A 55956-nucleotide genomic window follows, 5' to 3' on the forward strand; every position below is an offset into this window, starting at 1 on the left:
GTGGGGGAGGAGCTACCAGGGCTTTTCGGCAACGCGGCGAGGTGCGGTGCCAGGCCGCGCGACCCGGGCGGGCATAGTGCAAGGACCCCTTAGTCTCGTAGCACCACTCCGGCGCCCCAGGGATCTCGATCGTGGCAGGACGTTTCGCACCGCGACCCACGCGCACCACCGTGCGCGGCGGGGATGTCCCCGCGCCCGCCGGTATCCCCCGGCAGGCCGCCGGACCGGGGCGGTGGCGGACCTGGGTGCCGGACGGTCCGCTCGATCTCGGGCTGGTGCTCGGGCCGCTCAGGCGCGGCCCCGGGGACCCCACCTTCCACGCGGCGCCCGACGGGTCGGTGTGGCGGGCCAGCCGGACCCCCGCCGGGCCTGGGACGTTGCGGGTGTCCGCGCGTGGCGGCGAGGTGCGCGGCCAGGCGTGGGGACCGGGGGCCGAGTGGCTGCTGGAGCGGTTGCCGCAACTGCTCGGCGCCGACGACGATCCCTCCGTGTTCGCGCCCCGGCACCGGGTGGTGGCGATGGCCCGGCATCGGCGGCCCGGGCTCAGGCTGACGCGGACCGGGCTGGTGCTGGAGTCGTTGATCCCGTCGGTCCTGGAGCAGAAGGTCACGACCGTCGAGGCCTACCGGGCGTGGCGGTTGCTGGTGCGGAAGTTCGGGGAGCCGGCGCCGGGGCCCGCGCCCGGACGGATGTACGTGATGCCGGAACCGCGGGCGTGGGCGCTGATCCCGTCCTGGGAGTGGCACCGGGCCGGGGTCGACAACAAGCGGGCGTCGACGATCCTGCGGGCCGTACGGGTCGCCGCGCGGCTGGAGGAGGCGGCCGGGATGGAGCCGGCACTCGCCCAGGCCCGGCTGGAGGTGGTGCCGGGGATCGGACCGTGGACGTCCGCCGAGACCGTGCAGCGCAGTCACGGGGCGGCGGATGCGGTGACGGTCGGGGACCTGCATCTGCCGGGGATCATCGGATGGGCGCTGGCCGCGGACCGCGACGCGGACGACGCCGTGATGCTGGAGCTGCTGGAGCCTTACGCGGGCCAGCGGCACCGGGCGGCCCGGCTGATCCTGCTGAGCGGGCGGGTGCCACCGCGGCGGGCTCCGCGGATGCCCGTCGGTGACATCGGCCGGCTGTGAACGCCGGCCCCGCCGCACGGCCGGGCGTCAGCCCCGCCACACGGCCGCGGTGCCGGTCCGGCCGTGCCGCCTCAGCGCCTGCGCCAGGCAGGCCACAGCGCCGGTGGTGAGCACGGTGCGTATGACGTTGGCCGTCGACCAGACCCCTTTGAACCTCGCGACGAGCGAGTGGTCCGCGGCCTTGGCCGGGTCGCCCAGACCGGCGAGTTCGTTGTTCAGGGGAAGGTTCACCGTGACGGTGATCACCAGTACGGCCAGATAGAGCACTCCGGCAGCGGCTGCCCACAGGGCCGCGGCCCCGCGCTCCCGCCGGTACGCGGCGACCGCGGCCCACACGGTGACCACCAGGGCGCCCATGAAGACGAGCGCGAACGGGCCGCTGTTGTCGATCTCGTCGTTGAAGTTCCGCATCGCGGTGAGATAGGCGGCGTCGTCCAGACGGGACAGCCCGGGCATGACCGACAGGTCGTAGGCGAAGAAGAGGCCGGCCAGGAGTCCCATGGCGGTGCATGCCACCACGAGCAGCAAGCCTGGGTCCGCGCCGATACGGCGTAACGGGTTGTTCGACATCGTCCGGTCGCTTTCTCAGTCGGATGGGCCCAGGACGACCGTCCTGGGCGGTGGCGCCGGGAAGCGCTCGGGTGCCGTCCCGCCCGTCGCCCGGTGTTCCTGGGGGCTCACGCCGCGCACTCGTTTGAAGGCCGAGCTGAGCGCGAACGCGCTGCCGTAGCCGACCTGGCGGGCCACCTTGGTCAGGGTCGTGTCCGGCTCGTGGAGCAGGTCCGCGGCGAGGGTGAGACGCCACTGGGCCAGATACGCCATCGGAGGTTCCCCCACGGCCGCGGTGAAGCGGCGGGCCAGGGCCGCCCGGGAGACACCGACCTTGCGGGCCAGTGACTCCACCGTCCAGGGGCGCGCCGGGTTGTCGTGGAGGAGGGACAGGGCAGGGCCGACGACCGGATCGGACTGCGCGCGGTACCAGGCGGGAACGCCGTTCTCCCGTCGGCCGAGCCAGTCCCGCAGAACGCTGACGAGGAGCAGGTCCAGCAGCCGGTCGAGGACGAGGTCCTGCCCCGGTTCGTCGCGGGTGATCTCCTGCGCGAGCAGACGGACCAACGGGTCGTCGGCACCCGGGGCGGCGCGTACCAGGAGGGCGGGGAGGGCGTCCAGCAGACGGCGGCCGACCGCGCCCGGGGCCTGGTAGGTGCCGCTGAGCATGACGGACGTGTCCGCTCCGCCGGCCTCCCCCCAGGTGCGCACGCCGAGCGCCATCGAGTCGGTCAGGTCGGTGCCGTCGACCGTCGTGCACCGCTGGTCGGGGCCCACGACGACGCGCACCGGAGTGTCCCGGCCGTCGGCGAGGGTGTACGGGTCGGGGCCGTGCAGCACGGCCAGGTCCCCCGGCCTCAGCAGCACCGGTGTGCCGTCGTCGGGCAGCACCCAGGCGTCGCCGCGGATCATGGTGACGAGGGACACCGGGGCGCGGTCCTCGACGCGCAGCGACCACGGGGGCCGGAAGACCGACTTGAGCAGGAAGGAGCCGCGTGCCTTCAGGCCTTCCAGAAGGCCTGCCAGAGCGTCCATGTGATGACCTGTCGCAGTCCGAGGGCGGGTACGCGGGAGGTGTCAGACCGTCCAGACGCCGGTGGCGGCGGCCTTGCCGGCGTACTCGGCGAAGTCCACGGGCTCCCGTCCGAGAGCTTCCCGCACGCCATGCGTGACACTGGCGTTGCGCCCGTCGAGGAGGAGACCGAAGAGGTCGGCGAACTCGACCGGCAGGCCGTGCTGCCGCAGCGTCAGGCGGTAGTCGTCGAGGGAGACCGGGGTGTACCCGATCTCGCGGCCGGTGGCTTCGGACAGTTCGGCGGCCACGTCGTGGAAGCTCAGCAGCCGGGGGCCCGACAGTTCGTAGGTCCGGCCGACGTGACGGTCGTCGGTGAGGGCGGCGGCCACCACGTCCGCGATGTCGTCGGCGTCGACGAAGGGTTCCACGGCGTCCGCGGTCGGCAGCGCCAGTTCCCCGGCCAGCACCGGCTCGAGGAAGAAGCTCTCACTGAAGTTCTGGTCGAACCAGTTGGCCCGTACGACGGTCCAGTCCGCGCCCGCGGCCTTGAGCCGGTTCTCGCTGTTCACCGCGCCCTCCTCGCCGCGCCCGGAGAGCAGTACGAGTCGGCGCGCGCCCTGCCGGACGGCCAGTTCGGAGAGGGCGCCGACCGCCGCGGCGGCTCCGGGGAAGGCCAGGTCCGGGTGGTAGGTGACGTAGACGGCGGTGACTCCGTCGAGCGCCGGCTCCCAGCTGCCGGGGTCCTGCCAGTCGAACGGCGGCTCGCCCGAGCGGGAGCCGACGCGCACCGGCAGGCCGCGGGCGGTCAGTCGCTCCGCGACCCGCCGCCCGGTCTTGCCGGTGCCGCCGACGATCAGGGTCGTTCCGGTGCCGTGTGTGTCGGTCATGTGCTCAGTCAACAGTGGCGCGGTGGCGACGGCCATGGCCACAACGCTCGGTCGCATAAGCAGGCGTCTACGCGCGCGCCTTCCTCGACGCCGATGTCACGACCCGCCTCGGCTACTGGTCCGAGGAGAACCGCACCGCCCCCGCCGGGATCCGCGCGTCGCACCACACCCGGACCCCCTCGCGGAGCTCGTTGTCGGGGCCGACGACCGCGCCGTCGCCGATCACCGTGCCGGTGAGGACGGAGCGTTCGCCGACGCGGGCGCGGACCCCGATGAGGGAGTCGGTGATGACGGCGCCGGGTTCGATGACGGCGCCGGGCAGGATGGTGCTGCCGGACACCCGGGCCCCCTCGGCGACGAACGCGCCCTCCCCCACCACGGTGCCGCCGGTCAGCTTGGCGTCGGACGCCACCGTGGCGGTCGGCAGGATCAGACGGTCGCCGCAGCGGCCGGGGACGGCCGGGGACGGTGCCCGCCCGAGGACCAGGTCGGCCGAGCCGCGGACGAAGGCGGCGGGCGTACCGAGGTCGAGCCAGTAAGTGGAGTCCACCATGCCCTGCAGATGGGCGCCCGCCGCCAGCAGGTCCGGGAACGTCTCCCGTTCCACCGACACCGGCCGTCCGGCCGGGATCGTGTCGATGACCGAGCGGCGGAAGACGTACGCCCCGGCGTTGATCTGGTCGGTGACGATCTCCTCCGGGGTCTGCGGCTTCTCCAGGAAGGCGAGCACACGGCCGGTGTCGTCGGTGGGGACCAGACCGTAGGCGCGGGGGTCGGTCACCTTGGTGAGGTGCAGGGACACGTCCGCCGACGTCTCCTCGTGCGTGCGCACCAGCGCCCCGATGTCCAGTCCGGTCAGGATGTCGCCGTTGAAGATCAGCACCGGCTCGTCGGGGCCGGAGTGCAGGCGCGCGGCGACGTTGCGGATGGCTCCGCCGGTGCCGAGGGGCTCCTCCTCGGTGACGTACTCGATGTGGAGGCCCAGCTCGGCGCCGTCGCCGAAGTACGGCTCGAAGACCTCGGCCAGATAGCTCGTCGCGAGCACGATGTGCTCCACGCCCGCCGCCCTGGCCCGGGCCAGCTGGTGGGTGAGGAACGGGACCCCGGCCGCCGGGACCATGGGCTTGGGCGTGTGCACCGTGAGCGGGCGCAGCCGGGTGCCTCTGCCGCCGACCAGGAGGATCGCTTCTGTCACCTGTCGTCTCTGCTTCCTGCCGGGACCGGCAACTGTGTTTCGGCCGGCCAGTGTATGCAGACCGTGGTAAGCAGACCGTGTGACGGCGCCCTCGACGGCCGCGCGATGTCCCGCGACACCGGCGGCGGATCCGCCCCGGCCGGGCCCCGGCGATCGAGCGTCCTCTCCCCCCCTCAGCGCCCCTGGTAGCGTGCCGCGGTGGAACGGGCCGAGCCGAGCTTGGCGTAGAGCCGTTTGCCTGGGCAGTCGGTGGCGTATCCGTCCCGATGTCCGGAGATCACATTGAGTCGTACGTTCTTCCCCTTTGGGTAGAGATTGCCACCGCCCGACTTCAGATATGTCTTCGCGCGGGGATTGACTCCGTAGAGCCCGAGCTTCCAGGCGGTGAGTCCGGCGACGGCCTTGACCGCGGCGGAGGACGGCTTGCTCGAGCCGTAGGCGCCGATCACGGCGATGCCCATGCTGCTCTCGTTGAAGCCGAGGGTGTGCGCGCCGCGGACCGCCTTGGACACTCCCCCGGCGCGGCCCTCGTAGATGGTTCCGCACTTGTCGATGAGGAAGTTGTAGCCGATGTCACGCCAGCCCATGCTGCGGACGTGGTAGCGGTAGATGCTGCGGATGACGGACGGCGCCTGGGAGCAGCGGTAGTTGTTTCCGGTGGCGGTGTGGTGGACGAACGCCGCCTTGACCTTCTGGGTGTAGACGAACCCCTTCTCGCGCAGTGATTCGTCCGCGCCCCAGCCGCGCCGGGTCACGATGCGCGGGCGCGGTCCGATGTACGGCTTGCTGCGCTGAGCCTCGGTCAGCTGGTCGCCGCGCAGGGCGAGTAGCTGCATCTCGGTGTCCGCCCGGCCGAGAGCGGGGATCTCGGTGGCGGCGAAGGGTGCGAGGTCGGTGTTGACGGCGGAGGCGGCGGCCTCGGCCTCCGACAGGCCGGCGGTGCTCGGGGGGTCGGCCTCGGGCCCGCCGGGCGGCGGCTCGTCACCGGGGGTGACGAGTTCCAGGCGCAGACCGGAGGGGAGCCGGGGGCGGGCGCCGCCGGCCCGGCCCTCGTCCGCCCGGACGCGTACGTCGACCCCGCCCGAGTCGCCGACCCACAGCGGTGCGGTGCCACCGCGCACCCGTCCGGAGGTGCGCTCCGGCGTGCCGGGGTCGGCGCCGTGGTCGGCGTTGTGCGCCTCGACGTCCTGCCAGCCGGACCACCGGCCGGTGCCGGCGGCGCGGGTGCGGACCTGGACCCGGCCGTGGAGTTCGGTGCCGGGGTCGTCCCAGACGACGCCGAGGAGCGAGAAGGGCCGCACCCGGTCGCGGCGCAGGCCCTGTTCGGGTGCCGCCCCGCCGGCGCGGTCGCGGGTCAGGGGCCTGAGGGGCAGGGACCGGGTGTCGCCGGGGACGGTCCGTTCGGTGGTTCGGGTGGCGGTGGTCGCGGCCCGCTGCGAGCTCGGTACCGGTCTCGCCTCAGCGGCGGCTGCGGGCGTGGCGAGCGGCAGGGTGAGGGCGGCCGCGCACGTGACACCGACCGAGGAGACGCCGATCGAGGAAGTGAGGAATCCGTGCATGCCCCTGATCTTGGACATAGTCATATAAATCTGTCCATCCAGGAACTGACGGGTCGTCGGCTGGCGTTCCGCCGAACCGGTGGCCCCGCCGCGCCGCCCCCGGCCCCGCCGCCGCGTACCCTTGCGCGGGTGAACGCCACCGACCGCACCCCCGCCGACCTGCTGGGATCCGCGCTCGCCGCCGATCCCGGACGCCCCCTGGTGACCTTCTACGACGACGCCACGGGCGAACGCGTCGAACTGTCCGTGGCCACCTTCGCCAATTGGGTGGCCAAGACCGCCAACCTCCTCCAGGGCGACCTCGCCGCCGGCCCCGGCGACCGGGTCGCGCTGCTGCTGCCCGCCCACTGGCAGACGGCGGTGTGGCTGCTGGCCTGTTCGTCGGTGGGCGTGATCGCGGACGTGTCCGGCGACCCGGCCGCGGCCGATGTCGTGGTGAGCGGGCCGGACTCGCTGGACGCGGCGCGCGCGTGCCGTGGCGAGCGGGTGGCGCTCGCGCTGCGGCCGCTCGGCGGGCGGTTCCCGCGGCCACCGGAGGGCTTCGTCGACTACGCCGTGGAAGTGCCGAGCCAGGGCGACCGGTTCGCTCCGTTCGCGCCGGTGGACCCGGAGGAGCCGGCGCTGATCGTCGCCGGAGCGGAGCTGACGGGCGCGGAGGTGGTGGAGCGGGCGGTCCGGGACGCCCCGTCGCTCGACCTGACGGGGCCCGGGTCCCGGCTGCTGTCCGGGCTGCCGTACGACACATGGGAGGGGCTGAGCGCGGGGCTGTACGCGCCGTTGGCCGCCGGAGGCTCCGTGGTGTTGTGCCGGCATCTGGAACGGCTGGACGGGGAGGCTCTGGCCAGGCGGATCGAGAGCGAACGGGTGACCGCCGCGCGCCACTAGGAATCGGCCGGGCCGGCCCTGGGCGAGCGTGCGGCTATCACCCGTTCGGAGTAGCAAGAACCCCCTCTGACCTCCCCCTCACGTCATGGTCGTAAGAACCAGGAACATGACGCTCGTACGCCATGAGGGGGCCGGCCGTGACCGACAGCGCAGGCAGCCCCTCCGGACGGACCCCGCCTTCCGGTGCCTCCGCCTCCGCCGAGGGGCTCATACGCAGACGCCGGCGGCGGTGGGCGAAGGGGGCGGCCCTGGGCGCCGGGGTCCTTCTCCTGGCGGCGGCGGGGGGCGGCTGGGCGGTGTACGCGAAGCTGAGCGCCAACATCACGGCCGACGACGCGGCGGCCGCCGAGCTCGCCCGGTACGAGCGGGAGCGGCCCACGGCACTGGTGCACGCAGCGCAGAACATCCTGCTGATCGGGTCGGACACCCGTTCCGGGGACGGCAACGACGCCTACGGGCGGGACCTGGGCAGTGAGCGGTCCGACACCACGATCCTGCTCCACCTGGCCGCCGACCGGCGCAGCGCCACCGCCGTGTCCCTGCCGCGCGACCTCATGGTGGACATACCGAGCTGCCGCCGGACGGACGGCAGTCGCAGCGAGCCCATGTTCGCGATGTTCAACCAGGCGTTCCAGGTGGGCGGGTCGGCCTGCACCATCCGGACGGTGGAGAAGCTGACGGACGTCCGGATCGACCACCATGTCGTCGTCGACTTCAGCGGCTTCAAGGAGATGGTCGACGCCGTCGACGGCGTCGAGGTGTGCCTGAGCAGGCCCATCGACGACAAGGCCGCCAAGCTGCGGCTGCCGGCGGGCAAGGTGACACTCGACGGCGAGCAGGCGCTCGGCTACGTGCGGGCCCGCAAGTCCCTGGGCGACGGCAGCGACACCGACCGGATGGGTCGTCAGCAGCGGTTCCTCGGGGCGCTGGTCAGCAAGGTGCGCAGCGACGACGTCCTGCTGAACCCGGTCAAGCTCTACCCGGTGCTGGACGCGGCCACCTCCTCGCTGACCACGGACCCGGGACTGGCGTCCCTGGGCGGCCTCTACCAACTGGTGCGCGGATTGCGGAACATTCCCACCGACCAGATGCGATTCATGACCGTTCCGAGGGAGTCGTACGTTTACAACTCCAATCGTGACCAGTTGGTGGAACCGGACGCCGAGAAACTCTTCGCACGGCTGCGCACGGACCAGCCGGTCGCGGTGGCCCGTGAAGTCTCACCGGATTCACACGTCGGCGAACGCGGCGACGACCGCCCTGACGACCCTTCCGACGACCGGCGGAACGCCCCCTCTCCCACCCCGACCTTCCGTGGGAACACCGCAGCCCAGGACAGCTGTGAGTAAAGCGGCCGCCAAAGCCGTACTTGTGTTCAGGAGAATGCGACGGATTGCCCAGTTGTAGGAAGGTGGAATTTGTCACGAGCGTCGTTGCACGCTGAACTGGGCGGATAGTGTGAGCGATCCGGTGCACCCGGCCGCGAGGTCTGTCCTGGGGTCGTGCACTGATTGACCGAGACCCGAGCGCCTGGTGGGGGGAAAGGCGCCGCGTGGCCCCAACGGAGGATTCGGACAACCGTGGACGCGCAAGGACGTGGGCGGGCGGACAACATCGATCCCGCAGACCAGTGGGTGCTCAATCCGAACACCGGCGAATACGAACTGCGACTGGCTCCTTCCGCACCGCAGTCGACGGTACCCGGGCCGCGCAGATCCGCCTCGCCCCGCGCCGGCGCGAGGGAAGGCGGGGCGCGCGGCAGGACCGCCGCGCCCAGGCGCGCGGGGCCGGACCTCAGCAGCCGGGACATGTCCGGGCCCGAGGTCCCGGCGCAGCGCCGGCGCCGGGGCGGCCCGCCCGAGCCCCTGCCGGGGCGGCGCAACCGCCGGCCGGTGAAGAAGAAGTCGAAGGCCAAGAAGGTCCTGCTGTGGACCGGCGGCAGCATGGCTTTCGTGCTGGTCGCCGTCAGCGCGGCCGGATACCTCTACATCAAGCACCTCAACGACAACATCACCTCCGTCTCCGACGACGGCGCGAGCACCGGTGGCTTCCGCAAGGACCAGGCGATCAACATCCTGCTGATCGGCACCGACAAGCGCACCGGCAAGGGCAACGAGGGCTACGGCGACGCGGGCAGCGTCGGGCACGCCGACACCAACATCCTGCTGCACGTGTCCAAGGACCGGTCGAACGCCACCGCGCTGAGCATCCCGCGTGACCTGATCGTGAACGTGCCGGACTGCCCGACGAAGCAGGCCGACGGCAGCACCAAGGTCATCCCGGGCACCCAGAACGTCCGCTTCAACACCAGCCTCGGGCAGGACGGCCGGACGCCGAGCTGCACCGCGCGCACGGTCACCGAGCTGACGGGGATCACCCCCGACGACTTCATGGTCGCCGACTTCAACGCGGTCAAGACGCTGACCACCGCGGTCGGCGGGGTCGAGGTCTGCCTGGCGAAGGACATCAACGACAAGGACTCGCACCTGAACCTGCCCAAGGGTTCGCACAACATCTCGGGCGAGCAGGCGCTTGCGTTCGTGCGTACGCGGCACTCGGTCGGGTTCGGCGGCGACCTGAGCCGGATCGGGCTGCAGCAGCAGTTCCTCAGCGCGCTGATGCGCAAGCTGAGCTCCAACTCGACGCTCACCAGCCCGACGAAGATGCTGAAGCTGGCCGAGGCCGGCACCAAGGCGCTGACCGTCGACTCGCAGCTGGACAGCATCGGCAAGCTGAAGGACCTGGGGCTGGAGCTGGGCAAGCTCAACCCGAAGAACCTGACCTTCACCACCGTGCCGGTGGTCGACAACCCGGCGGAGAAGGTGCACACGACGGTCGTCCTCAACGGGGCGAAGGCTCCCGAGGTGTTCGACGCGATCAAGAGCGACGTCTCCTTCTCCGACGTGAAGAAGAAGCAGAAGGCGGCCAAGGACGCTCAGGCCGCGCTCCTCAAGGGCACCAAGTCCGCCCCCTCCGAGGTCCGGGTGCGCATCTACAACGGCGGAGCCCCGGCCGGCAGCGCCCAGGCGGAACTCAGCTACCTGCAGAACGACGCGGGCGTGCTCAAGTCGGAGAACGCGGGCAACGCCCCCGCCCAACTGAGCAGGACCACGCTCGAGTACGCGCCCGACCAGGCGGCCCAGGCACGCCGGCTGGCCGCCATCCTGGGTCTGTCCGGATCCGCGATGAAGCCCGGCAAGAGCGTGATCAACTCCCAGGGCCTGCCCGCCATGACGCTGACACTGGGCAAGGACTTCAAGGGTGCGGGAGTGTCCTTCACCGCCTCCGGCAAGGCTCCGGACGTCGACAAGACCACGGCCAACCAGGTCAAGTGCGCCGGCTGAGCCGCTGAGGGGACCGTACGGGCCTGTCCCGCGTCCGAGAGGGCGCGGGACAGGCCCGTTCCGTACGACACGGCTGTCCGCGGCCGGATCGGACACCGGTCGGTGCGCGGACGCGTACGGACCGTGTCGCACCCGGAACCGAGGCATTCGGTTGCCGTCGGGAAGGCACGGCGGTCTCCTGACTGGCTGCAGAATGATGAGGCGCGCTCAGGTCCGGGAGGCCGGACGGAACCGGGCGCGTTGTCCGCAGCGGATGACGCGGTGTGCGCCCGGCAGGTAACCCAAAGGGCCCCTCGTGCGTCTGACAAGGGGCAAGGACGTAGGTACCCGGGTGAGGGCGCAGGGTGGGGAGGGGCAGGGAGTTGGTACGGAGCAGCATGCGCGGAAAGGTTCCCGCGGTGGAGGACACGATGTCGCTCGAGCCGCAGGGGGCGAACGCGTCGGCCGGGCAGGGCGGGCACGGTGAGGGGAGACGCGGGGGCGGTGCGCAGGAGGCGCCACCACGGCGCAGACGGCGTGCGCTGCGCTGGTCGGCGACGGTACTGGCGGTGGTGATACTCGGCACCGCGGGAGCGGGCTACCTCTACTACCAGCATCTGAACGGCAACATCAAGAAGGACCCCCTGAACCTCGGGGACGCCAAGGACCGGGCGGCGGCGTCCCAGGCGAACGCGGCCGGCCAGAAGCCGCTGAACATCCTGCTGATCGGGTCGGACGGGCGGAACAACAAAGAGGACCAGAAGCTCGGCGGCGCCAAGGACACCTTCAACACCGCGCCGCGCGCGGACGTCCAGATGCTGCTGCACCTCTCGGCGGACCGCACCAACATGTCGGTGGTCAGCATGCCCCGTGACACGCTGGTGGACATCCCCAAGTGCACGGACCCCGACAACGGCAAGGTCTACGAGTCCCTCACGTCGCACATCACCAACGACTCGCTGGGCCGCGGCGGCCCCGGCTGCACGGTCGCGACCTGGGAGAAGCTCACCGACATCCACATCGACCACTTCATGATGATCGACTTCTCGGGTGTGGTGTCGATGGCGGACGCGATCGGCGGCGTACCGGTGTGCGTGGACGCCAACGTCCACTCCAAGGACAGCAGCGGCCACGGCTCGGGCCTGAAGCTGAAGAAGGGCACCACGTACGTCAAGGGCGTGCAGGCCCTGCAGTGGCTGCGCACCCGGTACGGCTTCGAGGACAACACCGACATAGCCCGGGCCAAGGCCCAGCACCAGTACATGAACGCGATGGTCCGCCAGATGCGCGAGAACGCCACGCTGAGCAACCCGAGCAAGCTGCAGAGCCTGGCCGAGACGGCCACCGAGGCCCTGACGGTCGACAACGGGCTCGGCACGGTGGCGAAGCTGTACGACCTGAGCAAGGAGCTCAAGAAGGTCCCCACCAAACGCATCACCATGACGACCATGCCGTGGCAGTACGCCTCGACCGACAGTGGCCGGGTGGTGCCCAAGCCGGAGGACGCGGCGAAGCTGTTCCGGCTCATCCGCCAGGACATCGCCCTGGACGGCAAGGGCGAGAAGAAGAAGGCCACCGCGGCGAAGGCGAGCACGGACCCGGCCGCGGCCGACGACAAGATCGCGGTACAGGTGGAGAACGGTACGCGGTCCGAGACCCTGGCGCCGGTCGGCGGACGGGCGAACACGGTCGCCCAGCTCCTCGTCGGCAAGGGGTTCACGCAGGCGGTGGCGGATCGTTCCGCCGCGCTGAGCGAGGCCACGACGGTGATCCGCTACCCGAGCGCCGATCTGGAGGGCGACGCCCAGCGGGTGGCCAAGGTGCTCGGCGTCCCGATGTCCGCGGTGAAGAAGTCCACGGACGTCTCCGGGATCACCCTGCTGGTCGGCGCCGACTGGCGCTCGGGCACGAAGTACACCGCGCCGAAGGAGGACGACTCCACTCCCGATTCGGCGCAGGTCATCAACGGCGCGGACAAGAAGCAGTGCATGCACGTCAACCCGGACTACACCTGGTAGTCCGGGCCGACGGGCGCCTCACGCGGCCTCAGTCGGTGCCGAGCACCGCGGGACGGCGTGAGGCGATGACCCTCTTCGCCAGGGAGCGGGGGCTGGTCAGGAAGCCCCAGCCCCACGACATGTGCATGGTGGCGAGGGCCAGCGGGATCTGCAGTCGGGCCTTCGCGGGCAGTCCCTTGCCCGCGGGCACGGAACCGGCGACGATCGCCGCGAGGTAGCCGCCGGGGATCACGAAACCCCAGGGAGTCAGGGCCGCTCCCACCACTATCCCCGCCGCTATCGCGCACACCGCGGTCGGCGGGGCGAGGTAGCGCAGGTTGATGGAGCCCTCGTGGTAGCGGGCGACCACGTGCCGCCAACGGCCGTAGTCCTTGTACTGCTTGGCCAGCGCGCGCACGCTCGGCCGGGGCCGGTACGACACCCTCAGCTCCGGCGAGAACCAGATCAGTCCGCCCGCCTCACGGATGCGGAAGTTCAGCTCCCAGTCCTGGGCGCGGATGAACTCCTCGTTGTAGCCGCCCTGCCGCTCCAGCGCCTCGCGGCGGAAGACGCCCAGGTAGACGGTCTCGGCCGGGGCCGCCTCGCCACCGGTGTGGAAGGCGGCGTTGCCGACACCTATCTTCGAGGTCATCGCGGCGGCGACCGCGTGCTCCCAGTCGTTCTCGCCCTCGGCGTGCATGATGCCGCCGACGTTCTGCGCGCCGGTCTCCTCCAGCAGCCGCACGGCGGTGGCGATGTAGTTCGGCGACAGCATGCCGTGCCCGTCGACGCGCACCACGATCGGATGGCGGGAGGCCTTGATCGCGGCGTTCAGCGCGGCGGGCGTACGGCCGGTCGGGTTCGGGACGGTGTGCACGCGGGGGTCTTCGGCGACCAGTTCGGCGGCGATCTCGTCCGTGCGGTCCGTGGACGGGCCGAGGGCGATCACCACCTCCATCTCGCCTGCGTACTCCTGCGCGAGGATGGCTCGGACGGCCCCGCGCAGATGCCGCTCCTCGTTGAGGACGGGCATGATCACAGAAACGGCGGGAGGCCGCACGTCGGGGTTGGCGTTCATAGGGGCCTCACGTTACCGCGAACGGGGGACGCCTTTGCGCGCCGCCGGGTCGCCGCCCCGGGCTGGAGATCGTATGGGCCTACGGTGCTCACGGAGGTGTCCCCATGCCCGTCACGCAGCCAGGCTCCCCCGCCCGACCCCGGCAGCGCCCGCGCCCGCCCCGGCCGCAGCGGGCGCCGCGGCCGCCCGCCCGGCGGAGACGGCCGCGCTGGGCCATGCGGGCGGTGACCACGCTGTCGGTGGTGGTGCTCGCCTCGGCCGGGATCGGGCACGCGGTGGTCAGCAGCCTGGACGCGGGGATCGCCCGGGTCGACGCCTTCAAGGACATGAAGAACCGCCCGCGGGCGGGCCACGGCATGAACGTCCTGCTGGTCGGCACCGACGGCCGGGACAAGGTCGACGAGGAGGCGCGGCGGAGGTACCGGCTGGGCGGGGCGCCCTGCCACTGCACCGACACCATCATGATCGTGCACATCTCGGACGACCGGGAGCGGGCCAGCGTGGTCAGCCTGCCGCGCGACTCCTACGCCGAGGCGCCCGCGCACGTCGACGGGCTCACCGGCCGGCGCCACGCCCCGCACCCCCTGAAGCTCAACGCGGCCTACGCGGAGGGCGGGCCGCAGCTGACCGTGCGCACGGTCGAGAACATGACCCATGTGAAGATCGACCATTATCTGGAGGTCGACTTCACCAGCTTCATGCGGACCGTGGACGTGCTCGGCGGGGTCCGGGTCTGCACCCCGCTGCCCTTGAAGGACGCGTACACCGGGCTGGACCTTCCGGCCGGCACCCACACCCTGATGGGCGGCCAGGCCCTGCAGTACGTCCGCGCCCGGCATGTCGACGCGGCCAGTGACCTGGGCCGGATGAGGCGCCAGCAGCGGTTCCTCGCGGCGCTGGTCGAGCGGGCGACCTCCTCCGGGGTGCTGCTCAACCCGATGCGGTTCCGCGACGTGACCCGGGCGGTGCTGGGCTCGGTCCGGGCGGACGAGGGCTTCGGCACGGACGAGCTGCTGGACCTGGGCCGGGCGATGCGGAACTTCTCCCCCTCCTCCTCCGAGTTCACGACCGTCCCCATCGGGCAGATGGCCTACCCGGTGAAGGGCATCGGCTCGACGCTGAAGTGGGACGGGCCGAAGGCCGAGCAGCTGTTCCAGGCCCTGCGCGACGACCGTCCCCTGGCCACCCCCCGCCCGCCCCGGCGGGACCCGGTCGCCCCGGTCGAGGTCGCGCCGCAGCGGATCCGCGTGCAGGTGCAGAACGGCACCCGGACCGTGGGCCTGGCCAGACGGGTCGACGCGGCGCTGGCGGCGGCCGGCTTCGCGACCACCCACCGGCCGGTGGACGCGCCCGTCCACGACGTGCGCCGCACGGTGGTCCTCTACGACCCCCGCTGGGACCGCTCCGCGAAGTCCCTGGCCACGGCCCTGCCCGGCAGCGAGCTGCGGGCGGTGAACGGGCAGGGGCCGCTGCTGAAGGTGGTCGCGGGGTCGGACTTCAGGAACGTACGCAAGGTACGGGCCGAGGTTCCCGAGGGCCAGGCGGAGACGACGGTGCTGCGGGGCGACGAGGTGCGGTGCTGAGTTCCGTGGCGTGACGGTCGTCACGGGCGGTTTCGGGGCGAGGCGGCAGGGGATGTCCGGCGTACCGACTCCGCCGCGGTGGCCTGGTCTGTCGTGGCCCCCGCCCCATGGCGCGGTGACATTCGCGGAATTTGTGTTGGGTTCGCAACAGCGGCGCCCTGATTTCCCTACAGGCCTTGTAAGGGGCACGGTCGTGCCCGGCACACTGGGGCCCATGAATGATTGGCCCGAGGCATGGTCCGACGAGAACCGCGGCACCCGGTACGGACGCGGGAGTGCCGGCGCGGAGCCCGAGGGCGCCCGCGTGATGCGCCAGGTGCGGCGCGGCCCCGGGTCCCCGCCCGGACAGGGCGGGTACGGCACGCCCGGCCCGGCGGCGCCGCCGTACAGCTCCGGGGTCCCGCAGCAGCCGTCGTACGTCGACGGCCAGGGCCATGAGGACGGCTACGGGTACGACAGCGGCTACAACACGGGCCAGGTCTACGGCGCCCCCGGCGGCGGCCCGGGCGGACCGGCGGGCGCCGGCACCCGGGGCCCGCGGCCCGCGCCGAACTGGCGCAGACGCATCAAGTGGACCGCGATCACCGTGGCCACCGTGCTGGTCGTCACCTCGGTGGCGACCTACTTCTGGGCCGACTCCAAGCTCCACCGCGACGTCGACCTGTCGAAGGTCATCGACCGGCCGGCGACGGGCGACGGCACCAACTACCTGATCGTCGGCTCCGACAGCCGCAAGGGCATGTCGGCCGAGGAGAAGAAGAAGCTGCACACCGGCTCCGCCCAGGGGCAGCGCACCGACTCGATGATGATCCTGCACGTCGGAAGCAGCGGCGACACGCTGATCTCGCTGCCGCGCGACTCGGACGTGGCCATACCCTCCTACAAGGGTTCGACGTCCGGGAAGGTCTACCCCGCCACCGGCCGGCACACGAAGCTGAACGCGGCCTACGCGGAGGACGGGCCGACGCTGCTGGTCCGCACGATCGAGTTCAACACCGGCCTGCACATCGACCACTACGTGGAGATCGGCTTCGCCGGCTTCGCGAAGATCGTGGACGCGGTCGGCGGTGTCGAGATCGACATCGACAAGGGCTTCAAGGACAAGTACTCGGGCGCCGACTTCAAGGCGGGCAAGCAGACTCTGAACGGCGAGCAGGCCCTGGCCTTCGTCCGCACCCGGCACGCCTTCGCCGCCTCCGACCTGCAGCGCACCAAGAACCAGCAGAAGTTCCTGTCCGCCCTCGCACACCAGGTGGCCACCCCGTCGACGGTCCTGAACCCGTTCAAGTTCTATCCGACGATGGGCGCCGGCCTGGACTCGCTCACCGTCGACAAGGACATGAGCCTGTGGGACCTGGCGTCCATGTTCTGGGCGATGAAGGGTGTCAGCGGCGGCGACGGCACGTCGATGAACATGCCGGTCTCCGGCTCGACGGGCGGCAACCTCGTCTGGGACAAGGCGAAGGTCAAGACGCTGGTGAACGAGCTGAACAACGACGAGAAGGTCACCGTCTCCGGCAACTAGGCCGGTCTGCGGGCACGGCCGAGGGCACCCACCAGGGGAACGGGTGCCCTCGGACAGCGGGCTCAGGCCCGGGTCACATCGTGGCGCCCGCCATCGAGCGGCACATCTCCGCGCAGCGGCGACACGCCTCCGCGCAGCGCATCATCTGCTGGTCGTCCGGCATGGACATACACGCCTCGGCGCACATGTCGCACGCCTTGGCGCACATCGCGCACATCTCCTGGGCCATGGGCGAGCGCCGCATCATCATGTCGGCGCACATGCGGGTCATCTCCGAGCAGTCCATGAGCGCGCGCATGATCTGCATCTGGGCCTGGCCGCCCAGCTGCATGCAGGAGCTCATGGCCTGCTCGCACATGGTGTGCGCCGCCATGCACGCCTCGACGCAGTCCTGCATCTGCTTGCTCATCGTGCCCATGGCTGGCTTGGTTCCGGGTGCGGTCATGGCTCCTCCTCGGAGGCAGGGGTGCCCAGGGGGCGGGCTCCGTGTGCTTCCGTCCTACGCCCGACCCACGGGTACTGCCATTCCTGTTACGGCTTCCTGCCGACGCCGCCGAAGTGGGTGACCGCGACGGGTTCCGGGCCCTCCTCGGGGCGCCAGCGGGAGCAGGAGACGATGCCCGGCTCGAGGACCTCCACCCGGTCGAAGACGCGGACCAGGTCGGCGTGGCTGCGCAGGGTCATGGACGCCGAGCCCTGGCTGTTCCAGTACTCCACGGCCTGGGTCATCGCCTCGCCGTCCACCTCGGTGGTGGGGTGGGAGATCACCAGGTGGCTGCCGGAGGGCACGGCGTCCAGGAGCCGGTGGACGATGGAGACCGCCTCGTCCGTGTCCATGACGAAGTTGAGGATGCCCAGCATGGTGATGGCCACCGGCCGGTCGAAGTCCAGCGTCCGCGCCGCGCCCGCCAGGATCTTCTCCGGGTCGTGCACGTCCGCCTCGATGTAGTCGGTGGCCCCCTCCGGCGTACTGGTCAGCAGCGCGTGGGCGTGGGTCAGGACGAGGGGGTCGTTGTCGACGTACACGATCCGGGACGCGGGGTCGACGCGCTGGGCGACCTCGTGGGTGTTGTCGGCGGTCGGCAGGCCCGTGCCGATGTCCAGGAACTGCCGGATCCCCGCCTCCCCGGCGAGGTACCGCACGGCCCGCGCGAGGAACGCCCGGTCGGCGACGGCCGAGCGGGGCAGCGCCGGCACGAAGCCGAGGATCTGCTCGCCGACCTCCTCGTCCACCGGGTAGTGGTCCTTGCCGCCCAGCCAGTAGTTCCAGATGCGGGCCGAGTGGGACACGTCGGTCCGCAGCCGGGTCATGCGCGCGACGCCTTCGTCACCGGCTGCTTGGGTTTCGGACATGGCCGTTTGGTCTCCTTCGGGCGATCACCGACACGATGCGCACCAAAATAGACAGAAGGCGCCCCTCGGGACGCCTTCTTTCGAAACCTCACAGTCGGCAACTGTCCGACCACTAGGGCAGGTTACGGGCCATCACTATGCGCTGGACCTGGTTCGTGCCCTCGTAGATCTGGGTGATCTTGGCGTCGCGCATCATCCGCTCCACCGGATAGTCACGGGTGTAGCCGTAACCGCCGAGCAGCTGGACCGCGTCCGTGGTGACCTCCATCGCCACGTCCGAGGCGAAGCACTTGGCGGCCGCGCCCTGGAAGGTGAGGTCGCCGTCGCCGCGTTCGGAGGCGGCCGCGGCCTGGTAGGTGAGGGCGCGGGCGGCGGCGATCTTCATGGCCATGTCGGCGAGCATGAACTGGATGCCCTGGAAGTCGGCGATCGGCTTGCCGAACTGCTTGCGCTCCTGGACGTAGCCCTTGGCGTAGTCGAGGGCGCCCTGGGCGACACCGAGGGCCTGGGCGGCGATGGTGATGCGGGTGTGGTCCAGGGTCTTCATGGCGGTCGCGAAGCCGGTGCCCTCCTCGCCGATCATGCGGTCGGCGGGGATGCGGACGTTGTCGAAGTAGACCTCGCGGGTCGGCGAGCCCTTGATGCCGAGCTTCTTCTCCGGGGCGCCGAAGGAGACACCCTCGTCGGACTTCTCGACGACGAAGGCCGAGATGCCCTTCGAGCGCTTCGCCGGGTCCGTCACTGCCATCACCGTGTAGTACTCCGACACGCCCGCGTTGGTGATCCAGCGCTTCACGCCGTTGAGGACCCAGTGGTCGCCGTCGCGGACCGCCTTGGTCTTCATGCCGGCCGCGTCCGAGCCGGCCTCGGGCTCGGAGAGACAGTACGAGAACATCGCGTCGCCCTTGGCCAGGGGCGAGAGGTACTTCTTCTTCAGGTCCTCCGAGCCGGACAGGATCACCGGGAGGGAGCCCAGCTTGTTCACGGCCGGGATCAGGGAGGAGGACACGCAGACCCGCGCCACCTCCTCGATCACGATCACCGTGGCGAGCGCGTCGGCGCCCGCGCCGCCGTACTCCTCGGGGACGTGCACGGCGTGCAGGTCGTTCGCCACGAGGGCGTCGAGCGCCTCCTGCGGGAAGCGGGCCTCCTCGTCCACCGCCGCGGCGTGCGGCGCGATCTTCGCCTCGGCCAGCGAGCGGACGGCGTCACGGAGCATGTCGTGCTCCTCGGACGGGCGGTACAGGTCGAAGTCAGCCGATCCGGCCAAGGTTTCTCACGCTCCAACGCTAATTACCGTTAAGTAACACAAAGTTTAGGGGTCCACCAGCGGCACGCATACGTGAGCTTGGTGACAGCCGGGAGGTTGCCCACCCAAGCGCCCGCCGAAGCGCCGCGGCGCGCCTTGGCTATGCTCGGGCCCGCACCTGACGCGTACCCCTGGAGCATCCATGAGCCTCAAGATCACCGTGATCGGCACCGGCTATCTCGGCGCCACACACGCCGCGGCCATGGCCGAGCTCGGTTTCGAGGTGCTCGGGCTGGACGTCGTCCCGGAGAAGATCGCGAAGCTGGAGCGCGGCGAGGCCCCCATGTTCGAGCCGGGGCTCGAGGAGTTGTTGAGGAAGCATGTGGCGGGCTTCGAGGGTTCCTCGGGCCGGCTGCGCTTCACCCAGGACTGGGCCGAGGTCGGCGCGTTCGGCGATGTGCACTTCCTGTGCGTCAACACCCCGCAGCGGCACGGGGACTACGCGGCCGACATGTCGTACGTGAACGCGGCCCTGGCCTCCCTCGCCCCGCACCTCGCCGGCCCCGCGCTCGTCGTCGGCAAGTCCACCGTGCCCGTCGGCTCCGCCGACCGCCTCGCCGCCTATCTGACCGAGCACGCCCCGGCCGGCGGCGACGCCGAGCTGGCCTGGAACCCGGAGTTCCTCCGGGAGGGCTTCGCCGTCGAGGACACGCTGCACCCGGACCGGCTGGTGGTGGGCGTGCGCAGCGAGCGGGCGGAGAAGCTGCTGCGGGAGGTGTACGCGACCCCGATCGCCGAGGGCACGCCGTTCGTTGTCACCGACTTCCCGACCGCCGAGCTGGTGAAGACCGCCGCGAACTCCTTCCTGGCGACCAAGATCTCCTTCATCAACGCCATGGCCGAGGTGTGCGAGGCGGCGGGCGGTGACGTGGCCAGGCTGGCGGAGGCCATCGGGTACGACGACCGGATCGGGAAGAAGTTCCTGCGCGCCGGGATCGGCTTCGGCGGCGGCTGTCTGCCGAAGGACATCCGGGCGTTCATGGCGCGCGCCGGCGAGCTGGGCGTCGACCAGGCGCTGACCTTCCTGCGCGAGATCGACTCCATCAACATGCGCCGCCGCGGCCAGATGGTCGAGCTGACCCGCGAGGCCCTCGGCGGCGGCTCCTTCCTGGGCCGGCGGGTCGCGGTGCTCGGCGCCACCTTCAAGCCCGACTCGGACGACGTCCGGGACTCCCCCGCGCTGAACGTGGCGGGCCAGATCCACCTCCAGGGCGGCCAGGTCACCGTCTACGACCCGAAGGGCATGGAGAACGCCCGCCGGGTCTTCCCGACGCTCGGATACGCCGACTCCGCGCTGGAGGCGGTCCGGGGCGCCGACGTGGTCCTGCACCTGACCGAGTGGCGGGAGTTCCGCGAGCTGGACCCGGCCGCGCTGGGCGAGGTCGCGACGGGTCGGTTGGTCCTCGACGGCCGCAACACCCTCGACCCGGAGCTGTGGCGGCGGGCCGGGTGGACGTACCGCGCGATGGGGCGACCGACCGCCTGACCCAGGACAGGTGACACCGGTTCGGCCGAGGCTCAGTCGGCCGAACCGGTGTCTTCACGCATTCTGCACCAACGGGGCGGTCGCCCGCCGACGAACTCCCCGTGATCGCCGTTGCCTTACGCTTCCTTGGCCCGGTACCGGCGCATCTTTGCGCGTGCCCCGCACACCTGCATCGAGCACCAGCGGCCGCGTCCGGCCGGGCTGCGGTCGTAGTACGCCCAGTGGCAGGTGTCGGCCTCGCAGGCCTTGAGGCGGGTCCAGGTGCCCGCCACCAGCGCCTCGGCGACGGCAGCCGCGACGCGCGAGAGAAGGGGCCCCTCGTCGGCCGGGCCCAGGGCCGCCGAGCCGTCCCGCTCGTCGACCGCCACCAGCAGCGGGGCCCGGGTCAGCAGCTCGCCCAGGGGTGTCACCGCGCGGTGCGGGGGGTGGCCGGCGTGGGCCAGCAGGGTGGCGCGCAGCGCTTCGCGCAAGTCGCGGGCCCCGGGGACGTCGTCCTCCGTGAGCCCGAATCGCGACCGGCCGTCCGCCGTGTCGAGCGCGTCGGCACCCGATGCGATGTCCAGTGTGTTCACCAGGGACTCGACCAGCGCCAGGCCCCCTGGTGCGGCCGATCTCTCACTCATGCTTGCGACGTTACCTCCTATGGGGCAGCATGCAGTAACCGTTACCGGTTATCCGCTTCTATGGGTAACCCCGGCTTCGAGGAGGAAGTCATGGCTCTCGCCAAGTTCGGTCCCGTCGTGCTGGACTGTCCCGACCCGCGCGCGCTCGCCGGTTTCTACGCCGAGGTGCTCGGCGGAACCGTCGAAGGAGACGCCACGGAGAACGCCGACTGGGTGGACCTGAAGGTGCCCGGCGGAGCGTCGCTGGCCTTCCAGGCGGCGCCCGGGTTCGTACCGCCGAGGTGGCCCGCGGCCGATCACTCGCAGCAGTTCCACCTGGACCTGGTCGTGGAGGACCTGGACGCGGCCGAGAAGGGCGTGCTCGCGCTCGGCGCGAAGCCGCTGGACGCCGCCGACCGCTCCCGCAGCTTCCGGGTTTACGCGGATCCGGCCGGGCACCCGTTCTGCCTCTGCGCCTGCTGACACAGGGAGGGCTCATGCCTGGTGTCGCACGTTTGCGTTCCGTCGTGATCGACTGTCCCGACCCGAGCGCGCTCGCCGCCTTCTACCAGGCGGTGGTGGGCGGCACACTGCACACCGACGAGGGGGACGACGAGAACGACTGGCTCGTCCTGGACGTCCCGGGCGGGCTCCGACTCGCCTTCCAGCGGGTGGACGACCTCACGCCGCCACAGTGGCCGCGGGGCGATCGCGACGCGCAGCAGTTCCACATCGACCTCGACGCCGGGTCCACCTGGGAGGAGATCGACGCGGCCCACGAGAAGGTGCTGGCGCTGGGCGCGCGGCCCCTGGACCTGGAGGACCGGGAGAAGAAGGACTTCCAGGTGTACGCCGACCCGGCCGGGCACCCGTTCTGCCTGTGCCGGATCGAGCACACCTGACGGGAGCTGGGCCCGCCGGCCTGCGCCGTACCGTCGGCACTCCTGCCGTGGCCGGTAGACGACAAGGAGGACGGTGGCTTCGGCTTCTGGACGTTCGCCCTGGCCCTCTGCGCCGCCCGGGGCATGGGTACGCGGCCGCCCTCACCGCCGCCAACCCGCGCAGGCGGGGGCTGCCCAATGCGCCCACCGGGCGCACGACGCGGCGAATGGGGTGCACGCCATCATCACCGCCAAGGAGCGCGTCACCGGCCAGAGCGCGGCCGCGGAGGCCGCGCCGATCGAAAGCGGCGACGGCCGGCAGTGGGTCGCAGCCGATGGGTAAGCCCTCGACGAGGGCGAGAACGACGCCTCCTCGATCACCCCGAACGGGTTCACCGGCGGTGGCATCGACGCCCGGTCCCCGCGGGCGTGGGGAGCAGTACCGACTCGGCACGGGCCGGCCTGGGAAGTCGGGAGCTGGGAACGCCATGCCCCCCGGAGATCACGTGCGGTGACCCACGCTCAGCGACGGATGAGGGAAGCCGGTCACGCACGGCCTTCGCCGCCCGGCAGGTATGCTCCCGCACGCGCCGCAGCCGCGACGGCCTCGGCAGCCTGGTCTGCGGCGGCTTCGTCGAGGCGGTCGCCGGTGGTCAACAGACGGTAGTAGAGCGGGGCGGAGACAGCACGGATCACCTCGCGGGCATCGGTGCCCTCAGGCACCTCGCCCCGGTCGATGGCTTGCTGCACGCAGGGTGCCCACTCCTTGACACGGATGTCGTAGAAGCGGTGCAAGGCCTCGGCCGTCCTCGTCTCACAGGTGGCGGCCGCGATCACTGCCTTGAACAGAGCCCCCTGCCGCGGGTCGGCCAAGGTGCGCTGCACAAGCCGGGCATTGGCCTTGAGGTCGCCGAGCAGCGAGCCGGTCTCGGTCCGTGGCAGTGACTGCTCGGCCATGTCCATCAGCAGGTCGGCCACCAGACTGGTCACCGTTCCCCAGCGGCGGTAGACGGTGGTCTTGCCCACCTCGGCACGGCGCGCGATGTCGGCGAGGTCCAGGGCGGCAAAGCCATGCTCCGCCAAAGCGTCCCCAGCCGCTTGCAGCACCGACGCCCGCACCCGCGCCGTGCGCCCTCCAGGACGGACGGTCCCCGGATCCGCACCCTCAAACCCCATAACGGGACTCCAGTTTCGTTAACCACTCGCACCTGCTACGTTGAGGCCCACACTAACGGAACTCCAAGCCCATTAGTCAGGTCGGGCGACGAGAGAGGAACAGCCATGGAATACAGGCGGCTGGGCACATCCGGCCTCAGGGTCCCCGCGCTGAGCTTCGGCGCCGGCACCTTCGGCGGCCAAGGGCCGCTGTTCGGCGCCTGGGGCAACACCGATGCGCACGAAGCACGCCGTCTCGTGGACATCTGCATCGACGCCGGGATCACGATGTTCGACACCGCCGACGTCTATTCCAGTGGAGCCTCCGAGGAGGTGCTGGGCGAAGCGATCAAAGGCCGCAGGGACCAGGTGATCGTGTCCACCAAGACCAGCCTGCCGATGGGGGACGGCCCAGGTGATGCGGGCTCCTCCCGTTCACGCCTGATCACCGCGTGCGAGGACGCCCTGCGCCGACTCGGCACCGACTACATCGACCTGTTCCAGCTGCACGCCTTTGACGCCGGCACGCCGATCGAGGAAGTCCTGTCCACGCTCGACGATCTCGTACGTGCAGGGAAGGTCCGCTATCCCGGCATCTCCAACTTCTCCGGCTGGCAGGCGATGAAGTCCCTCGCGATCGCGGAGAGATACGGCCACCCGCGCTACGTCGCACATCAGGTCTACTACTCCCTCATCGGCCGCGACTACGAATGGGAGCTGATGCCCCTCGGACTCGATCAGGGCCTCGGTGCTCTCGTCTGGAGCCCCCTCGGCTGGGGACGGCTCACCGGCAAAGTCCGCCGCGGCCAGCCGCTACCGACCAACAGCCGACTGCACCGCACCGCGGACTACGGCCCGCCGGTCGAGGACGAACACCTCTACCGCGTGGTCGACGCCCTCGACGAGATCGCGCAGGAGACCGGCAAAAGCATCCCGCAGATCGCCATCAACTGGCTGCTGCAGCGACCGACCGTCTCCTCCGTCATCATCGGCGCCCGCGACGAGGACCAGCTTCGCCAGAACCTCGGTGCCGTCGGCTGGACGCTCACACCCGACCAGATGGTGAAACTCGATGCGGCGAGCGGCAAGACAGCGCCCTACCCGTACTTCCCTTACCAGCACCAGGAAGGCTTCGCCCGCCTCAACCCACCGGTTGTCTCGCCTCCGCCCGCTGCATGAGACCGGCGTCGACCAGCAGGGCGGTTCCGCCCTGCTGATCCGAACGGAAGCCCCTAGCCGTCCAGTTCCCCGATGGTCGCGTTGGACGGCCCCCGCATCGCCCGGACGCCGCGCGCCACGTCCTCCGCCGCGCCCAGTACCCGTACCGAGTTCTTCCAGGTCAGCTTGGCCAGGTCGGACTTCGACCAGCCGCGGTCCAGGAGCTCGGCGAGGAGGTTGGGGTAGCCGGAGACGTCGTTCAGCCCGTCCGGGGTGAACGCCGTGCCGTCGTAGTCGCCGCCGATACCGAGGTGGTCGACGCCGGCGACCTCGCGCATGTGGTCGAGGTGGTCGGCCACCGTGGCGACGGTGGCGACGGGCCGCGGGTTGCGCTCCTCGAAGGCGCGGTGCACCTTCATCGCCTCGGCGGTGGTGTCGAGGTGGTGGAAGCCGTGTGCGCGCATGTTCTCGTCGGCCGCGGCCGTCCAGTCCACGGCCGCCCGCAGCACGAACTTCGGTACGAACGTCACCATCGCCACACCGCCGTTCGCGGGCAGCCGTTCCAGGACGTCGTCCGGGATGTTGCGCGGGTGGTCGCACACCGCCCGGGAGGAGGAGTGGGAGAAGATCACCGGCGCGGACGACGTGTCCAGCGCGTCCCGCATGGTCGTCGCCGCCACGTGCGAGAGGTCGACCAGCATGCCGAGCCGGTTCATCTCCCGCACGACCTCGCGGCCGAAGGCCGACAGGCCGCCGACGTTCGGCTCGTCCGTCGCGGAGTCCGCCCACGCCACGTTGTCGTTGTGGGTGAGGGTCATGTACCGGACGCCGAGCGCGTACAGGCCGCGCAGGGTGCCGAGGGAGGCGCCGATGGAGTGGCCGCCCTCCGCGCCCATGAGGGAGGCGATACGGCCCTCCCCGCGTGCCGTCTCCATGTCGGCGGCGGTCAGCGCGGGGGCCAGGTCCGCCGGGTAGCGGTCCAGCAGCTGCCGTACGCAGTCGATCTGCTCGAGCGTCGCCGGGACGGGGTCGGGCAGGTCGGCGCGGACGTACACCGACCAGTACTGCGCGCCCACGCCGCCCGCACGCAGCCGCGGTATGTCCGTGTGCAGGTGGGCGTTCTGGGGCCGGGCGATGTCGCGGGCGCCGAGGTCGTAGCGGACCTGCTCGCGCAGCGCCCAGGGCAGGTCGTTGTGCCCGTCGACGACCGGGAACTCGCGCAGCAGTTCCCGGGCCGCCTCGACCGGGCTCACCGCGCTCACTTCCCGAAGCCGAAGCCGCCGCCGGACCCCTCGACCTTGGAGCGCAGTCTCTTGCCCTTCTCGGTGGCCTGGTCGTTCAGGTCCTGCTGGAAGTCGCGCATCCGCGCCAGCAGTTCCTCGTCGTGCGCGGCGAGGATGCGGGCAGCGAGCAGGCCGGCGTTGCGGGCCCCGGCGACGGAGACGGTGGCGACCGGGACCCCGGCCGGCATCTGCACGATGGACAGCAGGGAGTCCATGCCGTCCAGGTACTTCAGCGGCACGGGTACGCCGATGACCGGCAGCGGGGTCACCGAGGCGAGCATGCCGGGCAGGTGGGCGGCGCCGCCCGCGCCCGCGATGATCACCTTCAGCCCGCGGTCGGCGGCCTGCTCGCCGTACGTGATCATCTCGCGCGGCATGCGGTGCGCGGAGACGACGTCGACCTCGTACGCGATCTCGAACTCGTCGAGGGCCTTCGCCGCGGCCTCCATGACGGGCCAGTCGGAGTCCGAACCCATGACGATGCCCACCCGGGGAAAGGGGCTCGCGTCAGCGCTCGTTGAGGGGTGGTGGCCGGGCGACGGGTGGGCGGGGCTCATTCGGTGATCGTGCCTCTCAGGTAACCGGCAGCGTGACGTGCGCGCTCGAGAACGTCGTCCAGGTCGTCGCCGTAGGTGTTGACGTGGCCCACCTTGCGGCCGGGCTTCACGTCCTTGCCGTACATGTGGATCTTCAGCTTGGGATCGCGGGCCATGCAGTGCAGGTACGCGGAGTACATGTCCGGGTAGTCGCCGCCGAGGACGTTGACCATGACCGTCCACTCGGCGCGCGGGCGGGGGTCGCCGAGCGGGAGGTCCAGGACCGCGCGCACATGGTTGGCGAACTGGCTGGTGATGGCGCCGTCCTGGGTCCAGTGACCGGAGTTGTGCGGACGCATCGCCAGCTCGTTGACGAGGATGCGCCCGTCGCGGGTCTGGAACAGCTCGACGGCTAGGTGGCCGACGACGCCGAGCTCCTTGGCGATGGTCAGGGCCATCCGCTCGGCCTTCAGCGCGAGGTCCTCGTCCAGGCCCGGGGCGGGTGCGATCACGGTGTCGCAGACGCCCTTCACCTGCTGGGACTCCACCACCGGGTAGGCGACGGCCTGGCCGTGCGGGGAGCGTACGACGTTCGCGGCGAGCTCGCGGACGTAGTCGACCATCTCCTCGGCGAGGACCGGGACGCCCGCGCGGAAGGGGTCGGCGGCCTCCTCGGCGGACTCGACCACCCACACGCCCTTGCCGTCGTAGCCGCCGCGCACGGTCTTCAGGACGACCGGGAAGCCGTCGCCCTCCGCGGCGAAGGCGACCACGTCGTGCGGGTCGGTCACGATGCGGTGCCGCGGGCACGGAATGCCGATCGCGTCGAGTTTCGCGCGCATCACCCCCTTGTCCTGGGCGTGCACGAGCGCGTCGGGCCCCGGGCGCACGGGGATGCCGTCCGCCTCCAGGGCCCTGAGGTGCTCGGTGGGTACGTGTTCGTGATCGAAGGTGATCACGTCGCAGCCCTGCGCGAAGGCTCGCAGCGTCTCCAGGTCGCGATAGTCGCCGACGACGACATCGTTCACGACCTGGGCCGCGGAGTCCTGCGGGGTGTCACTGAGGAGCTTGAACCTGATGCCCAGCGGAATGCCCGCCTCGTGCGTCATACGCGCGAGCTGACCACCGCCGACCATGCCGACTACCGGGAACGTCACGCCCCCAGGGTATCGGCCGCGCCAGGGCGGCCGGATTCCGCTCCTCTTACCCGGTACTTTCCGGGTTCTTCCCGACCTGATAGCCCGTCCGCAGGAAACCCCGCGGGGCGCCGGATAACATGGCGGAGTTGACCGCAACCTACCGACGGGAGCCTGCACGACCATGGAACATCGTTCCTCGGGGCTGCACCGGCTCGTACGCGAGGTAGCCAAGTTCGGCGTCGTCGGCGGCGCGGGCACCCTTGTCAATCTCGGTGTGTTCAACCTCGTACGGCACGTCACCGACCTGCCGGTCGTCCGGGCGAGCGTGATAGCCACCGTCGTGGCGATCGTGTTCAACTACGTCGGCTTCCGTTACTTCACCTACCGCGACCGCGACCGTAGCGGCCGCACCCGGGAACTCACGCTGTTCCTGCTCTTCAGCGTGGTGGGCCTGGTGATCGAGAACGGTGTTCTCTACCTGGCCACGTACGGGTTCGGCTGGGACAGCCCGCTGCAGAGCAACGTCTTCAAGTTCGTCGGCATCGGAGTCGCGACCCTCTTCCGCTTCTGGTCCTACCGCACCTGGGTGTTCAAGGCCCTGCCGGCCCGCGAGGCCGTGACCGGCGCGGAGTCGATCCTCGTGGCGGAGTCGAAGAAGCCGCGGCCCAGCCAGCGGGTCCCTTAGCCCGGGTCTTGCCGCGCCGCGCTGCGCTGCCGGGGCTGCCGCCCCCCAGGCTCCCGCACCTGCCTGAACGGCCTCTTCCTCCCCGCTCGGGTCGACTGGAAGGCGCCGTCGGTGTCTGTCGGCGCCTTCCACAAGACACCCCCTAGCGGACCGTCGGGCTGTCCTCGGCGGGCTTTCGGGCGGGCGGGGTCCGGGACAGGAACAGGCCGAAGACCGGGGGCTGGGCCTGCAGGAGTTCCAGACGGCCGCCGTCGGCCTCCGCCAGGTCACGGGCCACCGCCAGGCCGATCCCCGTCGAGTTCCGCCCGCTGATCGTCCGCTCGAAGATACGGGCGCCGAGGTCGGCCGGGACACCCGGGCCCTCGTCGGTGACCTCCACGACGGCCTGGTTGCCGGTGACACGGGTGCGCAGGGCGACCGTGCCGCCCCCGTGCATCAGGGAGTTCTCGATCAGCGCCGCGAGCACCTGGGCCACGGCGCCCGGGGTGCCGACCGCCTGCAGGTGCCGCTTGCCCGAACTGACGATCGCCCGGCCCATGCCGCGGTAGGCGGGACGCCACTCGGCGAGCTGCTGCTGGATGACCTCGTCGAGGTCGAAGGTGACGGCGGAGCCGGTGCGCGGGTCGCGGGAGTTCGTCAGCAGCCGCTGCACCACGTCCGTCAGTCGCTCCACCTGGGTGAGCGCGACGTTCGCCTCCTCCTTCACCGTGTCCGGGTCGTCGGTGAGGGTGATCTCCTCCAGGCGCATCGACAGCGCGGTCAGCGGCGTGCGCAGCTGGTGGGAGGCGTCGGCGGCCAGCCGGCGTTCGGCGGTGAGCATCCGGGCGATGCGCTCGGCGGAGGAGTCCAGCACATCGGCGACCCGGTCCAGCTCGGGGACGCCGTACCGCTTGTGCCGGGGGCGCGGGTCGCCGGAGCCGAGGCGTTCTGCGGTCTCCGCGAGGTCGGTCAGCGGGGACGCGAGCCGATTGGCCTGGCGTACCGCGAGCAGCACGGCGGCGACCACCGCGAGCAGCGCCACCAGTCCGATGATCAGCAGCGTGCGGCCGACTTCCCGGGTCACCGCGGAGCGGGGCTCCTGGACGGTGACCAGCTCGCCCTCCTCGCCGGCCTGAGTGGCGTGGATCACGTCGCCCTGCGGCCTGCTGCCCACCTCGATCGGCGGATGGCCGGGCATCCGGATGACCGCGTACTGGTCCTTGGTGACCTGTTTCTTCAGGAGCTCGGCGGTGACGTCCTGCGAGCCCAGGATCCGGCTGTCGACGATGCTGGCCAGCCGGACGGCCTCGGAGCCCACCCGTTCCTGGGCGCTGTTGCTGATCGTCCGGGTCTCGACGATGACGAGCGACACGCCGAAGACGGCGATCACGACCAGGACGACGGCAAGAGTGGACTGGATGAGACGGCGACGCACGGGACCCTCCGGCGGTGGCTCTACGACGACCAGTGTGCCTTGGGCGCCTTGTCACCCCGGGGTCGGGCAGCGCCCCGAACGGGGCGCCTAGCTCTTCTCGAACCGGAAGCCGACCCCCCGCACCGTGGCGATGTACCGGGGGTTCGCGGCGTCGTCGCCGAGTTTCTTGCGCAGCCACGAGATGTGCATGTCCAGCGTCTTGGTGGACGACCACCACGTCGTGTCCCAGACCTCGCGCATCAGCTGGTCCCGCGTGACCACCCGGCCGGCGTCGCGCACCAGCACCCGCAGCAGGTCGAACTCCTTCGCGGTGAGCTGCAGCTCCTCGTCGCCCATCCACGCCCGGTGCGACTCGACGTCGATCCGCACGCCGTGCGTGGCCGGGGGCTGCTGCGGCTCGGCGGCGCCGCGCCGGAGCAGGGCCCGGACCCGGGCGAGCAGTTCGGCGAGCCGGAAGGGCTTGGTGACGTAGTCGTCGGCGCCGGCGTCCAGGCCGACGACGGTGTCCACCTCGTCGGCGCGCGCGGTCAGGATGAGGATCGGCACGGTGTGGCCCTCGGCGCGCAACCGGCGGGCGACCTCCAGGCCGTCCATGCCGGGCAGGCCGAGGTCCAGCACTACCAGGTCGACGCCGCCCTGCATGCCGGCGTCCAGTGCGGTGGGTCCGTCCTCGCGCACCTCGACCTCGTAACCTTCCCGGCGCAGGGCGCGGGCCAGCGGCTCCGAGATGGACGCGTCGTCCTCGGCGAGCAGTACACGGGTCATGAGCTGATGGTAGTCCGCCTGCACGTTGTGCTGGGGTGTGATCGGACTCCGGGATTCTTACCTTGGGGCACAGTGGTACGAACCTATGGCCGACAGGTGCGATCGTAGGAGATACCTTCGAAACCGGTGTCCAGTCACTCCGACACCTGTGATCCGTGTCTCAAGTCCTTCCATATCCGGCGGTGTCCTGCCGTATGGTGAGTTGAACGCCTGTGGCACGCGGCAGACCTTCGGTGCTCGTTCGACGCTGAAGGTCTCTTTTGTGCGTTCGCCCACCGACGGCGGCCGGCGCAATCCCCCAGGGCCCGAGCCGCTACGCGCGTCACCCCGTGCAGAGGCGTGGATTACCGCCCTCCCCCCAACCGGGCGCGCACCCGCTCACCGCGGCGCGTCCCGACCAGCAAGGAACGACCATGGCGTCCAGCCTGACGAAGGACTCGGTCCGCCGGGGCTCCCCCGGCTCCGAGAAGACCTTCTTCGGCCACCCCCGCGGACTGGCCACTCTCTTCATGACCGAGATGTGGGAGAGGTTCTCCTACTACGGCATGAGGGCCCTGCTGCCGCTGTACCTGGTGGCCCCGGCCGGGCTGCACCTGGGCGCGGCCACCGCGACCGCGATCTACTCGGTGTACGTGTCCCTCGTGTACCTGCTCACGCTGCCGGGCGGCTGGTTCGCCGACCGTGTGCTCGGTCCCCGCAAGACCGTCGCCGCCGCCGGTGTGGTCATCATGCTCGGCCACCTCACCCTGGCCCTGCCGAGCGCCGGTACCTTCTACGCGGGCCTGGGGCTGGTCGCCGTCGGGTCCGGTCTGCTGAAGGCCAACATCTCCACGATGGTCGGCCACCTGTACGACGGCCCGGACGACCCGCGCCGTGACGGTGGCTTCACGCTCTTCTACATCGGCATCAACGTCGGCGCCTTCGCCGCTCCGCTGGTCATCGGCACCGTGGGCCAGGAGGTCAACTGGCACCTCGGCTTCGCCCTCGCCGCGCTCGGCATGGCGCTGGGCCTGGCCCAGTTCCTGCTCGGAACGCGTCACCTGAACCCCCGCTCGGAGCTCGTGCCCACCCCGCTGTCCGCGGAGGAGAAGGCGGCCACCCTGCGCAAGGCGGCCCTGTGGGCGGGCGTCGCGGTGGTCTTCTACGCCATCGTCGGCTTCTCCGGCGTCTACACCCTCAACTGGGTGATGGTCCCGATCATCATCGCCGGTCTGGTCATCCCGGTCCTCGTGCTGGCCCGGATCAAGCGGGACCGGCAGCTGGACCGCACCGAGCAGTCGCGGATGTCGGCGTACATCTGGTTCTTCGTCGCGGCGGCCGTCTTCTGGATGATCTACGACCAGGGCGGCTCGACCCTGTCGATCTTCGCCGACCACAGCGCCGAGAACAGCGTCCTCGGCTGGAAGTTCCCGGTCTCCTGGTACCAGTCGGTCAACCCGGTCATGATCATGGCCTTCGCGCCGGTCCTGGCCGCGCTGTGGCTCGCCCTCAACCGGCGCGGCAAGGAGCCGAGCACGGCGACCAAGTTCGCCGGCGGCCTGGTCCTGATCGGCGCGTCGTTCTTCCTCTTCCTCGCCCCGCTCTCGATCGCCGACGGCGGTCACAAGGCGGCCGCGCTGTGGATGGTGGCGATCTACTTCGTGCAGACCGTGGGTGAGCTGCTGCTCTCCCCGGTCGGCCTGTCCGTCACCACGAAGATGGCGCCCGCCAAGTACGCCTCGCAGATGATGGGCGTCTGGTTCCTGGCCGTCACCGCCGGTGACGCCACCACCGGTCTGCTGGGTGTGGCGAACGTCGACCTCAACAAGACGGGCGTCGTGGCCCTGGAGGCCGCGCTCGCCGTCGCCGCCGGTCTCGCGGTGTGGATGTACCGCAAGAAGGTGAAGGAGCTCATGGGCGACGTGCACTGACGCACGCCCGAGGCTCCGCGGAGGGCCGTCGCATCCCGTTGCGGGAAGCGACGGCCCTCCGGGCGTTACAGCGGGTCCGCGGGCGGCCGTCTCAGCGGGACCGCCGGCCCGGCATGAACGTGAACACGGCCCCGCCCAGCAGGATCGCCGTGCCCGAGACCAGGCCGAGGGCCTTCAGCGCGCCGTGGTCGCTCGAACCCGTCTCGGCCAGGCCGCCGCTGCCACTGCTGCCGCTGCTGCCGGAGGAGGTGCCGCCGGAGGTCGAGGACCCCCCGGACGCGCCGTTGGCCTGCTGGGTGGTGTCCAGGGTCAGGGAGACCTCGGTCTTCGTCGGCGTGCACGTGGTCGTCGTACCCAGGGCCTTGACCGTCAGCACGCCCGGGGACAGGGTCGACCTGCCGCTCGCGCCCGGCTTGTAGGTGCCGGTCAGGTCCGGGACCGCTATGGGGTCGCCGGTCTTGATGTCGGCGGAGTTCGTCGGTCCCTCGACGTGCACCGTGCCCTTGTCCGAGCCGCCCAGCACCACGTCCATCGACGGCTTCACCGAGCCCTTGGGGATGGGTGCCGGGCTGTCCATGACCGACTTCTTGAACTGCACGGTCAGGTCGAAGCTCCCGCCGTTCTTCTTCGCGTTGATCTGCACCGGCGAGGTCGCGCTCTTGTCACCGATGGGCGTCTTGCAGGCGTACGGGATCTGGACCTCCTTGCCGGTGAAGTCCGTCTGGCCGGTGCCGTCACTGGCACTGGAGGTCACGGTCGGGCTCGAGGACCTGGTGGGGGTGGCGGACTTGGTGGGGGTGGCGGACTTCGTACCGGTGCCGCCGCCCGCCGCCACCTGGATGGTCGCCGAGGGCTGCACCGTCTCGGTCGGGGTGCACTTGGTGTCCGTCGACATGGCGTTGACGGTGTAGGCGTCCGGTGTCAGCTTCACCTCACCGGCCGTGGTCAGTTTCAGCGTGCCCTTCATGTCGGACAGCACCATCGGGCCGCCCTTGGGGATCGCCGGGTTCTCGCGCGGTCCCCGCATGGCGATGTCCGCGGTCTGCGCCCCGGAGGCCTTGAGGGTGCCGGACGGCTGGACCGAGTTCGCGGGCAGGTCGATGATGTCGGGGTTCTTCGACGCGGCCTGGGTGAACTTCCACACCACGTCCACCGTGTCGCCGACCTTCGCCGTGGCCGGTGCGGTGATCTCGACCTTCGTGGTGCCGTCGACGGGGTCGATGCCGGCGGGCGGCACGCAGTGGGTGGCGTACGAGACCTCGGCGGCCTCGGCCGACCCGGCGCTCATGCCGAGCAGCACGCCGGCCGAGCAGAGCACCAGCGCGGCGGCCGCCGCACCCGCTCGCCGCACGACGGGTCCGCCGGTCGGTGTCACTCTCCTTCGCTCGCTCACGTGGGTCCTTTCGAGGTGGGAGTCGTCGGAGTCGTCGGAGTCGGGGGACTCGTCGGAGTCGGGGGACTCGTCGGAGTCGGGGGACTCGTCGGGCGTTCGTCGTGCGGTGCGGAGAGCCGGCCGGCCGCGCCCGGAGCGGAGTCCGGGGTGAACCACGGCAGGGTCGCGTCGGGGGCGTGCGGTGCCGGGGAGGTACGGGACCGCGGCAGTCGCAGGGTGGGCGGTGCGCGGCGGGGTCCGCGTCGTCGGCCGCTCACCCGGCGCGGCCGGATCCGGTCCACCACCGCCATGCCGACGCGGAACAGCGCGGCCGGTACGACGAGGCACAGCAGCAGCCAGAACAGGGTCACGCCCCAGGGGCGGCCCACGGCCCAGGGCTGCTCGGCGAGCACCTTGCCGCCGTACTTCACGGAGACGGTGTAGTCACCGTGCGCTCCGGCGGCGAGCTCGACGGGCAGCTCGATCCGGGCCTTCCCGCCGGGCGCCAGGGTGCCGTGCCACTGCTGGTCGTCCCATTGCGGGGCGAAGACGCCGTGCGCGGTGCCGACCTGGAAGACGGGGTCCTTGATGTCGCCCGGGCCGGTGTTGCCGACGGTGAGGACCAGGGTGCGGGACGGCGGTGCCCCGAACCAGGTGAGGAGCCCGCTCGACCCCGCCAGCCGGGTGTCGCTGAGGACGGACATCCGGCCGCCGGAGGACTCCGCGGGCAGCGGTTCGACCGGGTGCCCGGCGACCTTGAGCGCCGCGTCGGCGTTCGCCTGCGCCCCGGTGACGGTGGCCACGTGCACCACGCACGGGCACGGCACGGGTGGCTCGGCGACCGGGAGCTTCCTGCTGAAGCCGCCCTTCGCATCGGTGGTGACGGCCCGGCCGTCCGCGTTGGCGCAGGAGTTGGTGCCGCCGATCACTCCCCGGGCGGGGGTGGCACGCCCGCAGATCAGCACCATCAGCAGTGCCCGCGGCCGCCACCCGTTGCCGCTGACGGTGACCGAACCGCCGGTGCCCGCCTGGGACGCGGACAGCTCGACGGTGGGCCCGGAGGCCGCCGACGCGCCGCCCGCGAGGGGCAGCAGGAGCAGCGCGAGGGCCGCCACCAGTGCCGGGATCCGTCCCTTGCCGCTCACCGCACCGCTCCCGTCGGCCGGTTCTGCTCGACCGGGGGTTCGCCCGGGGGTTCGGCCTGCGGTGCACGACGCCTGCGCCGCCGTACGACCACGGCGGTCGTCGCGACGGCCGCCGCCCCCGCCGTGTCCGCCACCGCGCCCCAGGGGACGAACCGCGCCGAGGTGCCGGCCGTCGCGTGTGCCCCGCCCGGCGCCGTCACCGTCAGCCGTACGTCGACCGCGTCCAGCGGGGGCCGGTCCCGCCACGGTTCCTCGAGTCGCAGCCGTTCGCCCGGGGGCATCCGGACCGGCAGGGTGCGCGGGGCACGGTCCAGGACCCGGCGGCCGAAGACACCGTCGGCGCGCACCGCGAGCGACGGCACGAGGGCGGTCGTACCGCGGTTGACCAGCTCGTACGAGATGCGGTCGCCGTGAACGGCGACGTGCTCGACGGTCAGCGCGGACAGCGCGGGCCCGACGGCCCTCAGGCGCAGGCCGACGGTCGCCGTACGGCCGTCGCCGTCCCGCGCGACGATGGTGCCGGCGCGGTCGCCGGGTGCGGTGCCGGGCGGGACGGTCACCGTGAAGGGCACGTCGGCGCGGGTGCGGGCGGGGACCCGGACCCGCGGCTCCGCGAAGGCGACGCGGACGCCGGTGCCGGTGAGGCGTACCGCGAGCGGCTTCCGGCCGGGGTTGGTCACGGACACCGTGTCCCGCAGGACCGCCCCGGGGGCGCCCTCGGCGTAGACGGACGGGCGGCCGGCACCGAGGGGCGCGAGGGTCCAGCCGTCGGCGGCCGAGGCGGGCGGGGCGGCGACGAGCAGGCTCAGCAGGGAGGCCGGCAGCAGGGACAGGCGGCTGACGCGGAGGGTGGACGGCATGGGCGGCTCCAGCGCTCGTACCCGGGGTTCAGCGGCGTACGGCCTGGTTCCGGCGGGTCAGCCACAGCGCACCCGCCGCCCCCACGAGGAGAACGGTGCCACCGAGCGTGCCCAGCGCTATCGCGGAGTCCTCGGGGCCGGTCTGGGGCAGCCGGCCGCCGGAGTCGGCACTGCCGCCCGACGAGGAGGAACCGGAGCCGGATCCGCCGCTCGCGCCCGTGACGTCCAGGGTCAGGGACGGCTTGGGGCTGTTGCTCGGTGTGCAGGTGGTCGTCGTACCGAGCGCCTTGATGGTGAGCACGGCTGCCGTGAAGGTGACCTTGCCGGACTTCTTCGGGGTGTAGGTGCCGCTCAGGTCGCTGATCTTGATGGGCGTGTTGGCGGGTATCGCGGCCGGGTTGGCGGGGCCGGTCACGGCGAGCGTGCCGCTGTCGGCGCCGCCGAGCCTGATGGTGGCGCTCGGGTTCATCGCACCCTTGCCGAGCTCGACCGGGCTGGAGGAGACGCCTTTCTGCCAGCTCATCGTGATCGTGTAGCCGCTGCCGCTCTTGACGCCCTTGATGTCGATGGGCGAGACGGCGCTCTTGTCACCGATCGGCGTCTTGCACTGGTAGTCGACGTTCACGACCTCGGCGTGGGCCATGGGTGCGGCCAGCAGCAGCGCGGAGCCGGCCAGGGCCGCGGCGGACGCGAACGCGGCGGTTCGTTTCGGGTACACGGCCCACCTCTTTCCTGACGGCGCATCAGATGGGCCGTCAAGGTACGCCCGGGGTCGTGAGGAAGGAAGACACGGCGCACACCGGAGTTGTGACGATCCCGCGTGCGGTGGTGGCGCGGCACCGGCCGGCATCGCTCAGGGCACGCGAGGTACCCGCTCCGGAAGAGGTGGGGGCGGCGGGGGCGAGAATCGCCCGACCCCGCCCGGAGGACCTACGCCGGAGCGCCCAGCTCCGCCCACACCGTCTTGCCCGACGCCCCGGCGGTACGGACGACCCCCCAGTCCAGGCACAGCCGCTGAACAATGAACATGCCATGACCGCCCGGCCGTCCGGCACGGTGCGGGGTGCGCGGCGCGGGCTGACCGCTGCCACGGTCGGTGACCTCTATGCGGATCACCTTGTTGTCGCAGGCCAGAACCAGCTCATCGGGCCCCTCCGCATGCAGACAGGCGTTGGTGACCAGCTCGGAGACGACCAGTAGCACGTCCTCGGCGGCAGCCCGCTGATCGGCGGACGCGGCGGGCAGCCAGCCCCACGCGTACAACGCCTCGCGGGTGAAGTCACGGGCGAGCGGCACGACACCGCTCTCGCCGTCCAGGCGCAGCCGTCGCTCCTGGCGGGGCTTGCGCCCACCCTCCGTCGGCACGGACGGCACCGCTGCCTTCGCGGACACGCCCGCCTCCGACGTACCCCCCCGGGACGCCCCGGAAGCGCCGCTGGGCTCCGGGCCGCGGTCGCCCGGCGAGTAAGGCCGGGTGGTGCTCATCAGCGCTTCACCTCACCGATTCACCGTTCACGATTCAGAAGTCGTTCATATAGATCTTGCTGCCCATCTCTGTACACACCAACGAGTCACCCGTACAGGCCGACCGATACCGGCCGATCCCCATCAGCACCGTGGGTACCGACGTATTCCAGCCGGTTCCGCTCGGTTCCCGCTCGGTTCCCGCCCGCACCCGACAGACCCGACCGGCGGCCCGCCGTGTCCGCCGATGCCTTTCGGTACGTACGTCGCACGCCGGCCGTTCGCCGGTTCCCGATGTTCCCGCACCTTGGGACCGACAGGTTCAGGATGTCTCCTGCCCGGGCGAGCCGGGGCGACACCCCTCCGTTGGGCGTGGCCACTGCGGACGCCGGAGTTCAGCCGGACTCGCCCGCCAGGGCCTCCTCGACGGATGCGTGGACGGTGAAGACCGCCTCCGCCCCCGTGATCTCGAACACACGCGCAACGACCGGCAACATGCCCGCCAGGTGCACGCCGCCCCCGGCGGCCTCCGCCCGCAACCGCGCACCGAGGAGCACGTTCAGCCCCGTGGAGTCACAGAACTCCAGCCGTGAGCAGTCCACGACGAGGCGCGAGAAGCCCTTGTCGAGAAGGTCGTCGAGGGGTTCCCGCAACAGATCGGCGGTGTGGTGATCGAGCTCACCCGCCGGTGTCACTACGGCGCTGGAACCCTCTTCCCGCACCTCCACCAGAAGCCGGCCCGACTGTGCGCTGCCGACCGTCCCGCGGTCCATGCCGTGTCTCTCCCGAGGTCGTGGCTGCTGCCTGTTGCCCTGCTGTCGCCCGGCCGGAGCCAGGTTGATGCCCTCGAACACTACGCCTTCCACACGCACTCCGACACCCGAACAACCCTACACAAACGGACATAACCTACCAAAATGCACTTGCGGCACTCATGCGGAAGCGGGTAGGGCTAGTACGTACACGCACCCGACACGGCCGGCTTTGGAGGCGCCGCACACCGCAGTGCACGCACGGCTTCGGCAGCCTTATGCCGAGAACGATGGAGGACACCCATGTCACCCCGGCTCGACGCATCGCATACCCGGACGGCGACGTCGACACCCCCACCGGAACAACTGGATCCCATCGATCCCGCGGATCCCATCGAGGGACTCCCCGAGATCCCCCCGTACGACGAGATCGCCCCTCTCGACGCGCGCGCCCTCTCCAAGACCCTGTTCGAGCGACTGGAGTCACTGGAGGAAGGGACGCACGAGTACGCGTACGTCCGCAACACCCTCGTCGAACTCAACCTCGCCCTGGTCAAGTTCGCCGCCTCCCGCTTCCGCTCCCGCAGCGAGCCGATGGAGGACATCATCCAGGTCGGCACCATCGGCCTGATCAAGGCGATCGACCGCTTCGAACTCTCTCGCGGCGTGGAGTTCCCCACGTTCGCGATGCCAACCATCATCGGCGAGATCAAGCGCTTCTTCCGCGACACCTCGTGGTCCGTACGCGTCCCGCGCCGGCTCCAGGAGCTCCGGCTCGACCTGGCGAAGGCCGGCGACGAGCTGGCCCAGAAGCTCGACCGCGCGCCGACACCGGTCGAACTCGCCGAGCGCCTGGGCATCTCCACCGACGAGGTCATCGAGGGCATGGCCGCCTCGAACGCGTACACCGCCTCCTCGCTGGACGCCCAGCCCGAGGAGGACGACACCGAGGGCGCGCTCGCGGACCGCATCGGCTACGAGGACCACGGGCTCGAGGGCATCGAGTACGTGGAGTCGCTCAAGCCGCTGATCGCCGAACTCCCGGCCCGTGACCGGAAGATCCTCTCCCTCCGGTTCGTGGCCAACATGACCCAGTCGGAGATCGGCGAGGAACTCGGCATCTCTCAGATGCACGTGTCGCGACTGCTGTCGCGCACTCTGGTGCGGCTCCGCAAGGGGCTGACCGTCGACGAGTGAGGTCCGCGAGGTTTCTCCGGGCGGCCCGGAGAGACCTCGTTCACCTCCTCCCCCGTCACACGTCGTCGCCGAAGAGATCCTTCGCGGAGGAGGCGTGGACGGCCCTCTGGGCCCACACCTCTAGACGGTCCAGATCGGCGCAGGAGGTGACCTTCTCCCGGACGGCCTCCGGCACGTCGATGCCGCGCCACTGCAGGATCCGGAGCACCATCGACGCACGCTCCTGCTCGACACCCAGTTCGATGCCCTCTTCGCGACCCTCGTCCCGGCCCTCTTGGCGTACCTGCTCGGCCAGCGGGTGCCGCCAGAAGTACTGCATCGCCGTCATCAGGTCCCTCCACATCTGCTGCGCCTGGGGGTCACCCAGGCAAGAGTCGACGAACTGCACGAAGGCCGCGGCGCTGTCCGCGTCAATGGTCCGCAGGGCGGTCGCCAGGGACTCCAGTATGCGGCCGGCATGTGGCCCCCGCCCGTGTGTCATCGCCGAGAGCACCGCAAGGGGTACGTCCCGCTGAGCCTCTCGGGTGTCGGCGATCAAGGGCACATTGTCCGGGCTGAGTACGAGTGGGCGTACGGTCAGCGAGGGGAACTCCCGGACACCGAGATGAATGGGCTCCGCCGCCCAGCGAGCGGTGGCGACGCTCTGGGTGATGACGATGAGCACCGGCTCGCAGCGGTACTTGGCGTGCAGGTAGCTGAGGTAGTACGGCCAGCTGCCCCGCTTGCCCTCGTCCTTCTTCCCCTGCGACTCCACGACGATGAGATACGTGCCCTCGTCGGTGTCCGCCCGCATCAGCGTGTCCACGCGCCGCTCGACCGGCTCGATCTCGGTGAGGTCCACGTTCATCCCGGCGAACTCGCGCGGCTCGGGGAAGGGAACGCCCAAGACGTCCTGGATGGCCCTGGTCAGCAATGCAGGGTCCTTCTGGAAGATGCGATGCAGTGCCTCGTGCGACGAGCCGACCATCGGCTCTCCTTTCTGTCCGATGTGATCAACGAGCTACGCCGACGCCAGGTCACACCACACGTACTTCCCCCGACTCCCGTGCCGGGACAGTGGCTGCCAGCCCCACAGGTCGGCGCACGCGCGCGTGAGCGCCATGCCGCGACCGTTCTCGGCGTCGGTGAGCTCGTCCAGCCGACCCGGAGGGTGGGGCGGCGCCGGGTCGGCGTCCCACGCGCCGACCCGCAGCACGCCGTCCGACCAGCGCACCCGCAGGTCTGCGGGCCCCTTGGTGTGCAGCACGGCGTTCGAGACCAGCTCCGAGGCGATGAGCTCGGCGGTGTCCGCGAGGCGGATCAGGCCGTGGATGGTCAGGATCAGGCGCAGGGTGCGGCGACAGACGGGGACGGCTCGGGGGTCGTTGGGGATGGAGAGGCAGTACTCCCAGGGTTCGGGCATGTGTCGGCTCCAGGTGATGAGGAATGGGGGCGCGGGCGGTGGCATGCCGCAGCCGCCATGGCAGGACGGCGCGATGCGCTTCCGCTCCGTGTGCACTGCGTCACCGACAGTATTTCCTAACATTAGGAAGGTGCAAGCCGTTGCCCTATTCTGACCCTCGAACGAGCTACGTCATGAGGGCAGTTGAGACGAGGAGGCGTCGCTTGCCGCCTAAGAGGCATCTCACGGCTCGCAGGGTGCGATTGGGCGCTGAACTGCGCAAACTGCGTGAGGCGACGGGCATGAAAGCCCGGGAAGCCGCAGCACTGCTCGGTGCTGACGCAGTACAGATAAGCCAGATCGAGTCCGGAGTGGCAGGCGTGAGCGCGGAACGCGTCCGCCGCCTGGCAGCCCATTACGCCTGTGCGGATGAGGGGTTGGTCGAGGCACTGGTGGCCATGGCCACCGACCGCACACGAGGCTGGTGGGAGGAATACCGAGGCGTCCTCCCACCCGTGTTCCTGGACACGGCCGAGGTCGAACACCACGCGACGTTCCTTCGGGAGGTCGTGATCACACACGTTCCCGGACTCCTGCAGACCGCCGACTATGCACGAGCCGTGTACGCATTCATGATGCCGGGCCTGCCCGAGACCGAGTTGACGCCTCGCGTCGAACACCGCATGCGACGACGCGCCGTCATCGAAGGTGACAGCGCCACCCCCTACGAGACCATCGTCCACGAGTTCGCCCTGCGTATCCGCGTAGCAGACCGCCAGGCGTCACGCGCTCAACTGCTCAGAATCCTGGATCAGATCGAGCAGGGACACGCAACCGTCCGCCTCATCCCCACCGATCAGGACGGCTTCGCCGGAGCCGGGGCTTCGATGATGTACGTGGGTGGAGCGGTGCCTCGATTGGATACCGGCCTGCGGGACGCTCCCACCGGAACCGCATTCATCGACGCGGAGCCCCAACTGGCCCAGCTTCGAACGCTCTTCCGTAAGGTGGAGAAGGCAACGCTGGACCCCGTTGCATCGCGGGACTTCATCCACCGCCTGACGAAGGAGCTGTGAGGCACCCCATGGATCGCCCCCTGCGCTGGCAGAAGTCCACGTTCTCCGATGGCGGCGACGGCAATACCTGCGTCGAGCTGGCCGCCACCCCCACCACCCGCCACCTCCGCGAAAGCGACGACCCCTCCACCGAACTCATCACGACCACCGCACCGCTGGCCCACCTCATACGCGGCCTGAAGTCGGGCGGGTTGAGCATGCGTTAGGTACCCGTACTCATGCGCCCGCCTCGCCCACGCAGCGAGGGTGGCGGAATGAACCTGCCCGTAGCCCCGCCGGCCTTCGACGCCACGACAGGCCCCCATCGCCACCACCATGCCGACCGGGGCGCCGACATCGGAGCCGGGTGTGGCCTGGTACTCCTGGAGCTGATCGCCCTGGTGGTGATCTTCGGGCTCTGGTTCCTCTCAGGGTTCAACCTCGACCCAGCCAAGACCGTGCACACCGACTCGTTATGGGGATACCTGGCCGCCGCCGGCGGAGTCGCGGTCCTCGCCGTCGTGGCGGCCGGCGTCGCCGCCCGGGCCGGAGCCGTCGTGACCGTCGTCACCCAGGGCATCATGGCGGCCCTGATCTGCGTCATCCTCTTCGGCGGGGCCGCGGCGCAGTCCCACCAGGACAAGTTGTGCCACGACATACCGACGGCCTCAGGGTGCAACGGCTAGGCACGTGCTCGTCGGCCGGGAGGGCGAGAAGACGTGGACGTGTATGAAGCCGTTGACAGTCGCCGCGCAGTGCGGGCGTTCAGCGACGAGCCGGTACCCAAAGAGACCCTGGAACGGGTACTGACGGCGGCGTCGCGAGCTCCGTCGAGCGGGAACCTCCAGCCGTGGCATGTGTATGTCGTGACCGGCGAGCCCTTGGCCGAACTGAAGAGGCGCGCGACGGCCAGGGCACTGGCGCGAGATCCGGGTGATGAGCACTGAGGGCGGAAGGGCTGCACAGCTGTCCGCAGGTGATGTGGACGATGTATCGCAAGACCGTCGGTCGGACAGTGGGAGCCGATGAAGGGCTCGTGCTGTTCTGCGGTGTCGCGGTGGGATTCGAGAAGGAAGGCGTGCCACCGCTGCGTACGGGACGGGTGGACGTGGCGGAAACGGTGAGTTTCATCGGGGCGTGACCGCCAGGCAGCCAAGATGCCCTTCGAGCCCCGCCTCTACTTGCCGCGGACCTCGGCGAGGGTGTGTGCGACAAGGGCGTTGGCGTGGCCGTGGCCCAGTCCGTGCTCGGTCTTGAGCCAGCTCACGAGCTCCATGTGCTTGGTCAGGGGTGACGAGCCGATGAGGTTCTTCCACTCCGCTATCGGGCGGCCGTATTTCTTCTCGATGGAGGGGAAGTAGCTGGCCGGGCCCTTGACGGGGTCAGTCATGTCGGCGGTGTCCCGTCTGTCCGAGGCGGTGTTGTCGCAGGTATGACCGGTGGACGCGGCTGGTGTCATCGGTCACGGAAAGTGTGCTGCGTCACACCTCCCCTACGCGTCCGTCCTCGAGCAGGGCTTCACGATCACCGGGCAGGAGTTCCACAGCTCCACCCCGGCCGTGAGCAATTCCAGCACCGCGCGTTGCTCGTCGGGAGTCCATGCGGTGCACTCGCCTCCGAACAGCTTGTCGTAGGCGCTGTTGTGCAGCGCGCTCTGCCGGGGCAGCCGGTGCGGCTCACCGAGTCCTCGGGCCAGGTCTTCGAAGAAGTTCCACGCCTCCAGGACCGCGCCCGAGGGGACGCGCCGGCGCGTCGGGGCCGCCAGCCAGTGCTGGACACGGACGAGTTCCAGCGTGCCGGCCTCGGAAGTGGCCAGTCTCCGCCCCCTCCGGCTCGCATACGCCCGCGCCTGCCGAACAGTCGCGAAGACCGGCACCTGACAGTGCTCGGCTGCCGGCAGCGCCAGCACCCGATCAGGTTCGTCGTCCCCGCCACCGATCCACAGCACCACCCCGCCGCGGCCGAGCGCCCGCACCCGATACGGATAGAGGCCCCCGTCCCCACCGCGGCGTCCGCCCGCGAACACATCTGCCGTCTCGATCTTCGCCACGCGCTCACCCTGGCACGCCGCACGGGAACCCGCCGCGGAATTCAGTTCCTCTCCCGGCGGACCCGCTTCAGCTCACGGTCGACGGCCCAGGCGTCGGCGACCGGGCCGAGGTGGCCGAGCTTGTCGGGGTTGATGACCGTGCGGATGGTCTGGATCTGCCCGTCGAGCACGTCGAGGGCCAGCGTGTGCAGGACCTTGCCGTCCCGGTCACGGAAGACGGCGCCGGGCTGGCCGTTGACCTCGCACGGCTCGAACGACACGTCGATCCGGGCCAGCCAGGGGAAGACGGAGGCGAGCAGCCGGGCCACGTTCACCGCCCCCGTGACGGCCCTGGCCAGCTGCGGGGCCTTGCCGCCGCCGTCCCCCACCAGTTGGACGTCGGCGGCCAGCAGGTCCTGCAGCGCGCCCACGTCGCCGTCCTTCAACGCGTCGAAGAACCGCGCCGCCAGTTCCTGCCGCTCCCGGCGGTCCGCTTCGAAACGTGGCCGCCCGGCCCGCATGTGCCGCCGGGCCCGCACCAGCAACTGCCGGCACGCATCCTCCGAACGCCCCACCGCCGCGGCGACCTCGTCGAATCCGAAGGCGAACACCTCCCGCAGCACGAACACCGACCGTTCCAGCGGGCTGAGCCGCTCCAGCAGCACAAGCGCCGCCATCGAGACCGAGTCGGCCAGTTCCGCCGAGCGCGCCGGATCCTGGTACGGGTCACTGAGCAGCGGCTCGGGGAACCACGGGCCCACGTACGCCTCCCGCCGCACGCGCGCGGAGCGCAGCACGTCGATCGAGACCCGGGTCACCGTGGCGGAGAGGAAGGCCTTCGCCGACGTGGGCGGGGTCGTCGAGCCGTCGAGGCGCAGCCAGGTCTCCTGCACCGCGTCCTCGGCCTCGCTCACGCTGCCCAGAATCCGGTAGGCGATCGAGAACAGCAGCGGCCGCAGCTCCTCGAACTCCTCCGCCTTCTGCACCTTGTTCACCCCGAAGTTCACCCCGAAGTCCACGCCGCACCCCTCCCCTTGGCACCTTCTCACCCGGCCGTGCTCGGCTCACGCCGTCTCAGTGGAACTGTCCGGGCTCGTAGTCGCCGGCCGGCTGCCGGCTGATGATGTTCAGCCGGTTCACCGAGTTCATGAAGGAGACCAGGATCACCAGGGCGGTGAGCTGTTCCTCGTCGTAGTGCTTGGCGGCGTCCGCCCACACCTCGTCGCTGACGCCCTTGGCCGCGTCCGCGACCCGGGTCCCCTCCTCCGCCAGCGCCAGCGCGGCACGCTCGGCCTCGGTGAAGACGGTGGCCTCCCGCCACGCCGCCACCAGGTTCAGCCGCACCGGGGTCTCACCGGCCGCGGCGGCGTCCTTGGTGTGCATGTCGACGCAGACGGCGCAGCCGTTGATCTGGCTGACGCGCAGCGCCACCAGTTCCTGCGTCGCGGCCGGCAGCGGCGAGTCCTTGAGTGCCTTGCCCGTCGACATGAAGTACTTGATGATCTTGCCGGCGGTGGGGCTGGCGAAGTAGTTCAGTCGCGCGTCCATGAGGTGTTCCTCCTCGGTCCTGAGTGGCTACACCCCCGAGACGAGACAGCCCGGCCCCCTGTGACATGGGCGAGTGTGACCCGCGTCTCCCTGACGCCGACACATGCGCCGTCAGACCACCGGCACGCCCCGCCGCCAGACCTGGCTCACCAGAGGCACCCCCGGCCGGTACGCCAGGTGCACATGGCTCGGCGCGTCCAGCAGGGTCAGATCGGCGTACGCGCCGGGGGTGAGGCGGCCGATGTCGTCGCGGCGCAACGCCGCCGCCCCGCCCGCCGTGGCCGACCACACCGCCTCGTCCGGGGTCATCCCCATGTCCCGTACCGCGAGGGCGACGCAGAAGGGGACCGAGGAGGTGAAGGACGAGCCGGGATTGCAGTCCGTGGACAGGGCGACCGTGACGCCCGCGTCCAGCAGCCGGCGGGCGTCGGGCCACTCCGCGCGGGTGGAGAACTCGGCGCCGGGCAGCAGCGTGGCCACCGTGCGGCCGCCCGCCAGGGCGTCGACGTCCGCGTCCGTGAGGTGGGTGCAGTGGTCGGCGCTGGCCGCGTCCAGTTCGACCGCCAGTTGCACGCCGGGGCCGTAGGAGAGCTGGTTGGCGTGGATACGGGGGTGCAGGCCCTTCGCCCTGCCCGCGGTGAGGATCGCCCTCGCCTGGTCGCCGTCGAAGGCGCCCTTCTCGCAGAAGACGTCGATCCAGCGGGCGTGCGGGGCGCAGGCGTCGAGCATCTCGCCGGTGACCAGGGCCACGTAGGCGGCCGGATCGTCGGCGTAGTCGGGGGAGACGATGTGCGCGCCGAGGTAGGTGACCTCGTCCGTGTGGGCGGACGCGATGCGCAGGGCGCGGGACTCGTCCTCGACCGTCAGGCCGTAGCCCGACTTGGTCTCGAAGGTGGTGGTGCCCTGACGGAGGGCCTCGCTCAGGTAACGGGTGAGGTTCGCCTCCAGTTCCGCGTCCGTCGCCGCCCGCGTCGCCGCGACCGTCGTGCGGATGCCGCCCGCGCTGTAGGGGCGGCCGGACATGCGGGCGTTGAACTCCGCGGTGCGGTCGCCCGCGAACACCAGGTGGGAGTGGGAGTCGACGAAGCCCGGCAGCACCGCCCGGCCGCCCGCGTCGACCCGGTTGTCAGTGGCGGGTGCTTTCCTGGATTCACCGGTCCACGCGACGCGGTCGCCGTCGATGACGACGGCCGCGTCCTGGATCAGACCGAGGGGAGACCTGTCACCGAGGGAGGGGTCGTTGGTGACCAGGGTGGCGATGTTGGTGATGGCGGTGCTGCTGCTCATGGCGTCCTCATGGGTGATGGGGGTCGGGCGTCTGCTCAGCCGCGCAGGGCTTCGATCGCGTCCGCCAGCGCCGTCGGCACCTCCGGTACGAGGGCGTGGACGCCGTCCCGTACGACGTGCCGCCCCGCCACGATCGTGTGCCGTACGTCCGCTGCCGTCGCGGCGAATACGGCCGTCTCGGCGCCCAGCCGGGGCAGCGGCCCGGCCGTCCTGACGGAGTCGAGCGCGACCGTCGTGAGGTCGGCGAGCGCCCCGGCCTCGATGGTGCCCGCGCCGTCCCAGCCCAGCGCCGCGTGACCGTCCGCCGAGGCCGCGCGCAGCAGGGCGGCGGCGGTCCAGTGGCCCCGCGCGCGGGTGCGCAGCCGCTCGTTCAGCTCCATCGCGCGCGCCTCCTCGAGCAGGTCGATGACGGCGTGACTGTCGGAACCGAGGGAGAGCGGGGAGCCGGCGCGCTGGAGGGCCGCGGCGGGGCCGATGCCGTCCGCGAGGTCGCGTTCGGTCGTCGGGCACATGCAGGTGCCGGTGCGCGAGGCGCCGATCAGGGCGATGTCCTCGTCGGTGAGGTGGGTGTTGTGCACACCGGTGGTGCGCGGGCCGAGGACACCGTGGTCGGCGAGGAGGCGGGCGGGGGTGCACCCGTGCGCCGCGAGGCAGGCGTCGTTCTCGGCGGTCTGCTCCGACAGGTGCACGTGCAGCGGGGCCCGCCGCTCCTCGGCCCACCGTGCCACCGTCGCCAACTGGTCGGCGGGCACGGCCCGTACGGAGTGAATCGCCGCCCCGATCCGCGCGTGATCCCGCTCCTTGAGAACTGAACAGCGTTCGGCCCAGGCTTCGGCGGTCCCGTCGGAGAAGCGGAGCTGGTGACTGTTGGGCAGCTCTCCGAAGCCGGAGGACAGGTAGCAGGTGTCGAGGAGGGTGATCCGGACACCGGCCTCGGCGGCGGCCGCGATCAGGGCCTCGCCCATGGCGTTGGGATCGGCGTACGGGGTGCCGCCGGGGGCGTGGTGCACGTAGTGGAACTCGCCGACCGCCGTGACACCGGCCAGCGCCATCTCGGCGTACACGGCGCGGGCCAGGGCGTGGTACGTGTCCGGGGTGAGCCGGTCCGCGAAGGAGTACATCACCTCGCGCCAGGTCCAGAAGGTGCCGGAGCCGACCTGGACGGTGCCGCGCAGGGCGCGGTGGAAGGCGTGGCTGTGGGCGTTCGCCAGGCCCGCCAGGGTCAGGCCCCGGAGGATCTCCGCGCCCGGCGGCGGGGTCCGTGTCTCCGTGCGGACGGCCGTGATCCTGCCGTCGGCCACCTCCAGGAGCACCCCGGGCTCGACGTGGGTGTCGAGCCAGGCGTGCTCCAGCCAGTACGTCCGCGTCGGCTCAGTCGTCGTCACGTGCGGGCCAGCCCTTCCAGTACGTCGGCGAGCGCGGTCACCCCGGCCACGCAGTCGTCCTCGGTGGCGAACTCGGCCGGGGAGTGCGAGACGCCGGTGGGGTTGCGTACGAACAGCATGGCGGTCGGGATGCTCCCGGAGAGGATCCCGGCGTCGTGTCCGGCGCCGGTGCCCAGCACGGGTACCCGCAGGTCCGTGTCCCTGCCCAGGATGCGGGTGAGTTCGTCGCGCAGGGCGTGGTCGAACTCGACGACCGGCGTGAAGGACTCGCGGACGACGTCGAGGTCGACACCGTGCGCGGCGGCGTACTCGCGCGCGGACTTCTCCACGCCCGTGACCACCGTGTCGAGGGTCTCCTGGTCCGCGGCGCGGGAGTCGAGCCAGCCGCGCACCAGGGAGGGAATGGCGTTGACCCCGTTCGGCTCCACCGTGATCTTGCCGAAGGTGGCCACGGCACCGGCGAGTTCGGCCTCCCGGCGGGCGGCGAGCACGGTCTCGGCGTACGACAGCATCGGGTCGCGGCGGTCCACCAGCCGGGTGGTGCCGGCGTGGTTGGCCTCGCCGCGGAAGTCGAAGCGCCATCGTCCGTGCGGCCAGATGGCACTGGCGATGCCGACCCGGTCGCCGGACAGGTCGAGCGCCCGGCCCTGTTCGACGTGCAGTTCGACGAAGGCGCCGATCCGGGCGAGTCGGTCCGGGTCGGGTCCGATGGCATCGGGGTCGTATCCGGCGGCCTCCATGGCCCGGGGCAGTGTGATGCCTTCGCCGTCGGTCAGCCGGTGCGCCTGTTCGGCGGTGAGCTGCCCGGCGGTGAGCCGCGAGCCGACGCAGGCGAGGCCGAACCGGGCGCCCTCCTCGTCGCCGAAGTTGACGACGGCCAGGGGCTTGGTGAGCCGCACTCCCCTGCCGCGCAGTTCGTCGAGGGCGGCGAAGGAGGACACGACCCCGAGGGGCCCGTCGAAGGCCCCTCCGTCCGGCACGGAGTCCAGGTGCGACCCGGTGACGACGGCGTCCCCGGCGGCCGGGTCCCCCAGCCAGGCCCACTGGTTGCCGTTCCGGTCGACCTCGTACGCCAGCCCGCGGGTCTCCGCCTGCTCCTTGAACCAGGCGCGGCAGTCGGTGTCGGCCCCGGTCCAGGCGTAGCGGCGGTAGCCGCCGGAGGCGGAGCTGCGGCCGATCGGCAGCAGCTCCGCCCACATGCTGTGGAAGGTCACGCCTGGTCACCCTCGCGCATCGGCACCCGCACCCCGCGCTCCTGCGCAACGGACTCCGCGATGTCGTACCCGGCGTCCACGTGCCGGATGACACCCATGCCCGGGTCGTTGGTGAGGACGCGGCGGATCTTCTCCCCGCCGAGCTTCGTGCCGTCGGCGACGGTGACCTGCCCGGCGTGGAGGGACCGTCCCATGCCGACGCCGCCGCCGTGGTGGATGGACACCCAGGAGGCCCCGGAGGCCACGTTGACCATGGCGTTGAGCAGCGGCCAGTCGGCGATCGCGTCGGAGCCGTCGAGCATGGCCTCGGTCTCGCGGTACGGGGAGGCCACGGACCCGCAGTCCAGGTGGTCGCGGCCGATGGCCAGGGGGGCCGCCAGCTCACCGGAGGCCACCATGTCGTTGAAGCGCTCGCCGGCCTTGTCGCGCTCGCCGTAGCCGAGCCAGCAGATGCGGGCGGGCAGGCCCTGGAAGTGGACCCGCTCGCCGGCCATCTTGATCCAGCGGTGCAGGGACTCGTTCTCCGGGAAGAGTTCCAGGATCGCCTTGTCGGTCTTGGCGATGTCGGCGGGGTCGCCGGAGAGGGCCGCCCAGCGGAAGGGGCCCTTGCCCTCGCAGAACAGCGGGCGGATGTAGGCGGGGACGAAGCCGGGGAAGGCGAACGCGCGGTCGTATCCGGCCAGCTGGGCCTCGCCGCGGATGGAGTTGCCGTAGTCGAAGACCTCGGCGCCGGCGTCCTGGAAGCCGACCATGGCCTCGACGTGCCGGGCCATCGACTCACGGGCGCGGGTGGTGAAGCCGGCCGGGTCCTTGGCGGCGGCGTCGGCCATGTCCTCGAAGGCGACACCGACCGGCAGGTAGGACAGCGGGTCGTGGGCGGAGGTCTGGTCGGTGACGATGTCGATCGGGGCGTTCATCGCGAGGAGCTGCGGGACCAGTTCCGCCGCGTTGCCGAGGACGCCGATGGACAGCGGACGGCGGGCGTCGCGGGCCTCGGTGGCCAGCTGGAGGGCGTGGTCCAGGCTGTCGGCCTTGACGTCGAGGTAGCGGTGCTCGATGCGGCGGTCGATGGCGCGCGGGTCGCAGTCGACGCAGATGGCCACGCCGTCGTTCATGGTGACCGCGAGGGGCTGGGCGCCGCCCATGCCGCCGAGGCCGGCGGTGAGGGTGATGGTCCCGGCGAGGGTGCCGCCGAACTTCTTGGCGGCGACGGCGGCGAAGGTCTCGTAGGTGCCCTGGAGGATGCCCTGGGTGCCGATGTAGATCCAGGAGCCGGCGGTCATCTGGCCGTACATGGTCAGGCCGAGGGCCTCCAGACGGCGGAACTCCTCCCAGTTGGCCCAGTCGCCGACGAGGTTGGAGTTGGCGATGAGGACGCGCGGGGCCCATTCGTGGGTCTGCATGACGCCGACCGGGCGGCCGGACTGGACGAGCATGGTCTCGTCCTGCTTCAGGGTGCGGAGCGTGCGCACCATGGCGTCGAAGGAGCGCCAGTCACGGGCCGCCTTGCCGGTGCCGCCGTAGACGACGAGCTTGTCGGGGTGTTCGGCGACCTCCGGGTCGAGGTTGTTCTGGAGCATCCGCAGGGCGGCCTCCTGCTGCCAGCCCAGGGCGCTCAGTTCCGTACCGCGCGGGGCTCGTACTGGGCGGGGTCCCGACATCGTCTGCCTCCTCCTGTTACCGCTTCTATTCAAATCATGTCCGCCTGAATAGAGCTAGTCAATAGACCGGGGCGCCAAGTCGGTGCCGCATGGGTGTATGGCTGAAGTACCGGAGGAACAGGTACGTACACCAACGAAGGCGGGGAAAACCGTGCAGCAGGACATCGGCGCAACAGGGGAAGGCCGCGCGGCCCGGCGGGACGAGGCGGTGCGGGCCGCCGTGCGGCAGGGGCTGCTCGGCCCCGGCGTCGTGGGACTGCTGGACGTGACCGGCATCCGGGAGTCGGCGGCCGAGCTGCGCGCGGCGTTCGAGGCGGTGTCGGCGCCGGGAACCCCGGTGCTGCACGCCTTCGCGGTGAAGGCGACCCCGTTGGTGCCGGTGCTGCGGCTGCTGCACGAGGCGGGGATCGGCGCGGAGGTGGCCAGCCCCGGCGAGCTGGCCCTGGCGCGGGCGGCGGGGGTCCCGCCGGAGCGGATCGTGCTGGACTCGCCCGCCAAGACACCGCAGGAGCTTCGGGAGGCGCTGCGGGCCGGGATCACCGTCAACGCGGACAACCCGCAGGAGCTGGCCCGCATCGACGCCGCGGTGCGGACCGCGCCCAGCCGCTCCCCGCTCGGGATCCGGGTCAATCCGCAGATCGGCGGGGGCACGATCGAGGCGACCTCCACGGCGACGGAGACCTCGAAGTTCGGGGTGGCGCTGCGCGACGAGGGGGCCCGGGAGTGGGTCGTGCGGGCGTACCTGGACCGGCCCTGGCTGACCCGGCTGCACGCGCACACCGGCTCGCAGGGCGTCCCGCTGTCGCTGATGGCACGGGGAGTGGCGGAGACGTACGGGCTCGCCGAGGAGATCAACGCGCGCGCGGGACGGCGGCAGGTCGACACGCTCGACATCGGCGGCGGCCTGCCGGTGAACTTCCACTCCGACGCGACCGCACCGACGTACGCGCAGTACGCCCGGCTGCTGCGCGAGGAGGTCCCGGGGCTGTTCGACGGGCGGTACGGACTGGTGACGGAGTTCGGCCGGTCACTGCTGGCCAAGCACGGGACGACCCTCGCCCGGGTGGAGTACACCAAGAGCGCGGGCGGGCGACGGGTGGCGGTGACCCACGCGGGCGTACAGGTGGCGGCGCGGACGGTGTACGTGCCGGGGACGTGGCCGCTGAGGATCGCCGCCTACGACGCGGAGGGACGGCCGAAGACGGGGCCCGAGGTCGTCCAGGACATCGCCGGGCCGGCCTGCTTCTCGGGCGACCTGCTCGCGCAGGAGCGCGCCCTGCCGCTGCTGGAGCAGGGCGACCACGCGGCGGCACTGGACACCGGCGCCTACTGCTTCGCCTCCCACTACGCCTACAACTCCCTTTCCCGGCCGGGCGTTTACGGCTTCACTCCGGACGGTGCGGGAGGCGTTGCGTTCGTGACGGTGCGCGAACCGCAGACGGTCGAGGAGATCGTGTCCGAATCCGGAGGGGCGCATGTCACCGCCCTCACCACCCTCGGGGCGTCCGGGCGCCGTTGACGCACGCCCACGTTCACTCGATCAAGTGGGATGACATCAGGGCAAGTTGACCCACACTAGTACCCCGGAAGCATGTTCCACCGGAAAATGCCAGAAGGCTCACCTGCCACGCACACGTTGCGTAGTGTCTGCGTCACTCAGCCGGAGTCCCAGGCGGGAGGGGAGCCCTACGGTGCCCGGAATCGACGAGTGCTTGCTGGAAGCGATGCGCCTGCCCGGTGCCCGGGGGGCGGCGCTGGTGGACTGGACGAGCGGGCTGGCACTGGGCACGGTCGGGGACTCCCCCGGCGGTGACCACGAGACCACCGCGGCCGAGGCGGCGGAGCTGGCCCGGCTGGCCGCGGAGCACGGGGCGTTCGCCGCCGCCGGGGACGCCGGGGACGAGCATCCACCGGTCGAGGACCTGATCATCAGCAACCGGGACAGCTACCACCTGCTGCGGTTCGTGGACACGTCGTTCGACAGCACGGTGCTGCTGCACCTGTGGCTGACCCGCGAGGACGGCAACCTCGCCCTCGCCCGGATCCGGCTCGGCGAGATGGCTGCCGGGCTGGTGCTGGGATGACCATGGTCAGAACGCCAACGCCGCCGCCCCTGCCCGTGCGGGACAGAGCAGCCGAACGGGAGTGGGACCGCGCCGCCCTCTCCCCGATGCTGACCCGGCTCGCGGAGGAGCGGGCCACCGGTGTCCTCGTCCGCGAGCACGGCACCCTGCACCTCGCCGAGGGCCGGGTGGTGCACGCCGAGAGCCCTCTCGCCCCGGGTCTCGGCCTGCTCCTCACGGCCCACGGCACGCTGGCGCCGGCCACCTGGCGGCAGGCCGCGGAACGGGCCGGCGACGCGCCCGGCGCGGCCCGTCTGCTGCTCGGCGCCGGACAGCTGACGGCGGGCGCCCTGGAGCTGTGCCACCTGGGCGCGGTGTTCGACGCCGGGTACTTCGCCCTGGCCCCGAGCAGCAGCCCCGGCCACTTCCGGTACGGGCCCGTGACCGCCCCGGCCACCCTGCGCCCGGTCCCGGTCACCGTGCTGGAGCGGGAGACCCTGCGCCGCCGTCTGCTGCTGCACCGCGTCTGGCCGGAGCCGGCGACCGACAGCGCGCCGCTGATCCGGGCCGCACCGCTCTCCGCCCCGCAGGTCACGCCCCGCCAGCGCGCGGTCCTGGCCCGCGTGGACGGGGTCCGCACGGCGGCGGGCATCGCGCTGGAGCTGGGCCGGCCCGCCTTCCACACGCTGATGGACGTACGACGCCTGGCGGCGGCGGGCCTGGTGGCGCCGGACCCGGCGGTGCCCGCCCCGCCCGCTCTCCCACCGCCCCCACCCCCGGTCACCGACCCCGACATCGCGCTGCTGAAGAGGCTCAGGGATGCGCTGGAGGCCCTTTGAACGGCACCGCCCCGCCGAGAGGAGACATCTGATGGCGGCCGAGCCAGAGATCCACGTGATCCTGGACGAACTACGACGACTGCGCAGCCGCGTCCCCCAGCTCACCGGCGCCCTCGCGGCCGGCGTCGACGGCCTGGTGATCGCCCAGGACACCCCGGGCGTCGATCCGGAGGGCCTGTCGGCACTGACCGCGGCCGCGCTGGGCGTCGCCGTACGGGTCGCGGACGCCACCGGGCAGGGCGGCTTCCGTGAACTGCTGGTCCGCGGCGAGCACGGCTATGTCGCCACCTACGCGGCAGGCCGCACCGCGGTCCTCACCCTGCTCGCCCAGGACCGGGTCAACGTCGGCCGGCTCCACCTGGAGGGCCGCCGCGCCGGCGCCCGGATCGGGGAGCTGGTCGACGCGGCGGAGGCGGCCGCCCGAGCCGCCCAGACGGCACAGACGGCACAGACGGCACAGACGGCACAGACCGCCCAGGCGGCCCAGCCCGTCCCGCGCGCCCGGTCGTCGTCCGGCCGGAGCGCCACCGCGCTACCTCCCAGACCCACTCGCACGCCACGCGCCGCGGCCACCGACGCGCGCACCGCCACCGAAAGTTGAAAGGACAACAGGAACCATGGCGAACACCGAGACAGCACTGAAGGAATGCCTCGCCTCGATCGAGGGCGCCACCGGCGTAGCGCTCGTCGACTACACCAGCGGGATGGCGCTGGGCACGCTGGGCGGCAGCAAGAGCTTCGACCTGAACGTGGCCGCCGCCGGCAACACCGACGTCATCCGGGCCAAGATGCGCACCATGGAGCACCTCGGCCTGAAGGGCGAGATCGAGGACATCCTGATCACCCTGTCGAACGCGTACCACCTGATCCGGCTGCTCAAGGGCCGCGGCGGCAACGGTCTGTTCCTCTACCTGGTCCTCGACTCCAGCCGGGCCAACCTGGCGATGGCCCGGCACCAGCTGAAGAAGATCGAGGAGGAACTGGAGGTCTGAGCCCGCTCAGACGAGGGCCGCGTCGCGGCGGCGGGCCCCGCCAGGGGCCGCGTCGCCCGCGGCGATGCCCGTACCGCGGTAGGCCTTGACGGCCTTGCCCGCGGGGCGTCCGCCGCGCTTTCCGAGCCAGTCGACGCGTACCCACAGCAGCATGTCCAGGGACCGCTCGTGCCGGCCCAGCCAGGCCGCCTTCAGCCGCAGCCCGGTACCGGCCCCGGCCAGCAGCATGCCGCCGGCCGCGGGCACCAGGAAGGAACTGCCCAGCGCGGCGGCGAAGGCCGGCAGCAGCCACCAGCGGTGACCACGGCGCCAGTTGCGCACGGTCACCGCGCGGTCCTGGAGCACGTCGTGCTTGCCCGCGCGGGCCGCCCCGCGGGCGAGGTCCGCGTACCGCCGACGGCGCGCCAAGGCCACCACGACGGTGGTGACGAGGAACAGCGCGGCCCCGGCCAGGACGCCGATCCGGCGCCCGGTCAGCCCGGGCGGCAGCACCCCGATGCCCGCCGCGAACACCCCGACCCACCACAGCGGGGCCGCCCCCGCCCGTACGACGACGGCGACCCGTGCCAGCCCCTGTCCTCCGCGCGCCACCTCTGCCTCCCGTGTCGTGGTCCGTAGCACCTGTGCGCAGGCACGTTAACGGGACAAGGTGAGACGAGTCTTAAGAGCACGCCGGGCGAGCCGGGCCGGTCACTCCATGCGTCATTCCACGAACAGGCCCCGCGACGCCGCCTTCGCGTCGAACTCCTCCAGCCGTGCCTGCGCGTCCGGCAGGTCGTCGCACATCGCCTCCAGCAGCACCCGCCCCAGCAGCATCGGCGCGCACGCGGTGTCGAAGGCGAGCCCCGTGCCGACGGCGGCCGGCAGCAGCAGGTCGGAGGCCTTGGCGACCGGCGCGAACGCCGAGTCCGCGACGGAGACCACGGTCAGGCCCGCCTCCTGGGCGTAGGCGAGGGTGTCGACGACCTCGCGCGGATGCCGGGGCAGCGCGAAGCACAGCAGGGCGGTGGCGCCGGCCCGGACGGCCGCGTCGATGCGGTCGTGGAGCATCGTGCCGCCCTCGTTGAGCAGCCGGACGTCCGGATGGACCTTGGCGGCGAAGTAGGCGAAGCCGTAGGCCTGGGAGGCGGCGGCCCGCAGTCCGAGGACCGGCAGCGGGCGGGAGGCGGCGAGGATCCGTCCGGCGTTGCGCACCGGCCGCGGGTCGGCCAGCAGTTCCGCGAGGTGCCGGAGGTTCTCGATCTCGGCTTCGACGGCCTGCTGGTACTCGTTGTACGACGCCGCGCCCGCCGCGGGTTCGGCGGGCA

Annotated in this window: 56 protein-coding genes and 1 pseudogene (1 of these 57 only partly in view); 23 read left to right on the top strand and 34 right to left on the bottom strand. The window is 71.2% G+C overall.

The genetic code is table 11. The features are described from left to right. Window positions 1-131 precede the first annotated feature (131 nt). A complete protein-coding gene (locus tag ACWC21_RS20670) occupies window positions 132-1133 on the top strand; it encodes a DNA-3-methyladenine glycosylase family protein (RefSeq protein WP_450883819.1) in 1002 nt (333 codons plus the stop codon). Between the two features lie 27 nt (window positions 1134-1160). Here ACWC21_RS20670 and ACWC21_RS20675 read toward each other — a convergent pair whose 3' ends face one another. The 5 genes from ACWC21_RS20675 to ACWC21_RS20695 form a co-directional block, all read right to left on the bottom strand. Beyond that, window positions 1161-1634 (bottom strand): anthrone oxygenase family protein, encoded by a 474-nt coding sequence (locus tag ACWC21_RS20675; RefSeq protein WP_450883821.1) that lies wholly within the window; start codon window positions 1632-1634, stop codon window positions 1161-1163. An 84-nt stretch (window positions 1635-1718) separates the two neighbouring features. Continuing rightward, window positions 1719-2717 (bottom strand): AraC family transcriptional regulator, encoded by a 999-nt coding sequence (locus ACWC21_RS20680; RefSeq protein ID WP_450883822.1) that lies wholly within the window; start codon window positions 2715-2717, stop codon window positions 1719-1721. A 42-nt stretch (window positions 2718-2759) separates the two neighbouring features. Next, complete coding sequence (locus ACWC21_RS20685; protein WP_450883824.1) at window positions 2760-3584, bottom strand: NAD(P)H-binding protein; 825 nt, start codon at window positions 3582-3584, stop codon at window positions 2760-2762. 112 nt (window positions 3585-3696) lie between these two features. Next, window positions 3697-4779, bottom strand: a complete 1083-nt coding sequence (locus ACWC21_RS20690) for a sugar phosphate nucleotidyltransferase (protein WP_450883826.1) — start codon at window positions 4777-4779, stop codon at window positions 3697-3699. Between the two features lie 173 nt (window positions 4780-4952). Further along, window positions 4953-6356 carry a peptidoglycan recognition protein family protein gene (locus tag ACWC21_RS20695; protein ID WP_450884073.1) on the bottom strand — a complete coding sequence of 468 codons (1404 nt, stop codon included), beginning with the start codon at window positions 6354-6356 and terminating at the stop codon, window positions 4953-4955. Between the two features lie 111 nt (window positions 6357-6467). On the opposite strand from ACWC21_RS20695, the gene ACWC21_RS20700 reads away from it, so the two are divergent. The 4 genes from ACWC21_RS20700 to ACWC21_RS20715 all read left to right on the top strand — a co-directional run bounded on the left by ACWC21_RS20700 (window position 6468) and on the right by ACWC21_RS20715 (window position 12564). Further along, a complete protein-coding gene (locus ACWC21_RS20700; protein WP_450883828.1) occupies window positions 6468-7223 on the top strand; it encodes a TIGR03089 family protein in 756 nt (251 codons plus the stop codon). 137 nt (window positions 7224-7360) lie between these two features. After that, window positions 7361-8572 carry an LCP family protein gene (locus tag ACWC21_RS20705; protein WP_450883830.1) on the top strand — a complete coding sequence of 404 codons (1212 nt, stop codon included), beginning with the start codon at window positions 7361-7363 and terminating at the stop codon, window positions 8570-8572. Window positions 8573-8803: 231 nt separating this feature from the next. After that, window positions 8804-10567 (top strand): LCP family glycopolymer transferase, encoded by a 1764-nt coding sequence (locus ACWC21_RS20710; protein ID WP_450883832.1) that lies wholly within the window; start codon window positions 8804-8806, stop codon window positions 10565-10567. 377 nt (window positions 10568-10944) lie between these two features. Further along, window positions 10945-12564, top strand: coding sequence for an LCP family protein (locus ACWC21_RS20715; protein ID WP_450883833.1), 1620 nt, complete (start codon window positions 10945-10947; stop codon window positions 12562-12564). A gap of 28 nt (window positions 12565-12592) precedes the next feature. On the opposite strand, the gene ACWC21_RS20720 is transcribed toward ACWC21_RS20715, so the two are convergent. Then, window positions 12593-13621: a glycosyltransferase family 2 protein gene (locus ACWC21_RS20720; protein WP_450883835.1), complete on the bottom strand. Its 1029-nt coding sequence runs from the start codon at window positions 13619-13621 to the stop codon at window positions 12593-12595. A 104-nt stretch (window positions 13622-13725) separates the two neighbouring features. Here ACWC21_RS20720 and ACWC21_RS20725 point away from each other — a divergent pair, with 104 nt between their 5' ends. Both ACWC21_RS20725 and ACWC21_RS20730 read left to right on the top strand, forming a co-directional pair. Next, window positions 13726-15204: an LCP family protein gene (locus ACWC21_RS20725; RefSeq protein WP_450883837.1), complete on the top strand. Its 1479-nt coding sequence runs from the start codon at window positions 13726-13728 to the stop codon at window positions 15202-15204. Between the two features lie 214 nt (window positions 15205-15418). Next, window positions 15419-16729 carry an LCP family protein gene (locus ACWC21_RS20730; RefSeq protein ID WP_450883839.1) on the top strand — a complete coding sequence of 437 codons (1311 nt, stop codon included), beginning with the start codon at window positions 15419-15421 and terminating at the stop codon, window positions 16727-16729. Window positions 16730-16802: 73 nt separating this feature from the next. Here the strand turns inward: ACWC21_RS20730 and ACWC21_RS20735 are convergent, their stop codons facing one another. The 3 genes from ACWC21_RS20735 to ACWC21_RS20745 form a co-directional block, all read right to left on the bottom strand. Next, window positions 16803-17174, bottom strand: coding sequence for a four-helix bundle copper-binding protein (locus ACWC21_RS20735; protein WP_450883840.1), 372 nt, complete (start codon window positions 17172-17174; stop codon window positions 16803-16805). Between the two features lie 86 nt (window positions 17175-17260). After that, entirely contained in the window at window positions 17261-18082 is an 822-nt protein-coding gene (locus tag ACWC21_RS20740; RefSeq protein WP_450883842.1) for an SAM-dependent methyltransferase, read from the bottom strand. Between the two features lie 112 nt (window positions 18083-18194). Next, on the bottom strand, window positions 18195-19352 hold the full coding sequence (locus ACWC21_RS20745; RefSeq protein WP_450883844.1) for an acyl-CoA dehydrogenase: 1158 nt from the start codon (window positions 19350-19352) through the stop codon (window positions 18195-18197). A gap of 181 nt (window positions 19353-19533) precedes the next feature. Here ACWC21_RS20745 and ACWC21_RS20750 point away from each other — a divergent pair, with 181 nt between their 5' ends. Then, a complete protein-coding gene (locus ACWC21_RS20750) occupies window positions 19534-20877 on the top strand; it encodes a UDP-glucose dehydrogenase family protein (protein WP_450883846.1) in 1344 nt (447 codons plus the stop codon). Between the two features lie 116 nt (window positions 20878-20993). Here ACWC21_RS20750 and ACWC21_RS20755 read toward each other — a convergent pair whose 3' ends face one another. Next, window positions 20994-21500: a CGNR zinc finger domain-containing protein gene (locus tag ACWC21_RS20755; protein ID WP_450883848.1), complete on the bottom strand. Its 507-nt coding sequence runs from the start codon at window positions 21498-21500 to the stop codon at window positions 20994-20996. A gap of 90 nt (window positions 21501-21590) precedes the next feature. Between ACWC21_RS20755 and ACWC21_RS20760 the strand changes: the two genes are divergently transcribed. Both ACWC21_RS20760 and ACWC21_RS20765 read left to right on the top strand, forming a co-directional pair. Then, a complete protein-coding gene (locus ACWC21_RS20760; RefSeq protein ID WP_450883850.1) occupies window positions 21591-21962 on the top strand; it encodes a VOC family protein in 372 nt (123 codons plus the stop codon). A 14-nt stretch (window positions 21963-21976) separates the two neighbouring features. Beyond that, window positions 21977-22381 carry a VOC family protein gene (locus tag ACWC21_RS20765; RefSeq protein ID WP_450883852.1) on the top strand — a complete coding sequence of 135 codons (405 nt, stop codon included), beginning with the start codon at window positions 21977-21979 and terminating at the stop codon, window positions 22379-22381. Window positions 22382-22906: 525 nt separating this feature from the next. Here the strand turns inward: ACWC21_RS20765 and ACWC21_RS20770 are convergent. Further along, window positions 22907-23536 (bottom strand): TetR/AcrR family transcriptional regulator, encoded by a 630-nt coding sequence (locus tag ACWC21_RS20770; RefSeq protein ID WP_450883854.1) that lies wholly within the window; start codon window positions 23534-23536, stop codon window positions 22907-22909. A 105-nt stretch (window positions 23537-23641) separates the two neighbouring features. Here ACWC21_RS20770 and ACWC21_RS20775 point away from each other — a divergent pair, with 105 nt between their 5' ends. Beyond that, a complete protein-coding gene (locus ACWC21_RS20775; protein ID WP_450883856.1) occupies window positions 23642-24694 on the top strand; it encodes an aldo/keto reductase in 1053 nt (350 codons plus the stop codon). Between the two features lie 53 nt (window positions 24695-24747). Here ACWC21_RS20775 and ACWC21_RS20780 read toward each other — a convergent pair whose 3' ends face one another. Genes ACWC21_RS20780 through ACWC21_RS20790 form a run of 3 tightly spaced genes read right to left on the bottom strand, consistent with a single transcriptional unit; the run spans window position 24748 to window position 27649 of the window. Beyond that, the gene (locus ACWC21_RS20780) at window positions 24748-25926 is read right to left on the bottom strand and encodes a dipeptidase (RefSeq protein ID WP_450884075.1); all 1179 of its coding nucleotides are present in this window, start codon (window positions 25924-25926) and stop codon (window positions 24748-24750) included. Window positions 25927-25931: 5 nt separating this feature from the next. Further along, window positions 25932-26513, bottom strand: coding sequence for a 5-(carboxyamino)imidazole ribonucleotide mutase (gene purE / locus ACWC21_RS20785; protein WP_450883858.1), 582 nt, complete (start codon window positions 26511-26513; stop codon window positions 25932-25934). After that, window positions 26510-27649, bottom strand: a complete 1140-nt coding sequence (locus ACWC21_RS20790) for a 5-(carboxyamino)imidazole ribonucleotide synthase (RefSeq protein ID WP_450883860.1) — start codon at window positions 27647-27649, stop codon at window positions 26510-26512. Before ACWC21_RS20790 ends, purE begins: the two co-directional genes overlap by 4 nt. Before the next feature lie 163 nt (window positions 27650-27812). Here ACWC21_RS20790 and ACWC21_RS20795 point away from each other — a divergent pair, with 163 nt between their 5' ends. Next, the gene (locus ACWC21_RS20795) at window positions 27813-28316 is read left to right on the top strand and encodes a GtrA family protein (protein WP_450883862.1); all 504 of its coding nucleotides are present in this window, start codon (window positions 27813-27815) and stop codon (window positions 28314-28316) included. Window positions 28317-28458: 142 nt separating this feature from the next. Here ACWC21_RS20795 and ACWC21_RS20800 read toward each other — a convergent pair whose 3' ends face one another. After that, a complete protein-coding gene (locus ACWC21_RS20800) occupies window positions 28459-29730 on the bottom strand; it encodes an ATP-binding protein (RefSeq protein WP_450883864.1) in 1272 nt (423 codons plus the stop codon). A gap of 87 nt (window positions 29731-29817) precedes the next feature. Continuing rightward, window positions 29818-30495, bottom strand: coding sequence for a response regulator transcription factor (locus ACWC21_RS20805; protein ID WP_018566970.1), 678 nt, complete (start codon window positions 30493-30495; stop codon window positions 29818-29820). A gap of 413 nt (window positions 30496-30908) precedes the next feature. Here ACWC21_RS20805 and ACWC21_RS20810 point away from each other — a divergent pair, with 413 nt between their 5' ends. Then, window positions 30909-32405 carry an oligopeptide:H+ symporter gene (locus ACWC21_RS20810; protein WP_450883866.1) on the top strand — a complete coding sequence of 499 codons (1497 nt, stop codon included), beginning with the start codon at window positions 30909-30911 and terminating at the stop codon, window positions 32403-32405. 91 nt (window positions 32406-32496) lie between these two features. Here the strand turns inward: ACWC21_RS20810 and ACWC21_RS20815 are convergent, their stop codons facing one another. The 6 genes from ACWC21_RS20815 to ACWC21_RS20840 all read right to left on the bottom strand — a co-directional run bounded on the left by ACWC21_RS20815 (window position 32497) and on the right by ACWC21_RS20840 (window position 38019). Continuing rightward, window positions 32497-33798: a hypothetical protein gene (locus tag ACWC21_RS20815; RefSeq protein WP_450883868.1), complete on the bottom strand. Its 1302-nt coding sequence runs from the start codon at window positions 33796-33798 to the stop codon at window positions 32497-32499. Beyond that, the gene (locus tag ACWC21_RS20820) at window positions 33795-34922 is read right to left on the bottom strand and encodes a hypothetical protein (RefSeq protein WP_450883870.1); all 1128 of its coding nucleotides are present in this window, start codon (window positions 34920-34922) and stop codon (window positions 33795-33797) included. The genes ACWC21_RS20815 and ACWC21_RS20820 overlap by 4 nt, the downstream gene beginning before the upstream one ends. Then, window positions 34919-35782 (bottom strand): hypothetical protein, encoded by an 864-nt coding sequence (locus ACWC21_RS20825; RefSeq protein ID WP_450883871.1) that lies wholly within the window; start codon window positions 35780-35782, stop codon window positions 34919-34921. Before ACWC21_RS20825 ends, ACWC21_RS20820 begins: the two co-directional genes overlap by 4 nt. Before the next feature lie 28 nt (window positions 35783-35810). Further along, entirely contained in the window at window positions 35811-36500 is a 690-nt protein-coding gene (locus tag ACWC21_RS20830; protein ID WP_450883873.1) for an LPXTG cell wall anchor domain-containing protein, read from the bottom strand. A 212-nt stretch (window positions 36501-36712) separates the two neighbouring features. Further along, the gene (locus ACWC21_RS20835) at window positions 36713-37267 is read right to left on the bottom strand and encodes an ATP-binding protein (protein ID WP_450883875.1); all 555 of its coding nucleotides are present in this window, start codon (window positions 37265-37267) and stop codon (window positions 36713-36715) included. Between the two features lie 374 nt (window positions 37268-37641). Continuing rightward, complete coding sequence (locus tag ACWC21_RS20840; RefSeq protein WP_450883877.1) at window positions 37642-38019, bottom strand: STAS domain-containing protein; 378 nt, start codon at window positions 38017-38019, stop codon at window positions 37642-37644. 282 nt (window positions 38020-38301) lie between these two features. Between ACWC21_RS20840 and ACWC21_RS20845 the strand changes: the two genes are divergently transcribed. Next, on the top strand, window positions 38302-39195 hold the full coding sequence (locus tag ACWC21_RS20845; RefSeq protein WP_450883879.1) for an RNA polymerase sigma factor SigF: 894 nt from the start codon (window positions 38302-38304) through the stop codon (window positions 39193-39195). A 55-nt stretch (window positions 39196-39250) separates the two neighbouring features. Here the strand turns inward: ACWC21_RS20845 and ACWC21_RS20850 are convergent, their stop codons facing one another. Together ACWC21_RS20850 and ACWC21_RS20855 are read right to left on the bottom strand one after the other, a co-directional pair. After that, window positions 39251-40162 carry a hypothetical protein gene (locus ACWC21_RS20850; RefSeq protein WP_450883881.1) on the bottom strand — a complete coding sequence of 304 codons (912 nt, stop codon included), beginning with the start codon at window positions 40160-40162 and terminating at the stop codon, window positions 39251-39253. Between the two features lie 33 nt (window positions 40163-40195). Beyond that, a complete protein-coding gene (locus ACWC21_RS20855) occupies window positions 40196-40597 on the bottom strand; it encodes an ATP-binding protein (protein WP_450883883.1) in 402 nt (133 codons plus the stop codon). Window positions 40598-40800: 203 nt separating this feature from the next. On the opposite strand from ACWC21_RS20855, the gene ACWC21_RS20860 reads away from it, so the two are divergent. The 4 genes and pseudogenes from ACWC21_RS20860 (at window position 40801) to ACWC21_RS20875 (ending at window position 42772) form a co-directional block, all read left to right on the top strand. Next, on the top strand, window positions 40801-41652 hold the full coding sequence (locus ACWC21_RS20860) for a helix-turn-helix domain-containing protein (RefSeq protein WP_450883885.1): 852 nt from the start codon (window positions 40801-40803) through the stop codon (window positions 41650-41652). Between the two features lie 8 nt (window positions 41653-41660). Next, the gene (locus tag ACWC21_RS20865) at window positions 41661-41858 is read left to right on the top strand and encodes a DUF397 domain-containing protein (RefSeq protein WP_450883887.1); all 198 of its coding nucleotides are present in this window, start codon (window positions 41661-41663) and stop codon (window positions 41856-41858) included. A gap of 48 nt (window positions 41859-41906) precedes the next feature. Further along, window positions 41907-42317, top strand: a complete 411-nt coding sequence (locus ACWC21_RS20870) for a DUF6234 family protein (RefSeq protein WP_450883889.1) — start codon at window positions 41907-41909, stop codon at window positions 42315-42317. A 33-nt stretch (window positions 42318-42350) separates the two neighbouring features. Beyond that, a pseudogene (locus ACWC21_RS20875) lies at window positions 42351-42772 on the top strand (nitroreductase). Window positions 42773-42808: 36 nt separating this feature from the next. Here ACWC21_RS20875 and ACWC21_RS20880 read toward each other — a convergent pair. The 8 genes from ACWC21_RS20880 to hutU all read right to left on the bottom strand — a co-directional run bounded on the left by ACWC21_RS20880 (window position 42809) and on the right by hutU (window position 50755). Next, window positions 42809-43021 (bottom strand): DUF4287 domain-containing protein, encoded by a 213-nt coding sequence (locus tag ACWC21_RS20880; protein ID WP_450883891.1) that lies wholly within the window; start codon window positions 43019-43021, stop codon window positions 42809-42811. Between the two features lie 102 nt (window positions 43022-43123). Then, window positions 43124-43681, bottom strand: a complete 558-nt coding sequence (locus ACWC21_RS20885; RefSeq protein WP_450883893.1) for a hypothetical protein — start codon at window positions 43679-43681, stop codon at window positions 43124-43126. Window positions 43682-43722: 41 nt separating this feature from the next. Beyond that, window positions 43723-44646 (bottom strand): RNA polymerase sigma-70 factor, encoded by a 924-nt coding sequence (locus ACWC21_RS20890; protein WP_450884077.1) that lies wholly within the window; start codon window positions 44644-44646, stop codon window positions 43723-43725. 88 nt (window positions 44647-44734) lie between these two features. Further along, window positions 44735-45208 (bottom strand): carboxymuconolactone decarboxylase family protein, encoded by a 474-nt coding sequence (locus ACWC21_RS20895; protein ID WP_450883895.1) that lies wholly within the window; start codon window positions 45206-45208, stop codon window positions 44735-44737. A gap of 111 nt (window positions 45209-45319) precedes the next feature. Next, the gene (gene hutI / locus ACWC21_RS20900) at window positions 45320-46495 is read right to left on the bottom strand and encodes an imidazolonepropionase (RefSeq protein WP_450883897.1); all 1176 of its coding nucleotides are present in this window, start codon (window positions 46493-46495) and stop codon (window positions 45320-45322) included. Window positions 46496-46530: 35 nt separating this feature from the next. Continuing rightward, window positions 46531-47880, bottom strand: a complete 1350-nt coding sequence (locus ACWC21_RS20905) for a formimidoylglutamate deiminase (RefSeq protein ID WP_450883899.1) — start codon at window positions 47878-47880, stop codon at window positions 46531-46533. Beyond that, the gene (locus ACWC21_RS20910; protein WP_450883901.1) at window positions 47877-49094 is read right to left on the bottom strand and encodes an allantoate amidohydrolase; all 1218 of its coding nucleotides are present in this window, start codon (window positions 49092-49094) and stop codon (window positions 47877-47879) included. The genes ACWC21_RS20905 and ACWC21_RS20910 overlap by 4 nt, the downstream gene beginning before the upstream one ends. Continuing rightward, window positions 49091-50755: a urocanate hydratase gene (gene hutU / locus ACWC21_RS20915; protein WP_450883903.1), complete on the bottom strand. Its 1665-nt coding sequence runs from the start codon at window positions 50753-50755 to the stop codon at window positions 49091-49093. The genes ACWC21_RS20910 and hutU overlap by 4 nt, the downstream gene beginning before the upstream one ends. Before the next feature lie 151 nt (window positions 50756-50906). Between hutU and ACWC21_RS20920 the strand changes: the two genes are divergently transcribed. The 5 genes from ACWC21_RS20920 to ACWC21_RS20940 all read left to right on the top strand — a co-directional run bounded on the left by ACWC21_RS20920 (window position 50907) and on the right by ACWC21_RS20940 (window position 54649). Further along, entirely contained in the window at window positions 50907-52274 is a 1368-nt protein-coding gene (locus ACWC21_RS20920) for a diaminopimelate decarboxylase (protein ID WP_450883905.1), read from the top strand. A gap of 172 nt (window positions 52275-52446) precedes the next feature. Beyond that, the gene (locus ACWC21_RS20925) at window positions 52447-52839 is read left to right on the top strand and encodes a hypothetical protein (protein ID WP_389151179.1); all 393 of its coding nucleotides are present in this window, start codon (window positions 52447-52449) and stop codon (window positions 52837-52839) included. Continuing rightward, window positions 52836-53657, top strand: a complete 822-nt coding sequence (locus ACWC21_RS20930; RefSeq protein ID WP_450883907.1) for a transcriptional regulator — start codon at window positions 52836-52838, stop codon at window positions 53655-53657. The genes ACWC21_RS20925 and ACWC21_RS20930 overlap by 4 nt, the downstream gene beginning before the upstream one ends. A gap of 31 nt (window positions 53658-53688) precedes the next feature. After that, window positions 53689-54258: a roadblock/LC7 domain-containing protein gene (locus tag ACWC21_RS20935; protein ID WP_450883909.1), complete on the top strand. Its 570-nt coding sequence runs from the start codon at window positions 53689-53691 to the stop codon at window positions 54256-54258. A gap of 16 nt (window positions 54259-54274) precedes the next feature. Further along, the gene (locus ACWC21_RS20940; protein WP_450883911.1) at window positions 54275-54649 is read left to right on the top strand and encodes a hypothetical protein; all 375 of its coding nucleotides are present in this window, start codon (window positions 54275-54277) and stop codon (window positions 54647-54649) included. A gap of 6 nt (window positions 54650-54655) precedes the next feature. Here the strand turns inward: ACWC21_RS20940 and ACWC21_RS20945 are convergent, their stop codons facing one another. Continuing rightward, the gene (locus ACWC21_RS20945; RefSeq protein ID WP_450883913.1) at window positions 54656-55240 is read right to left on the bottom strand and encodes a hypothetical protein; all 585 of its coding nucleotides are present in this window, start codon (window positions 55238-55240) and stop codon (window positions 54656-54658) included. Between the two features lie 111 nt (window positions 55241-55351). Next, window positions 55352-55956: the 3' portion of a MurR/RpiR family transcriptional regulator gene (locus ACWC21_RS20950; protein ID WP_450883915.1), read on the bottom strand. The gene runs 238 nt beyond the window's last position; the window shows 605 of its 843 coding nt (coding positions 239-843); its start codon lies off the right edge, out of view; its stop codon occupies window positions 55352-55354.

It is taken from the genome of Streptomyces sp. NPDC001348 (assembly GCF_053597535.1).

Bases quoted from the DNA above. Each gene is read 5' to 3' on its own strand.
- ACWC21_RS20850 (WP_450883881.1), bottom strand. From the start codon at position 40,162: ATGGTCGGCTCGTCGCACGAGGCACTGCATCGCATCTTCCAGAAGGAC.
- purE (WP_450883858.1), bottom strand. From the start codon at position 26,513: ATGAGCCCCGCCCACCCGTCGCCCGGCCACCACCCCTCAACGAGCGCT.
- ACWC21_RS20750 (WP_450883846.1), top strand. From the start codon at position 19,534: ATGAGCCTCAAGATCACCGTGATCGGCACCGGCTATCTCGGCGCCACA.
- ACWC21_RS20760 (WP_450883850.1), top strand. From the start codon at position 21,591: ATGGCTCTCGCCAAGTTCGGTCCCGTCGTGCTGGACTGTCCCGACCCG.
- ACWC21_RS20675 (WP_450883821.1), bottom strand. From the start codon at position 1,634: ATGGGACTCCTGGCCGGCCTCTTCTTCGCCTACGACCTGTCGGTCATG.
- ACWC21_RS20895 (WP_450883895.1), bottom strand. From the start codon at position 45,208: ATGGACGCGCGACTGAACTACTTCGCCAGCCCCACCGCCGGCAAGATC.
- ACWC21_RS20810 (WP_450883866.1), top strand. From the start codon at position 30,909: ATGGCGTCCAGCCTGACGAAGGACTCGGTCCGCCGGGGCTCCCCCGGC.
- hutI (WP_450883897.1), bottom strand. From the start codon at position 46,495: ATGAGCAGCAGCACCGCCATCACCAACATCGCCACCCTGGTCACCAAC.
- ACWC21_RS20695 (WP_450884073.1), bottom strand. From the start codon at position 6,356: ATGTCCAAGATCAGGGGCATGCACGGATTCCTCACTTCCTCGATCGGC.
- ACWC21_RS20775 (WP_450883856.1), top strand. From the start codon at position 23,642: ATGGAATACAGGCGGCTGGGCACATCCGGCCTCAGGGTCCCCGCGCTG.
- ACWC21_RS20795 (WP_450883862.1), top strand. From the start codon at position 27,813: ATGGAACATCGTTCCTCGGGGCTGCACCGGCTCGTACGCGAGGTAGCC.
- ACWC21_RS20870 (WP_450883889.1), top strand. From the start codon at position 41,907: ATGAACCTGCCCGTAGCCCCGCCGGCCTTCGACGCCACGACAGGCCCC.
- ACWC21_RS20735 (WP_450883840.1), bottom strand. From the start codon at position 17,174: ATGACCGCACCCGGAACCAAGCCAGCCATGGGCACGATGAGCAAGCAG.
- ACWC21_RS20845 (WP_450883879.1), top strand. From the start codon at position 38,302: ATGTCACCCCGGCTCGACGCATCGCATACCCGGACGGCGACGTCGACA.
- ACWC21_RS20825 (WP_450883871.1), bottom strand. From the start codon at position 35,782: ATGCCGTCCACCCTCCGCGTCAGCCGCCTGTCCCTGCTGCCGGCCTCC.
- ACWC21_RS20680 (WP_450883822.1), bottom strand. From the start codon at position 2,717: ATGGACGCTCTGGCAGGCCTTCTGGAAGGCCTGAAGGCACGCGGCTCC.
- ACWC21_RS20940 (WP_450883911.1), top strand. From the start codon at position 54,275: ATGGCGAACACCGAGACAGCACTGAAGGAATGCCTCGCCTCGATCGAG.
- ACWC21_RS20770 (WP_450883854.1), bottom strand. From the start codon at position 23,536: ATGGGGTTTGAGGGTGCGGATCCGGGGACCGTCCGTCCTGGAGGGCGC.
- ACWC21_RS20865 (WP_450883887.1), top strand. From the start codon at position 41,661: ATGGATCGCCCCCTGCGCTGGCAGAAGTCCACGTTCTCCGATGGCGGC.
- ACWC21_RS20930 (WP_450883907.1), top strand. From the start codon at position 52,836: ATGACCATGGTCAGAACGCCAACGCCGCCGCCCCTGCCCGTGCGGGAC.
- ACWC21_RS20730 (WP_450883839.1), top strand. From the start codon at position 15,419: ATGAATGATTGGCCCGAGGCATGGTCCGACGAGAACCGCGGCACCCGG.
- ACWC21_RS20740 (WP_450883842.1), bottom strand. From the start codon at position 18,082: ATGTCCGAAACCCAAGCAGCCGGTGACGAAGGCGTCGCGCGCATGACC.
- ACWC21_RS20805 (WP_018566970.1), bottom strand. From the start codon at position 30,495: ATGACCCGTGTACTGCTCGCCGAGGACGACGCGTCCATCTCGGAGCCG.
- ACWC21_RS20855 (WP_450883883.1), bottom strand. From the start codon at position 40,597: ATGCCCGAACCCTGGGAGTACTGCCTCTCCATCCCCAACGACCCCCGA.
- ACWC21_RS20715 (WP_450883833.1), top strand. From the start codon at position 10,945: ATGCGCGGAAAGGTTCCCGCGGTGGAGGACACGATGTCGCTCGAGCCG.
- ACWC21_RS20685 (WP_450883824.1), bottom strand. From the start codon at position 3,584: ATGACCGACACACACGGCACCGGAACGACCCTGATCGTCGGCGGCACC.
- ACWC21_RS20880 (WP_450883891.1), bottom strand. From the start codon at position 43,021: ATGACTGACCCCGTCAAGGGCCCGGCCAGCTACTTCCCCTCCATCGAG.
- ACWC21_RS20840 (WP_450883877.1), bottom strand. From the start codon at position 38,019: ATGGACCGCGGGACGGTCGGCAGCGCACAGTCGGGCCGGCTTCTGGTG.
- ACWC21_RS20935 (WP_450883909.1), top strand. From the start codon at position 53,689: ATGGCGGCCGAGCCAGAGATCCACGTGATCCTGGACGAACTACGACGA.
- ACWC21_RS20835 (WP_450883875.1), bottom strand. From the start codon at position 37,267: ATGAGCACCACCCGGCCTTACTCGCCGGGCGACCGCGGCCCGGAGCCC.
- ACWC21_RS20755 (WP_450883848.1), bottom strand. From the start codon at position 21,500: ATGAGTGAGAGATCGGCCGCACCAGGGGGCCTGGCGCTGGTCGAGTCC.
- ACWC21_RS20720 (WP_450883835.1), bottom strand. From the start codon at position 13,621: ATGAACGCCAACCCCGACGTGCGGCCTCCCGCCGTTTCTGTGATCATG.
- ACWC21_RS20765 (WP_450883852.1), top strand. From the start codon at position 21,977: ATGCCTGGTGTCGCACGTTTGCGTTCCGTCGTGATCGACTGTCCCGAC.
- ACWC21_RS20725 (WP_450883837.1), top strand. From the start codon at position 13,726: ATGCCCGTCACGCAGCCAGGCTCCCCCGCCCGACCCCGGCAGCGCCCG.
- hutU (WP_450883903.1), bottom strand. From the start codon at position 50,755: ATGTCGGGACCCCGCCCAGTACGAGCCCCGCGCGGTACGGAACTGAGC.